54 protein-coding genes and 1 tRNA gene (2 of these 55 running past the window's edge) are annotated in these 55,527 nt (G+C 69.2%); 23 read left to right on the top strand and 32 right to left on the bottom strand.

Features of this window, described 5'->3' with window-relative positions:
* Positions 1–112: the 5' portion of a uracil-DNA glycosylase family protein gene (locus PSC72_RS20345; protein WP_274323252.1), read on the bottom strand. It extends 515 nt beyond the left edge of the window; 112 of the gene's 627 nt are visible here — the first part of the coding sequence; it begins with the start codon at positions 110–112; the stop codon falls past the left edge of the window.
* A 24-nt stretch (positions 113–136) separates the two neighbouring features.
* Positions 137–1,483: a DUF7537 family lipoprotein gene (locus PSC72_RS20340; RefSeq protein WP_274323251.1), complete on the bottom strand. Its 1,347-nt coding sequence runs from the start codon at positions 1,481–1,483 to the stop codon at positions 137–139.
* Positions 1,484–1,619: 136 nt separating this feature from the next.
* Here PSC72_RS20340 and PSC72_RS20335 point away from each other — a divergent pair, with 136 nt between their 5' ends.
* Positions 1,620–3,170 carry an acyl-CoA carboxylase subunit beta gene (locus PSC72_RS20335; protein WP_274323250.1) on the top strand — a complete coding sequence of 517 codons (1,551 nt, stop codon included), beginning with the start codon at positions 1,620–1,622 and terminating at the stop codon, positions 3,168–3,170.
* 18 nt (positions 3,171–3,188) lie between these two features.
* Here PSC72_RS20335 and PSC72_RS20330 read toward each other — a convergent pair whose 3' ends face one another.
* The 3 genes from PSC72_RS20330 to pdhA form a co-directional block, all read right to left on the bottom strand.
* Entirely contained in the window at positions 3,189–4,211 is a 1,023-nt protein-coding gene (locus tag PSC72_RS20330) for a YndJ family protein (protein WP_328518166.1), read from the bottom strand.
* Positions 4,208–4,879, bottom strand: a complete 672-nt coding sequence (locus tag PSC72_RS20325) for a DUF4166 domain-containing protein (protein ID WP_274323249.1) — start codon at positions 4,877–4,879, stop codon at positions 4,208–4,210. The genes PSC72_RS20330 and PSC72_RS20325 overlap by 4 nt, the downstream gene beginning before the upstream one ends.
* A 119-nt stretch (positions 4,880–4,998) precedes the next feature.
* Positions 4,999–6,111, bottom strand: a complete 1,113-nt coding sequence (gene pdhA / locus PSC72_RS20320) for a pyruvate dehydrogenase (acetyl-transferring) E1 component subunit alpha (RefSeq protein ID WP_274323248.1) — start codon at positions 6,109–6,111, stop codon at positions 4,999–5,001.
* Positions 6,112–6,272: 161 nt separating this feature from the next.
* Here pdhA and PSC72_RS20315 point away from each other — a divergent pair, with 161 nt between their 5' ends.
* The gene (locus tag PSC72_RS20315; protein ID WP_274323247.1) at positions 6,273–8,117 is read left to right on the top strand and encodes an acetyl/propionyl/methylcrotonyl-CoA carboxylase subunit alpha; all 1,845 of its coding nucleotides are present in this window, start codon (positions 6,273–6,275) and stop codon (positions 8,115–8,117) included.
* Positions 8,118–8,226: 109 nt separating this feature from the next.
* Here PSC72_RS20315 and PSC72_RS20310 read toward each other — a convergent pair whose 3' ends face one another.
* Together PSC72_RS20310 and PSC72_RS20305 are read right to left on the bottom strand one after the other, a co-directional pair.
* Complete coding sequence (locus tag PSC72_RS20310) at positions 8,227–8,730, bottom strand: adaptin protein (RefSeq protein WP_274323246.1); 504 nt, start codon at positions 8,728–8,730, stop codon at positions 8,227–8,229.
* Positions 8,731–8,863: 133 nt separating this feature from the next.
* A complete protein-coding gene (locus tag PSC72_RS20305; RefSeq protein ID WP_274323245.1) occupies positions 8,864–9,361 on the bottom strand; it encodes a hypothetical protein in 498 nt (165 codons plus the stop codon).
* A 458-nt stretch (positions 9,362–9,819) separates the two neighbouring features.
* On the opposite strand from PSC72_RS20305, the gene PSC72_RS20300 reads away from it, so the two are divergent.
* A complete protein-coding gene (locus tag PSC72_RS20300) occupies positions 9,820–10,806 on the top strand; it encodes a hypothetical protein (RefSeq protein ID WP_274323244.1) in 987 nt (328 codons plus the stop codon).
* Positions 10,807–10,818: 12 nt separating this feature from the next.
* On the opposite strand, the gene PSC72_RS20295 is transcribed toward PSC72_RS20300, so the two are convergent.
* Positions 10,819–11,586 carry a helix-turn-helix transcriptional regulator gene (locus tag PSC72_RS20295; RefSeq protein WP_274323243.1) on the bottom strand — a complete coding sequence of 256 codons (768 nt, stop codon included), beginning with the start codon at positions 11,584–11,586 and terminating at the stop codon, positions 10,819–10,821.
* A 157-nt stretch (positions 11,587–11,743) separates the two neighbouring features.
* Here PSC72_RS20295 and PSC72_RS20290 point away from each other — a divergent pair, with 157 nt between their 5' ends.
* The gene (locus PSC72_RS20290) at positions 11,744–12,742 is read left to right on the top strand and encodes a Gfo/Idh/MocA family protein (protein WP_274323242.1); all 999 of its coding nucleotides are present in this window, start codon (positions 11,744–11,746) and stop codon (positions 12,740–12,742) included.
* 73 nt (positions 12,743–12,815) lie between these two features.
* Positions 12,816–13,775: a biotin--[acetyl-CoA-carboxylase] ligase gene (locus PSC72_RS20285; RefSeq protein ID WP_274323241.1), complete on the top strand. Its 960-nt coding sequence runs from the start codon at positions 12,816–12,818 to the stop codon at positions 13,773–13,775.
* A 31-nt stretch (positions 13,776–13,806) separates the two neighbouring features.
* Here the strand turns inward: PSC72_RS20285 and PSC72_RS20280 are convergent, their stop codons facing one another.
* The 5 genes from PSC72_RS20280 to PSC72_RS20260 form a co-directional block, all read right to left on the bottom strand.
* Entirely contained in the window at positions 13,807–14,370 is a 564-nt protein-coding gene (locus PSC72_RS20280) for a universal stress protein (protein ID WP_274323240.1), read from the bottom strand.
* A 156-nt stretch (positions 14,371–14,526) separates the two neighbouring features.
* The gene (locus tag PSC72_RS20275; RefSeq protein ID WP_274323239.1) at positions 14,527–14,883 is read right to left on the bottom strand and encodes a four-helix bundle copper-binding protein; all 357 of its coding nucleotides are present in this window, start codon (positions 14,881–14,883) and stop codon (positions 14,527–14,529) included.
* 94 nt (positions 14,884–14,977) lie between these two features.
* Positions 14,978–16,012: an amidohydrolase family protein gene (locus tag PSC72_RS20270; protein WP_274323238.1), complete on the bottom strand. Its 1,035-nt coding sequence runs from the start codon at positions 16,010–16,012 to the stop codon at positions 14,978–14,980.
* A 21-nt stretch (positions 16,013–16,033) separates the two neighbouring features.
* Complete coding sequence (locus PSC72_RS20265; protein WP_274323237.1) at positions 16,034–17,257, bottom strand: HD domain-containing protein; 1,224 nt, start codon at positions 17,255–17,257, stop codon at positions 16,034–16,036.
* Between the two features lie 93 nt (positions 17,258–17,350).
* Positions 17,351–17,899 carry a protein-tyrosine phosphatase family protein gene (locus PSC72_RS20260; protein ID WP_274323236.1) on the bottom strand — a complete coding sequence of 183 codons (549 nt, stop codon included), beginning with the start codon at positions 17,897–17,899 and terminating at the stop codon, positions 17,351–17,353.
* A 175-nt stretch (positions 17,900–18,074) separates the two neighbouring features.
* Here PSC72_RS20260 and cofD point away from each other — a divergent pair, with 175 nt between their 5' ends.
* The 7 genes from cofD (at position 18,075) to PSC72_RS20225 (ending at position 24,658) form a co-directional block, all read left to right on the top strand.
* Positions 18,075–19,067 (top strand): 2-phospho-L-lactate transferase, encoded by a 993-nt coding sequence (gene cofD, locus PSC72_RS20255; protein WP_274323235.1) that lies wholly within the window; start codon positions 18,075–18,077, stop codon positions 19,065–19,067.
* Positions 19,064–19,903, top strand: coding sequence for a tRNA-dihydrouridine synthase (locus PSC72_RS20250; protein WP_274323234.1), 840 nt, complete (start codon positions 19,064–19,066; stop codon positions 19,901–19,903). The genes cofD and PSC72_RS20250 overlap by 4 nt, the downstream gene beginning before the upstream one ends.
* Positions 19,900–20,739 (top strand): triphosphoribosyl-dephospho-CoA synthase, encoded by an 840-nt coding sequence (locus PSC72_RS20245; RefSeq protein WP_274323233.1) that lies wholly within the window; start codon positions 19,900–19,902, stop codon positions 20,737–20,739. The genes PSC72_RS20250 and PSC72_RS20245 overlap by 4 nt, the downstream gene beginning before the upstream one ends.
* A complete protein-coding gene (locus PSC72_RS20240) occupies positions 20,736–21,338 on the top strand; it encodes a DUF447 domain-containing protein (RefSeq protein WP_274323232.1) in 603 nt (200 codons plus the stop codon). Before PSC72_RS20245 ends, PSC72_RS20240 begins: the two co-directional genes overlap by 4 nt.
* Before the next feature lie 92 nt (positions 21,339–21,430).
* Positions 21,431–22,693 carry a PKD domain-containing protein gene (locus PSC72_RS20235; RefSeq protein ID WP_274323231.1) on the top strand — a complete coding sequence of 421 codons (1,263 nt, stop codon included), beginning with the start codon at positions 21,431–21,433 and terminating at the stop codon, positions 22,691–22,693.
* A 24-nt stretch (positions 22,694–22,717) separates the two neighbouring features.
* Positions 22,718–23,521, top strand: a complete 804-nt coding sequence (locus PSC72_RS20230; RefSeq protein WP_274323230.1) for a hypothetical protein — start codon at positions 22,718–22,720, stop codon at positions 23,519–23,521.
* A 108-nt stretch (positions 23,522–23,629) separates the two neighbouring features.
* Positions 23,630–24,658 carry an AAA family ATPase gene (locus PSC72_RS20225; protein ID WP_274323229.1) on the top strand — a complete coding sequence of 343 codons (1,029 nt, stop codon included), beginning with the start codon at positions 23,630–23,632 and terminating at the stop codon, positions 24,656–24,658.
* On the opposite strand, the gene PSC72_RS20220 is transcribed toward PSC72_RS20225, so the two are convergent.
* From PSC72_RS20220 to PSC72_RS20195, 6 genes are all read right to left on the bottom strand, one after another.
* Complete coding sequence (locus PSC72_RS20220) at positions 24,611–26,293, bottom strand: DUF7519 family protein (protein WP_274323228.1); 1,683 nt, start codon at positions 26,291–26,293, stop codon at positions 24,611–24,613. The two genes, PSC72_RS20225 and PSC72_RS20220, sit on opposite strands and share 48 nt — an antisense overlap.
* Positions 26,286–27,752, bottom strand: a complete 1,467-nt coding sequence (locus PSC72_RS20215) for a DUF58 domain-containing protein (protein WP_274323227.1) — start codon at positions 27,750–27,752, stop codon at positions 26,286–26,288. The genes PSC72_RS20220 and PSC72_RS20215 overlap by 8 nt, the downstream gene beginning before the upstream one ends.
* Positions 27,749–28,468: a DUF7269 family protein gene (locus tag PSC72_RS20210; RefSeq protein WP_274323226.1), complete on the bottom strand. Its 720-nt coding sequence runs from the start codon at positions 28,466–28,468 to the stop codon at positions 27,749–27,751. The genes PSC72_RS20215 and PSC72_RS20210 overlap by 4 nt, the downstream gene beginning before the upstream one ends.
* Complete coding sequence (locus tag PSC72_RS20205) at positions 28,468–31,314, bottom strand: transglutaminase domain-containing protein (protein ID WP_328518165.1); 2,847 nt, start codon at positions 31,312–31,314, stop codon at positions 28,468–28,470. The genes PSC72_RS20210 and PSC72_RS20205 overlap by 1 nt, the downstream gene beginning before the upstream one ends.
* Positions 31,315–31,654: 340 nt before the next feature.
* The gene (locus PSC72_RS20200; protein ID WP_274323224.1) at positions 31,655–32,002 is read right to left on the bottom strand and encodes a DUF2892 domain-containing protein; all 348 of its coding nucleotides are present in this window, start codon (positions 32,000–32,002) and stop codon (positions 31,655–31,657) included.
* A 197-nt stretch (positions 32,003–32,199) separates the two neighbouring features.
* Complete coding sequence (locus PSC72_RS20195) at positions 32,200–33,879, bottom strand: hypothetical protein (protein ID WP_274323223.1); 1,680 nt, start codon at positions 33,877–33,879, stop codon at positions 32,200–32,202.
* Positions 33,880–34,450: 571 nt separating this feature from the next.
* On the opposite strand from PSC72_RS20195, the gene PSC72_RS20190 reads away from it, so the two are divergent.
* A tRNA-Phe gene (locus PSC72_RS20190) sits at positions 34,451–34,524 on the top strand.
* A gap of 167 nt (positions 34,525–34,691) precedes the next feature.
* Here the strand turns inward: PSC72_RS20190 and PSC72_RS20185 are convergent.
* From PSC72_RS20185 to PSC72_RS20170, 4 genes are all read right to left on the bottom strand, one after another.
* The gene (locus PSC72_RS20185; protein WP_274323222.1) at positions 34,692–36,104 is read right to left on the bottom strand and encodes a hypothetical protein; all 1,413 of its coding nucleotides are present in this window, start codon (positions 36,102–36,104) and stop codon (positions 34,692–34,694) included.
* A 173-nt stretch (positions 36,105–36,277) separates the two neighbouring features.
* Positions 36,278–37,462, bottom strand: a complete 1,185-nt coding sequence (locus PSC72_RS20180; protein ID WP_274323221.1) for a hypothetical protein — start codon at positions 37,460–37,462, stop codon at positions 36,278–36,280.
* Between the two features lie 223 nt (positions 37,463–37,685).
* Positions 37,686–38,483, bottom strand: a complete 798-nt coding sequence (locus tag PSC72_RS20175; RefSeq protein ID WP_274323220.1) for an alpha/beta fold hydrolase — start codon at positions 38,481–38,483, stop codon at positions 37,686–37,688.
* A 114-nt stretch (positions 38,484–38,597) separates the two neighbouring features.
* Positions 38,598–38,951, bottom strand: coding sequence for a hypothetical protein (locus PSC72_RS20170; RefSeq protein WP_382261875.1), 354 nt, complete (start codon positions 38,949–38,951; stop codon positions 38,598–38,600).
* Between the two features lie 201 nt (positions 38,952–39,152).
* Between PSC72_RS20170 and PSC72_RS20165 the strand changes: the two genes are divergently transcribed.
* From PSC72_RS20165 to PSC72_RS20155, 3 genes are all read left to right on the top strand, one after another.
* Positions 39,153–39,794: a class I SAM-dependent methyltransferase gene (locus tag PSC72_RS20165; RefSeq protein WP_274323218.1), complete on the top strand. Its 642-nt coding sequence runs from the start codon at positions 39,153–39,155 to the stop codon at positions 39,792–39,794.
* Between the two features lie 190 nt (positions 39,795–39,984).
* Entirely contained in the window at positions 39,985–41,442 is a 1,458-nt protein-coding gene (locus tag PSC72_RS20160) for a sulfatase (protein WP_274323217.1), read from the top strand.
* Between the two features lie 155 nt (positions 41,443–41,597).
* Positions 41,598–42,140, top strand: coding sequence for a hypothetical protein (locus PSC72_RS20155; protein ID WP_274323216.1), 543 nt, complete (start codon positions 41,598–41,600; stop codon positions 42,138–42,140).
* Between the two features lie 196 nt (positions 42,141–42,336).
* Here PSC72_RS20155 and PSC72_RS20150 read toward each other — a convergent pair whose 3' ends face one another.
* The 3 genes from PSC72_RS20150 to PSC72_RS20140 all read right to left on the bottom strand — a co-directional run bounded on the left by PSC72_RS20150 (position 42,337) and on the right by PSC72_RS20140 (position 44,677).
* A complete protein-coding gene (locus PSC72_RS20150; protein ID WP_274323215.1) occupies positions 42,337–42,930 on the bottom strand; it encodes a hypothetical protein in 594 nt (197 codons plus the stop codon).
* A 3-nt stretch (positions 42,931–42,933) separates the two neighbouring features.
* Positions 42,934–43,200, bottom strand: a complete 267-nt coding sequence (locus PSC72_RS20145; protein ID WP_274323214.1) for a hypothetical protein — start codon at positions 43,198–43,200, stop codon at positions 42,934–42,936.
* A gap of 121 nt (positions 43,201–43,321) precedes the next feature.
* Positions 43,322–44,677, bottom strand: a complete 1,356-nt coding sequence (locus PSC72_RS20140; protein WP_274323213.1) for an arylsulfotransferase family protein — start codon at positions 44,675–44,677, stop codon at positions 43,322–43,324.
* A gap of 148 nt (positions 44,678–44,825) precedes the next feature.
* On the opposite strand from PSC72_RS20140, the gene PSC72_RS20135 reads away from it, so the two are divergent.
* Positions 44,826–45,614, top strand: a complete 789-nt coding sequence (locus PSC72_RS20135) for a lamin tail domain-containing protein (RefSeq protein ID WP_274323212.1) — start codon at positions 44,826–44,828, stop codon at positions 45,612–45,614.
* A gap of 73 nt (positions 45,615–45,687) precedes the next feature.
* On the opposite strand, the gene PSC72_RS20130 is transcribed toward PSC72_RS20135, so the two are convergent.
* The 3 genes from PSC72_RS20130 to PSC72_RS20120 form a co-directional block, all read right to left on the bottom strand.
* Complete coding sequence (locus PSC72_RS20130; RefSeq protein ID WP_274323211.1) at positions 45,688–45,831, bottom strand: hypothetical protein; 144 nt, start codon at positions 45,829–45,831, stop codon at positions 45,688–45,690.
* 110 nt (positions 45,832–45,941) lie between these two features.
* On the bottom strand, positions 45,942–46,310 hold the full coding sequence (locus PSC72_RS20125) for a hypothetical protein (protein ID WP_274323210.1): 369 nt from the start codon (positions 46,308–46,310) through the stop codon (positions 45,942–45,944).
* 60 nt (positions 46,311–46,370) lie between these two features.
* Entirely contained in the window at positions 46,371–47,060 is a 690-nt protein-coding gene (locus PSC72_RS20120) for a TIGR00266 family protein (RefSeq protein WP_274323209.1), read from the bottom strand.
* 281 nt (positions 47,061–47,341) lie between these two features.
* Between PSC72_RS20120 and PSC72_RS20115 the strand changes: the two genes are divergently transcribed.
* Positions 47,342–48,688 (top strand): hypothetical protein, encoded by a 1,347-nt coding sequence (locus PSC72_RS20115; RefSeq protein ID WP_274323208.1) that lies wholly within the window; start codon positions 47,342–47,344, stop codon positions 48,686–48,688.
* Positions 48,689–48,749: 61 nt separating this feature from the next.
* Here PSC72_RS20115 and PSC72_RS20110 read toward each other — a convergent pair whose 3' ends face one another.
* Positions 48,750–49,502: a DUF429 domain-containing protein gene (locus PSC72_RS20110; protein WP_274323207.1), complete on the bottom strand. Its 753-nt coding sequence runs from the start codon at positions 49,500–49,502 to the stop codon at positions 48,750–48,752.
* Positions 49,503–49,652: 150 nt separating this feature from the next.
* On the opposite strand from PSC72_RS20110, the gene PSC72_RS20105 reads away from it, so the two are divergent.
* Genes PSC72_RS20105 through PSC72_RS20095 form a run of 3 tightly spaced genes read left to right on the top strand, consistent with a single transcriptional unit; the run spans position 49,653 to position 50,238 of the window.
* Positions 49,653–49,847: a cold-shock protein gene (locus PSC72_RS20105; RefSeq protein WP_006883278.1), complete on the top strand. Its 195-nt coding sequence runs from the start codon at positions 49,653–49,655 to the stop codon at positions 49,845–49,847.
* Complete coding sequence (locus tag PSC72_RS20100) at positions 49,847–50,041, top strand: cold-shock protein (RefSeq protein ID WP_226011781.1); 195 nt, start codon at positions 49,847–49,849, stop codon at positions 50,039–50,041. The genes PSC72_RS20105 and PSC72_RS20100 overlap by 1 nt, the downstream gene beginning before the upstream one ends.
* A gap of 2 nt (positions 50,042–50,043) precedes the next feature.
* Positions 50,044–50,238 (top strand): cold-shock protein, encoded by a 195-nt coding sequence (locus PSC72_RS20095; RefSeq protein ID WP_123538602.1) that lies wholly within the window; start codon positions 50,044–50,046, stop codon positions 50,236–50,238.
* A 148-nt stretch (positions 50,239–50,386) separates the two neighbouring features.
* On the opposite strand, the gene PSC72_RS20090 is transcribed toward PSC72_RS20095, so the two are convergent.
* Positions 50,387–51,253, bottom strand: a complete 867-nt coding sequence (locus PSC72_RS20090; protein WP_274323206.1) for an aldo/keto reductase — start codon at positions 51,251–51,253, stop codon at positions 50,387–50,389.
* Positions 51,254–51,460: 207 nt separating this feature from the next.
* On the opposite strand from PSC72_RS20090, the gene PSC72_RS20085 reads away from it, so the two are divergent.
* Both PSC72_RS20085 and arsN2 read left to right on the top strand, forming a co-directional pair.
* Positions 51,461–53,314 (top strand): pyridoxal phosphate-dependent decarboxylase family protein, encoded by a 1,854-nt coding sequence (locus PSC72_RS20085; protein ID WP_274323205.1) that lies wholly within the window; start codon positions 51,461–51,463, stop codon positions 53,312–53,314.
* A 48-nt stretch (positions 53,315–53,362) separates the two neighbouring features.
* Complete coding sequence (gene arsN2, locus PSC72_RS20080) at positions 53,363–53,806, top strand: arsenic resistance N-acetyltransferase ArsN2 (RefSeq protein WP_274323204.1); 444 nt, start codon at positions 53,363–53,365, stop codon at positions 53,804–53,806.
* 68 nt (positions 53,807–53,874) lie between these two features.
* Here the strand turns inward: arsN2 and katG are convergent, their stop codons facing one another.
* Positions 53,875–55,527, bottom strand: the 3' portion of a protein-coding gene (katG, locus tag PSC72_RS20075) for a catalase/peroxidase HPI (protein ID WP_274323203.1). Its footprint extends 498 nt past the window's final position; the window shows 1,653 of its 2,151 coding nt (coding positions 499–2,151); the start codon falls outside the window, past its right edge; it ends in the stop codon at positions 53,875–53,877.

The raw sequence follows: 55,527 nt of genomic DNA, 5'->3' as shown, positions 1-55,527 counted from the left end.
GGTCGCCGACGACGTGGAAGTCGGCGTTCGCGTCACCGTAGCCGGCGACGAACGGTTCACACGGCGGCGAGAAGCCGAAGGGGTTCGACTGTCGGGCCGTGACGTTCTTCACGTCCGGCCGGAGTGGCGGCGGCGCCTAAACTCCGCCGGTTTCGCGTCCCGGACCGGCCAGCGAGTTCGGGCCGGAGTCGTTCTGGTCGAACCGCTCGCGCAGCCCCGAGACGTACTGGGGCCACCGCAACGCGAGGAAGGTCTTCCCCTGGTGCCGGTCGAGCGCCGCCTCGCTCGTGAACGTCGCCGAAACCGTGTCGTTCTCGGTGTCGACCGTCGAGTCGATCGGTTCGAACGTCTGCGACGTCCGGTTCAACGTGACGAACCGGAGGGTCGACTCGTTTCCGTCGTCGACGGCGGCGTCGTCGTAGTGGACCCGGATCGTGACCGACTCGACGGTGTCGAGCAGGAAGTAATACCGCGCGACCTCGCCGACGCGATAGCGATTCAGGAACTCGTTCCGGAACATCGGATTGGAGTTGACCTCCGGCCCGACGGTGGCGTACCCGTCGAGTTCGCCGTGCGTCGCGGTCACGTCCATCTCCACGCGGCCGTCCTCGCCCGTCGCGTTGTAGGTGCGCGTCACCACGTCGTCGGGGTCGGGCCTGGCGGCGACGGCCTTCGCCTCGCTCAGCCAGTCGGGCGTCGGAACGGTCGTGGACCCGACCTCGGTGAAGCGCCGCCGAGCAGACATGGTGACCCGCTTCTCCCCGGCTTCGACGGTGAGGTTCAGCCGCATGTATTTCACGTATCCCGCGTCGGCGACGACGTAGGTCAGGTCGAACGCGGTGACGTTCTCGGGGTCGAGATCGCTGTTAGACCCCCCGAACGCGGCGTAGGAGTCGACCGTGTAGACGGTTCCGCTGGCGCCGTCGACAGTTCCCGCACCCCGCCGTTCGAGCGCGTCCGTGTCGACGGAACTGATGGAGACGAGGCGCGTCGTATTGAGGGAGTGGCTGCGCTCGGGGCCGAAGTAGTCGCTGGTTCCGGTGCGGCTGAACGTCGCGCCGCTCTCGTTCCGGTATCGCTCCTTCGGGCTCCCGAGGAGCGGTTCGAACTCCGTGTACGCGCGACCGCTCTCGAAGTCGATTCTCGCCTCTCGGGTCTGGGTCAGTTCGTTCGTTCGGCTCCCGCCGCTGACGGTCCGCACGGTGGTCGTGTTGACCGTCACGTTCCCGGCCGCGCGGAGCCGTGTCGCGTGTGCGTTCAGAAAGTCGGTCCCGGTCGGCGTCGGGGTCGCGGTCGGTGACGCCGTGACCGTCGCCTCGGGAGTGGGCGACGGCCCCGAAGCGTCCGTCGGCGTCGCCGCGGCAGTCGCCCGAGGTTCCGCCGTCGGCGTCCCGTCCGTCGTCAACACGCCCTGACATCCCGCAGTCACCGCCAGCGCCCCCACGAGGAGCACCAGCGCCGTCTCTCCCACCGTCGTAGACATACTCCCTACCGTGACAGGACAGATAATCAATATTACGCCTCGGAGACGGCGAGCGCGTCCGGCCGGGCAATCCTTTTTTGCCGGACCTCCGATGTACGCTCATGATCCACTCGGCACCGGTTCGTGGTGGTCCGGCGTGACCCACGACGACGACATCGAGGACCTGCGCGAGCGCAAGGAGCGGGCCCGGAAGGGGGGCGGCGAGGAGCGCATCCAGGCCCAGCACGACCGCGGGAAGATGACCGCCCGCGAGCGGATCGACTACTTCCTCGACGACGGCTCCTTCGTCGAGATCGACCAGCTCCGCGAGCACCGCTCGACCAACTTCGACATGGAGGAGAAGTCGTTCCCCGGCGACGGCGTCGTCACCGGCTACGGGAACGTCGACGGCCGCACCGTCTTCGTGTTCGCCCACGACTTCACGGTCATGGGCGGGTCGCTCGGCGAGGCGTTCGCCCAGAAGGTCTGCAAGGTGATGGACAAGGCCATGGAGACCGGCGCGCCCATCGTCGGCCTCAACGACTCCGCGGGGGCGCGCATCCAGGAGGGCGTCGACGCGCTCGCGGGCTACGCCGACATCTTCCACCGCAACCAGCTCGCCTCCGGTGTGGTGCCCCAGATCTCCGCCATCATGGGCCCCTGTGCCGGCGGCGCGGTGTACTCCCCGGCCATCACGGACTTCATCTTCATGGTCGAGGAGACCAGCCACATGTTCATCACCGGGCCGGACGTCATCGAGACGGTCACCGGCGAGGAGGTCACCTTCGACGAACTCGGCGGCGCCGCCACCCACACCGGCGACTCCGGGGTCGCGCACTTCGCGCCCGCCGCGGAGGAGGAGGCGCTCGACGACATCCGCTACCTCCTCTCGTACCTGCCCGCCAACAACGCCGAGGACCCGCCGCGGGTCGAGCCCTGGGACGACCCCGACCGCGCCGACGAGGGGCTGCGCGACGTCGTCCCGCAGGCGCCGCAGAAGCCCTACGACATGCACGACATCATCGACGGCGTCGTCGACGAGGACTCCTTCTTCGAGGTGGCCGAGCGCTACGCGCGCAACCTGCTGACGGGCTTCGCCCGCCTCGACGGCCGCCCCGTCGGCGTCGTCGCCAACCAGCCGCGGGTCAACGCCGGCACCCTCGACATCGACTCCTCGCTGAAGGGGTCGCGGTTCGTCCGCTTCTGCGACGCGTTCAACATCCCGCTCCTGACGTTCGTCGACGTGCCCGGGTTCATGCCCGGCAAGGACCAGGAGAAGGGGGGCATCATCAAACACGGCGCCAAGCTCCTCTACGCCTACTCCGAGGCGACGGTCCCGCTGATGACCGTCATCACCCGGAAGGCCTACGGCGGCGCCTACGACGTGATGTCCTCGAAACACGTCGGCGCGGACGTGAACTACGCGTGGCCGACCGCAGAGATCGCCGTGATGGGGCCCGAGGGTGCCGTCAACGTCCTCTACGACGACGAACTCGACGCGGCCGAACAGGTGGAGGAGAAACGCCAGGAGCTCATCGACGAGTACCGCGACGCGTTCGCCAACCCCTACACCGCCGCCGAGCGCGGGTTCGTCGACGACGTGCTCGAACCGCCGGAGACCCGCTCGCGACTCATCGGCGACCTCGAAACGCTGGAGAGCAAGCGCAAGGACCACCCCGACCGGAAGCACGGGAACATCCCGCTCTGACGGCCGAGGCTCGATTTTTCAGGCCGATGTCGGCCTGTTCACCAGCCGCCACCCGACGACGCCGCAGAGGGCGAACCCGTAGGCGTTCAGCGACCCGTGGAGCGACACCATCCTGCCGACCCCCAGTCCGAGCGGGTTCGTCCCCGAGAACGCCGCGATGCCGTAGCCGAGCGCCAGGACCATCGACGCCGGGAGCGCGAGCGCCGACACGCCGACCAGCGGGCCCGAACGTGGATCGAGCGTCGGGACGACCCGGACGAGCGCCAGCAGGCCGAAGGCGGCGACCGCAAGGGTGAACGCGCCGACGGCGACGACCTCCACGAGCGGCGAGAAGGAGATGCCGACCGCGATGATCGCCGGGCCGACGAGTATCACGCCGGCGACCGTGCGGGCGAGCCCTTCGAAGCCGCCGAGGTGCCGGCCCGTGACGCCCGCGATCACCGGCAGCGCGAACCCGGCGAAGTGGAAGTGGACCGCGGTGAGCAGGACGATGACGGGGTGGAACCAGAACGTGACCCCGCGGTGGAACAGCACGAGCGCGACCGCCGCGACGACGGTGTACGCCAGCCCGGCGTCGACAAGCGTCTCGGACAGCCGGTTGGGAGCGAAGCCGCGCTCGCGGGCACGGAGAGCGCCTGCGAGCGCCATGAGGCCGGTCACCGGCACCCAGGCCGCGGCGGCGAGCGTCGCGGTGAGTTCCGCGGACGCTACCAGCGACACCAGCACGAACGGAGCCGTGGCCGGCTGCGTCACCGCGACGACCGCGAGGAGCGCGCCCGGAGTCCCGTCGAAGCCGCGCTCTGCGGCCAGGCCGATCCCCAGCGGGACGACCACCAGCGGCGCCAGCGCGAGCGCCCGTTCGACCTCAGAGAGGCCGCCCGCGACGGCCGCCAGCGCCCACAGCGCCGCGCCGGCGACCGCGCTGACGTCGGTGACCGGAACGCCTCGAATCGACGGCATCGGGGCCGCCACTGCGTTCTCGTCGCCTCCGCTCCCGGCGCTCGTCTCGGCGCCCACGCCGCCGCCGACCCCGTCGCTCATGGCGGCAGCGGGTCGATCCCGGTCGTCGGCTTCAGATCGTCCGGAACGACCTCCATCTCCCGCTGCTCCTGGGTGAACGACCCGCGGTAGCCGAGGACGTGCCCGGCCAGCCCGCTCTCGACGGTTGCGGTGACGTAGAAGCACTCGTCGCCCTCGTCGTAGCGGTCCCGGACGGTCACGTCGACCGCCAGCGGGCCGGGCGTCGGCAGGTAGCGCCCGCCGACTCTCGTCCACTGCTTGCCGCCCTCGACGACGAGCGCGCCGTCCTCGACGCGCGGGTGCAGTTCCGAGACGACGTGGCCGCCCGTCCCGAGGAAGTCGAACAGGCGCTCGCGTTCAGCGTCCCAGACCGTCAGCGAGTCGAACCGCCGGACCCGCCCGTCGAAGTCGAACTCGCGACGGGTCGTCAGCGCCTCGTAGCCCGCCGGGTCGCGGAAGCCGGCCGTCGTCACCGAGAAGGGGATCTCGGTCCCCGACTCCGGGAAGAGGAGGTTCCGCAGGGGCATCGCGTAGAGGACCGGCAGCGCGAGCGTCCCGCGGGTGATGTCCATCACGCCCCGTCCGACCGTCGCGTAGGCGTCCTCCGGCCCGAGGCCGTAGCGGTCCCGCACTTTCGGATGCAGGTCGTCGGCCTCGTCTCCGAGCGCGTACTCGTAGACCCCCGTCACGTCGCCACCCCTCGCCGCCCCGAACAATCAGTCACCATACGTGTCGTGGATCCGCCAGGGACAAAACCGTTGATATGTCCGCCCTCGCCCGGCGAACTGCCGGAACCAGCTCGGTAACCTCACTCGTCTCGCAGGAGCGCGTCGTCGCCGTGGAGCTCACGGAGTTCTCGCAGGTACTGCTGCTGTTCGCGGACGCCCGCCGTCGGCTCCGCGTAGGCGTGCTCGAACCACTCGTCCACGTCCGGTTCGTACGCCTCCGCGCCCTCGATCAGGTCGGCCACGCGCTCGCGGTTGCGCTCCTCGATGGCCTCGACCCGCTCGTCGTCCAGCAGGTCCCGGTCCCGGAGGAACGCTTCCATCCTGGGTATCGGGTCGCGCTCTCTCCACCGCTCGACATCGGCGTCGTCGCGGTACTTCGACGGATCGTCGGCGGTCGTGTGCGCGCCGTAGCGGTACATCTCCGCCTCGATCAGCGTCGGTCGCAGTTCGCCCTCGTCCGGGTCGCGAGCCTTCTGGACGGCGGCCTCGGTCACCTGATACACCGCGAGGGGGTCCATCCCGTCGACGCGGACGCCGTCGAACCCGTAGGCGTCGGCCTTCTCGGCGATGGTCGCGCTGGCCGTCTGGCGCTCGCGGGGCACCGAGATGGCGTACTGGTTGTTGTTGCAGAAGAATATCGCCGGCGCGTCGAAGACGCCCGCGAAGTTCAGCGCCTCGTGGAAGTCTCCCTCGCTCGTGGCGCCGTCGCCGAAGTGACAGCAGGCGACCCGGTCGTCGCCCTGGAGTCGGGCGGCCCACGCCATCCCCGTCGCGTGGGGGAGGTGGCTCGCGATAGAGATGTTCAGCGGGAAGATGTTGCGCGAGGCCAGCCACGCGTTGCCGACCTCGTGGCCCTTCCAGTACAGCAGGTACTCCGGTTCGATGCCGCGGGCGACGACGGCGCCGTGCTCGCGGTACTGGTCGAGGATCCAGTCGTCGTCGCGCAGGGCGTGGGTCGACCCGATCTGGGCGCCCTCCTGTCCGGCCAGCGGCGGGTACGTCCCCAGGCGGCCCTGGCGCTGGAGACTCACCGCCCGCTCGTCGAGGTGGCGGGCCAGCCGCATCTGGGCGTACATGTCGACGAGGGTCTCGTCGGACAGGTCGGGGACGGTCGCGCCGTCGCGGACGCGCCCCTCCTGGTCGAGGACCTGCACGAGGTCGTCGTCGGGCGAGACTGGTCGCTCGTCGCTCACTGTGGAGGCGAACGCGGACGGCGGGTAAAACCGTTTTCCCGACCGGGACGGTCGGGCGCGGTCGACCTGGCGCGACGGTTGAAGCGCTCAGCCGCTCCCGGCGACTGGTCGGACCCGCGACTCCGATTAGATTTAAAGGGCGACGCGCGGTACAGAGGAGTATGTTCGAGAAGGTCCTCGTCGCCAACCGCGGCGAGATCGCCGTCCGCGTCATGCGCGCTTGCGAGGAGCTCGGGGTCGGGACGGTCGCCGTCTACAGCGAGGCCGATAAACACGCCGGCCACGTCCGCTACGCCGACGAGGCCTACAACGTCGGCCCCGCCCGCGCGGCCGACTCCTACAACGACCAGGAGGCGATCCTCGAGGCCGCCGAGCAGGCCGGCGCCGACGCCATCCATCCCGGCTACGGGTTCATGGCCGAGAACGCCGAGTTCGCCGCCAAGGTCGAGGAGACCGAGGGAATCACGTGGGTCGGCCCGTCCAGCGAGGCGATGGAACGCCTCGGCGAGAAGACCCACGCCCGCAAGGTGATGCAAGAAGCCGACGTGCCGATCGTCCCCGGCACGACCGAACCCGTCGAGGACCCCGAGGAGATCGTCGAGTTCGGCGAGGAACACGGCTTTCCGGTCCTCATCAAGGCCGAGGGCGGGGGCGGCGGCATGGGCCAGGAGGTCGTCGAAAGCGCCGATCAGGCCGAGGAGGCGCTGAACACCGCCCAGCGCGAGGGCGAGGCGTACTTCTCGAACGCCTCCGTCTACATCGAGCGGTTCCTCGACAACGCCAGGCACGTCGAGGTGCAGATCATCGCGGACAAACATGGCAACGTCCGCCACGTCGGCGAGCGGGACTGCTCGCTCCAGCGCCGCCAGCAGAAGGTCATCGAGGAGGGCCCCTCGCCCGCGCTCACCGACGACCTCCGCGAGCAGATCCGGGAAGCGGCCCGCCGGGGCGCCGACGCCGGGGACTACTACAACGCCGGCACCTTCGAGTTCCTCGTCGAGGACGAGGAGCGCAACGACGAGGGGCTGCTCGACGCCGACACCGACTTCTTCTTCCTCGAAGTCAACACGCGCATCCAGGTCGAACACACCGTCACGGAGGAGCTGACGGACATCGACCTCGTGAAGTGGCAGATCCGGATCGCCTCCGGGGAGGAACTCACCTTCGAGCAGGACGAGGTGGAACTGGAGGGCCACGCGATGGAGTTCCGGATCAACGCCGAGAACGCCGCCAACGACTTCGCGCCGGCCACCGGCGGCGAGTACGAGGTCTACGACACGCCGGGCGGCATCGGCGTCCGGGTCGACGACGCCCACCGACAGGGCGACGATCTGGTCACCGACTACGACTCGATGGTCGCGAAGCTCATCACCTGGGGCGAGGACCGCGAGGAGTGCATCGCCCGCGGAAAGCGTGCCCTCGCCGACTACACCATCGAGGGCTTCCCCACGATCATCCCGTTCCACCGGCTGATGCTCACCGACGAGACGTTCCTCGAAGGCCGCCACACCACGAAGTACCTCGACGAGGACCTCGACCCCGAGCGCATCGACGAAGCACAGGAGCGCTGGGGCAGTGGGAGCGAGCCGAGCGGCGGCGACGACGAGGAAGAGGTCGTCGAGCGCGAGTTCACCGTCGAGGTCAACGGCAAGCGCTTCGAGGTCGACCTCGAAGAGCGCGGCGCGCCGGCCATCCCGACCGGCGGCGACGGGGCCGGAAGCGGCGGCCAGGCCCAGCGGCCCCAGCCGGGTGGTGGCAGTTCCGACAGCGACTCCGGCGGCGTCGCCGCCGAGGGCCAGGAGATCGCGGCGGAGATGCAGGGGACGATCCTGGAGGTCAACGTCGCCGAGGGCGACGAGGTGGCCGCCGGTGACGTGCTCTGCGTCCTCGAAGCGATGAAGATGGAGAACGACATCGTCGCCGAGAGCGCCGGCACCGTCACCCACGTCGAGGTCAGCGAGGGCGAGTCCGTCGACATGGGCGACACGATGTTCGTCCTCGACTGATCCCGCGTCGGGCGGCGACACCGAAGAACCGCCCTGCGGCGTTCGCCGCCGTCGAACGGCGACTCGTCCGGAGGCAGCGGCGCAGCGAGGCGCTGGGTGACCCGCTGGATCAGCCGTCGAGACAGACGTCGGCGTCGAACGCCACCGTGCCGTCTCTGACGGCGTCGACGAACTCCCACGGGTAGTAGTGCGTCCAGCCGTCGACGTGAGAGCGGTCGACGTCGTCGACGACGACGTGATCGGTCGCGCCGTCGCGGAGGTCGGCGAGCAAGCGGAGGCGCTCGTCACGCGGGGGCATCATCCCGGAGTCGACGCGCGGGGCCGTCGCGGCGAACATCGCCCGGAGTCCCGGGGCGTCGTGGAGGTGCCACTCGATCCGCATCATCGCCGCGAGGACGCGCGGCCGGACCCGACTGACGCCGAGTTCCGCGAGCAGTTCCGGGACGCCCGGAACGCTCGCCTCGTGGCGCAGCCGCTGGTTGCCGATGGCCCACACTTCGACCGCGTCGCCGTCGTCGAGCGCCTTCAGCCACGCCAGCGGGACGGCCTCGCGCTCCGCCGGCGGGTTGACGTCGACGGTCTCGTCGCGGTCGACGGCGAGGATCGTCGTCATCTATCGGAACGAACGGAGCGACGCCGTTAGTAACCCCCCGGTGACGGCGGGCGTCGACTCCGCTCGCAGGCGGACCGGGTCCGCGGTGGGTGGCCGGGATCGGGCGAGTCGACCGGGCGAGCGCCGCGCGGTCTCACTCGTCTGGCTCCGACGTCCGGTGTCCGTGCCCGCTCTCGGGACCGGGCCGGACGACGCCGTCGGAGTCCCCCTCGATGTAGAACACCGCGAGGGGACGATCGCTCGCTCGTCGCCGCGCCCCGGCGTCCGCGGGACTGGACGGGGAGTCCGACGTTCCGGTACCTGGGTCCGGCGACTCGCGGTCGCACGGACAGGCGTCCGGCCGCCGTGTCGCCCCCCCGGACCGCAGTCCCCACCGCACGAGCGAGGACGCAGCCCTGACGGCGAGTCGCGACGCCGCCGCGACGACGAGCGCCGCGCCCGCCGCGGCCGCCAGCCGGTGGCGACCGCGAAAGAGCGCCCACAGCGCGACGACGAAGAGCATCTGTCGGAACCGACCGGGGCCCGAGATCGCGTTGAGCAGTCCGCTTAGCAGCTGGTCCGGACCGAGCGCGAGGCGGCCACCCACACCGCGGTTCGGATCCGTGTCGCATCCGTTGTTTCGTGCTATCATCGTTGGACGAGGGACGTGTCTCCATCTCACCGCTCGGATCGGGCGAGCTCTCTCCGTCCCTCTGGTCTCGGTAACACACCACAAACAGATAGTATTAAGAACTGAACGTCGTTCACGCTGTGATTATTCCCGTCGGTACGATCGGTGACGCCCGAGACGAACACGACTCGCCCGGTAGGTCCGCTGGCGTCCCGTAGACGGCCCAAACGGTCCGCGCGAACGTATCTGGCACCGGTCGGATCGACGTTTTCCCCGACCTACGGGCCGACACTCTGCTCGGCGTCGCCCCGTTTCCGTCCCTGGAATGGGTCCCCTACCGGCCCCATCGCAGGGAAATGACAAATAACTCACCTATAACAATAACCTGTCAGTACGTAAATTGCTTGTCGGGCGTCCGGGGGAGCCCGGTCGCGGGCCGACGAACGCGAGACGCCCGGCCGCTCGACGGGGACAGTGCAATGTACGTCGGTATAGACCACTCGACGACGGGCATCAAGATCGCCGGCGTCGGCGACGACGGCGAGTTGACGACCGCGTTCCGGATCGATCGACGGAACGTCGAAACGGCCGAGGCGGTGCTGGAGGTGCTGGACGAACGCGTCGACCTCTCGCGGGTGTCGCTCGCGGCGATCACGTACGCCTTCGGCGACGCCATCGACGAAATCCAGGGGATCGAACGCGTCTCGAACAGAGGCGTCACCGACCTCGTGGGGCTGGACTACGGCACCGGAGCCGGGGCGGCCGTCTTCGACCGGTTGCGCGAAGCCGCCGTCCCGACGGTCGTCGTTCCCGGCGTCCACCGCGGTCTCGACACGCTCCACGAGTTCTTCAGGCACTACTCGGCGCTGGCCGGAGCGGACAAAGTGGGGTCCGTCCGGTACGCGCTGGAGCGGTTCCGGGGTGAGTTCGACCCCACGGGAACCTTCATCTGGGCGTGCGCGAGCTCGTCGTGCATGGCGGGGCTCGTGGTCGACGGACGGCTGACGGGCTTTTTCCACTGGGTCGGCCCGGTGCACGGCTGGCCTGACCCCGAGGCGATCCGCCGCGGCGTCGAGGCGGACTTCGACGACGTGTTCATGCAGTGCGGGCTCCTCCCGCGCCGCGGTGCGGACCTCACCGAGGTCCACGACCTCTCCGACCCGGAGCTGTTCGAGAGCGTGTACTGGTCGTCGGTACTGAACGTCTACGCGCTGTATCCGTTCGCCCGCGAACTGGGCGGCGGCCTCGACGCCGTCGTCCTGAGCGGCCGACTGATGCGGCGCGAGCAACCGTTCGCACTCGGCCGACGAGTCTACGAGCGCTGCGTCGACATCGCTCCGGTCCGGTTCGCCGAGCCGTACACGTCGGCCCAGGGTGCGGCGCTGGTCGCGAGAGACGTCGCGGAGGGCGCCGAGCGCGTCCTCGGGATTCCGGTGGGCGACGTGCCCGTCGACACCGGCAGGTAGCGGCGCGGACGGTCAGAGCTCTGTCGTGTCCTCCGCGGAGACGAGGTCCTCGAAACACGCCTCGCCCCAGGCCAGTGCGGCGGCGGTGTCGTTCACGATGATGCCTTCGAGGCTCCCGCCGTCGTCGCCCACGGGGACGGCGACGACGTCGTCGCCGACGAGGAGCCCGTACATCTCCGTCGTCGCGGTCTCGTACACCGCGGTGTGGCCCGCCTCGACCAGGTCGGCGAAGCGGTCCGGGTAGTTCCGCTCCAGCGTCTCGACGACGTCGGAGGTGAACACGAGCGTCGCGGTCATCCCCTCCTCGACGACGAGCGAGTAGAACGCGTCGACGTACGAGGGGAGGACCGTGCTCGAGTAGCCCCGTATCTCCGTCGCGTCCGCGGCGGCGTCCACGACGTCCAGAAACGGCTCCTGGGGAGCGTGCTCTTTCGCACGGTGGACGGTGGCACCCCGCAGCAGCCGCATGTCGATCGGCGAGTCCCGGGGGAGGACCGACAGCACGTCGCTCAACTCGGTCAGGGTAGTGAGCGTCGCTCGCGTCCGCGTGAACTCCCGGCAGAACAGCTGGCCGAAGGCGGTGAGCTCGTGCGCCGTCCCCGAGGACCGTAACACGCCCATCTCCTCCAGTTCGCGGAACGAGCGGTCGATCGTCGGCCGCGAGCAGTCGACCTGGCGCTCGAGCTCGCGCTTGTCGAGCGTCCCGGCACAGACCAGACACAGCAGGTCCGTCCTTCTGGTATAGATATCGAGAACGTCAGAAACCGATTCGGGCCCCATTACTGTCTCCTTTTCCCGTCAACAAGTAAAAGCTAACGGCCATTATTGATAATTTAACTACATCAAAAGATCGCTTCGGGCAGGCGACGTCCGGTGGGTGGGCGCCCGGTCCAGAGCGCGTGCGAACACTCATGTCGGGCCGAGCAGATACCCCGCTGTGACCGAAACCCACCGCGCCGTCCAGATCGGGTGCGGCGACCGCGGACAGACTCACGCTCGGGCGCTCCACGACAGCGACCGGTTCGCGGTCACCGCCGTCTGTGACCTCGACGAGGCGGCCGCCCGCGAGACGGCCGAGGAGTTCGACGTACCGACGGCCTACACTGACCTCGACGCGGCGCTCGAAACCGAGGAGCCGACCCACGTCACGCTCGTCACGCCGGCGACGATCCGCCGAGACGTGATCGCCGACGTGCTCGCTCACGACCCCGACTCGCTGCTGTTCGAGAAGCCGGTGGCGATCACCCACGAGGAAGTCGTCGAGATCGCCGACCTCGTCGCGGAGAGCGACGCCCGCGTGACCGTCTGCCACCAGCACGTCTACGGCGAGGAGGTCCAGGCGCTCGGGGCGTGGATCGACGACGGAAGGCTCGGCGACGTGGAGCGCCTCTTTGGCTCCACGAAGGGCGGCCTCTACGAACACGGCACCCACTTCCTCCACAAGCTGAACTGGCTGCTCGACGCCGAACCCGAGTCCGTCCGCGCCCACGCCGAGTGGAGCGAGCACCCGCTCGACGACTGGCACGCAGCGGTCGAACCGACGGACGTCCTGCTGGAACTCGCCTATCCGGGCGGGACACGCGCGACGCTCCACCTCGGTCCCGACGCGCCGGACGTGCCCGCCCAGGCGGACACCTTCTGGCTGGAGTACCGCCTCGACGCCGTCGGGACGGCGGGCCACAGCCAGTTCGTCCTCGGCAGCCACGCCAGCGCCCGCTACGGCGCGGACGGCGGCGAGCGGATCGAGGTCGAGGGGTTCGACCCCGACGGGCGCTCGACCGGCCGACTCTACGAGGTCCTCGCCGACTGCCTCTCCGGCGAGCGCGAGAACCACCCCTCGGACTTCGCCAGCGCGCTCGCCGTCCACCGGGTGGTCGAGGCGGCGCTGCGGTCTGCCGAGGAGGAGCGCGCGGTGCGCGTCGACGAGATCGCCTGAGTGTCGGTTCTGGCGGGGGCGGCGAGCGACGCGCTCCGGACCACTTACGTCCGACCGCCGGCTACGCGGAGCCATGCAGGAGACGCGAGAGCGCGTCCTCGACGCGCTCGCCGACGGGCCCATCACGGGACCGGAACTGGCCGAGCGACTGGACGTCTCGCGGGCGGCCGTCTGGAAACACGTCGAGGCGCTCCGCGACGAGGGGTTCGACGTCGAGAGCGGTAGCGACGGCTACGCCGTCGACGAGTTCCCCGAGTTCGGCGGGTCGACCGTCGAGTACGGCCTGGAGGCGCCCTTCGAGGTGGAGTTCCACGACTCGATCCCGAGCACGAACGCCAGAGCGCGCGACCTCGCCCAGGAGGGCGCCGACGACGTGGTCGTCCTCGCCGACGAACAGACGGGCGGACGGGGTCGACTCGACCGCGAGTGGTCCTCGCCGAGCGGCGGGATCTGGCTGAGCGTCCTCTCGCGGCCGGACATCCCAGCGACGCACGCGCCGGCCTACACGCTCGCCGCCGCGGTCGCCGTCGCTCGCGCGGCCCGCGAGGCCGGCGTCGACGCCCGTATCAAGTGGCCGAACGACGTGGTGGTCCCGGACACCGGCGCCGACGGCGAGACGGTCGAGCGGAAGCTGGCCGGCATCCTGACCGAGATGGAGGGCGAGGCCGACCGCGTCTCGTGGGTGGTCGTCGGGATGGGGATCAACGCGAACGTCGACCCGGGCGACCTGCCGAGCGAGGCCGAACCGACGACGCTCCTCGGGGAAGCGGGCGGCGTCGACCGCCGGCTGTTCACCCAGCGCGTGCTGGAGGAGTTCGACGAACTGCGCGGGGATCTAGACGCCGTCGTCCCGGCCTGGCGGGAGTACGCGACGACGCTCGGGAAGCGCGTGCGCGTCGACACGCCCGGCGGCGACGTCGTCGGCGATGCCGTCGACGTCACGTTCCCCGGCGCGCTCGTAGTCGACACCGGCGACGAGCGGGTGACTGTGACCGCCGGCGACTGCGAACACCTGCGACCCGTCGAGGAGTGAGGGCGATCTGCGAACGGTGCGACGACCCCGTTCAGGAGCCTTCGACGCTCGGGGTCGGGTCCGTGTCCGCGTCGGTGACGCCTTCCGACTCGGTGACGCCCTCCGGCCCGGCGGCGGGTTCCGCCTCGCCGGCCTCTTCGGTCTCGACGGTCGCGGCGGCGCCGCCGACGGGCACGGTGACGACCGGAACGGCGGACTTGCGGACGACGCGCTCGGCGACGCTCCCCAGCAGGAGCCGGTCGATTCCGCCGCGACCGTGGGTCCCCATCACGACCACGTCGACGGGCTGTTCGCGCGTGTAGCGGACTATCTCGGTACTCGGCGTCCCTTCGACCGTCGTCGTCTCCACCTCCACGTCGGCGGGCGCCACCCGTCGAAACTGTTCCAGGGCCGTCTCCCCCTCCGATTCGAGCACCTGTCGGACCCCCTCCCAGGAGGTCTCCATCGGGAGCCCCGTGAAGCTCGTCGCGTCGATGACGTACAGCGCCCGGATCGTCGCGTCGTGCACCCGCGCGAGTTCCCCCGCGTGCTCGATCACCCGTTCGATCCCCGCCGACCCGTCCGTCGGCAAGAGGATCGTCTCGTAGAGACTCATGGTACCAAATACCACGCGAGGCTGTATAACCCTTCGGCAGGGGCGAAATCGGGGAAAATCTGAGAACGGGTAGAAGGGGGTACGGCCGGACGCAGGCCGTCGAGCGACGCCTGCCGCGGTCGCGCGACCGTCGCCGCGGCGCCGATCAGGCGCCGATCAGGCGCCGGCCATGTTCCGGCAGGACTGCGCGCACTCGCGGAGCACGTCGGCGCAGACCTGACAGTGGTCGGCGTCGTGCTGGTCGCACTCGTCGGCGCAGGCCTCGCAGGCGTCGGCGCAGGCCTCGGCGAGCTGGGCGCTGTAGTTCGACCCGCGGGCCATGAATCGGGCGTGCAGCGACGCGAGGTCGGCCACGTCGCGACAGAGGCGGGCGCACTGCTCCATGTCCTCGCTGCCGAGGCACTCGTCGGCGCACCACTCGCAGACCTCGGCGGCCTCGTTGCAGTTCTCGATGCAGTCGCGCTGTTCGTCGCTCAGCCGGTCGATCTTGGAGACGGTCTCTGAGAGTGACATCGCGCGTCGAGATAGGGGCCGGCGCGGGTTCAGCGGCGAGCCTGTATCTCCAAGGCGACCGATCGCAGGTCTCGGGGAGGTTCGCGTCCGGCGCTCACCGCTCGGGCAGGTACACTTCGGACACGTCGTCGACGCCGGCCCGACGGACCGCCGCGCGGACCGGGTCTTTCGCGCCCGAGAGGTTGTCGGAGTCGCCGTCGAGGACGAGCAGTTTCGCGTCGCGGCCGGGTTCGACCAGTCCGCAGTTCAGCCCCGCGATCTCCGCCCCGTTGACGGTCGCCATGCGCAGGACGTCGCGGGCGCTCACGTCGGCGATCTTCGCGGCGAACTCCATCTCGCGGAACATGGAGGGACTGTTGAGGAAGACGTTGTCCGTCCCGAGCGCGACCGTCGTCCGTTCGAGGAGGTCGGCGATCGGCGGGAAGCCGACGTCGGTGACGAGGTTCGAGCGCGGGCAGACCGCGACCGGGATCTCGCTGTCGGCGACGCGGTCGAGGTGGAGTTCCTCCGCGTGGACCATGTGGACGAGGAAATCGGGGTCGAGGTCCAGCGCCGGGTTGATGTCCGAGGCGTCGACCTCGCCCGCGTGGATGCCGAACAGCTTCTCGGCGCGGGCGGTCGTGTTCCGCTCGCGAGTGAAGTCGCCGTCGTTCGCGCCGCTTGCGCCGAACCCGTCGCTGGCCTCCATCGCCTCGACCGTCTCGCGCCCGAGGACGACCGGATCGATGTCCAGCCCGTCGACCGCTCGCTCGAAGGCTTCGACGCCGTCGACGCCGCCCTCGCGGAACTCGATGCAGGCGGCCGTCCCCGAGTCGACCATGAACCGTAGCGAGCGGCGCATCGCCTCGACTTTCTCTTCCTGGCTGGCCTGCCGGAGCAGGCGGTGTTTCAGGCCGTCCGGCGGCGCGACGAGTTCCTCGAGCGAGAGGCCGCCGCCCGCTTCCTTGGCGATGGAGTCGCCGATGTGGGTGTGGGCGTTGACGAACGCCGGGAGCACGATGTCGTCGCTGTGGGTCGACGCCTCCTCGATGGCCGTGATCTCGCCGTCCTCGACGACGACGCGCCCCTCGACGGGGTCGAACTCGCGGCCGCGCAGGATGGTGCCGTCGAACGTCGTGGAGTCGCTCATTACAGAGTGACTCCGCCGGCGTCAGTTAAAGTCGTCGAGGGTCGCGTGGACGCCCGGGCGCACGTCCCGGACTCTGGTGTCTTCGAGGTCGATCCCCAGCGCCCGGATGGCCGCGTTACCGACGCGCTCGGCCGTCTCCTCGGGGGCGTACACGCCGAGTCGCCACTGGTCGTGCTGGGCCGCCCGCAAGGCGTTAACCAGCGTCGACTGCTCGCTCAGCCGCCGCACCTGGCCGTTGACGAGCACGCGACTGCTCGACTCCCGCATCGACGGCCGGGGCGGCACGTCGAGGATCACCGCGTCGGGGTCGACGTTCGCCTCGTCGGCCACCGTCCGCTCGTGCTCGCGTATCTCCTCGTGGTCCGCGTCGATCAGCGCCTCGGGGACCGCCTCCATCTCCGCCCAGACGGCCCGCTTGTACAGGTCGCGCCGGTCCAGTCGGTGGGCGAACGCCGCGGTCGCCTCGCACTCGCGCAGGGCGACACGGAGCCCGTAGTCGTCCATCCGCCGGAGTTCCTCGCCGTCGATGTCGGTGTGGGCGAGCAGGCGCTGGGTCCCCCGGCGCAGCATCGCCTTCGCGATGCGGGAGACGTGGTGGCTGTAGACGGTCGGGTTCATCAGGGCCCGCGAGAGCAGGAGGCTCTCGGCCGCCTGGACGTTGCCCTCGTCGAGGACGAGGTCGCCGTCGACGAAGCGGAGCCCCCGGACGAGCCGCTCGGCGTCGATCGTCCCGTAAGAGACGCCCGTGTGGTGGGCGTCCCTGACGAGGTAGTCCATCCGGTCGACGTCGAGTTCGCCGGAGACGATCTGGCCGAGTTCGCCGTCGCCGGCGACGAGTCCCGCGACGTTGTCGGGGTTCAGCCCGTGGTCGGTCAGCACGCGCGCGACCGGGCCGCTCCCGAGGAGGTCGCCGACGTCGTCGTGGTACTTCCCGGTGCGGCGGTGGACGACGTCCTCGATGTTGTGGCTGTAGGGGGCGTGGCCCACGTCGTGGAGCATCGCCGCGGCGCGGACCCGCTCGGCCTGCTGGCCCTCGATACCGAGGTGGGCGAGCGCCTCGGTGGCGAGGTGATAGACGCCGAGCGAGTGCTCGAAGCGGGTGTGGTTGGCGGAGGGATAGACGTAGGTGACGGTTCCGAGTTGCTTGATCCGACGGAGCCGCTGGACGGGCGGGGTGTCCAGCAGGTCCGCCGCGACGCCCTCGACCGCGATGTGGTCGTGGACGCTGTCCTTGATCGTCGTCATTGCGTCGAAATTACGCGTCTCCCGACATAAGGATCAGCATCGACTGCCGCGATCGGCCCCGTTCCGTCCCAGAACGCGCCGGCGGAAACGGAGTCAGCCGAAGACGGCGAGCAGGTCGTGCAGTTCCTGTTCGGTCGAGTTGCCCCTGCGAACGGGCTCGCGGGGCTTGCGGCCGGTCTCCTCGACCGTTTCGATGGCGCGTTCGGGACCGTAGCCGCGGTCGTGAGCGAGCCACGCAGCGAGCACCTGGCCGGTGCGACCGATCCCGTCGAGGCAGTAGACGACGACCCGTTCGTCGGCCGCGGCGGCCTCGTCGAGGAAGGGGAGTAGTTCTCTGTCGAGGAGGGCGGGGCCGACGAGGTGACCGTCGGGGACGGGCGCGTGGAGCACCCTGTCGTCGCCGAACGCGTCGGCGTAGGCGGCGTCGCAGTCGCCGGCGCACTCGGCGCCGGGCTGGAGGCTGCAGACGCGGTCGACGCCGGCGGCGCGGAGGACGGCGATCCAGTCGGCGAGGGCCTCGCCGTGGCCGGCGGCGCTGTGCCAGCCGGGGCTACACGCACCGTAGACGTGCTCCTCGTCCGGTGCAGCGGGGGCGAGTCGGTGGGCGTCCGCGCCCGACTCTCGGTTGTGAACGTCTGGCATCGGATCCTGGTCGTATCACTCGACCGCCCCCCTTGAGTCTAGAGGTGCAATTCTCACGTCTGACAATGACGCGCCGCCACGAGCCGGTGCGGTCCGGCGATTCCGGATCGCCCGCGGACCGGGATCGCTGCCGCGGACGCAAAGCTTTAGCCCGGGGTCACCCCTACGGCGGGGTATGGTGACGTTTCTGTCCGGCGGGACGGGCACGCCGAAGCTCCTGTCGGGCGCCGACGCCGTCTTCGACCCTGACGAGACCGCCGTCGTCGGCAACACCGGCGACGACGTGGAACTGGGCGGCCACCTCGTCTGTCCGGACGTGGACACCGTCCTCTACCTCCGCGGCGACCGCCTCGACCGCGAGATGTGGTGGGGCATCGCCGACGACACCGCGACGACACACGAGGAACTGGTCTCCATCGCCGAGGAGGCCGGGATCGAACCGGGACCGAGATACCTGCCCGACGACCGCCAGACCGCGGGCCGGCGGATCGCCCGCTGGCGCCGGTTCTCGGGCGTCGGCGAGTTCATGCACATCGGGGACGCCGACCGCGCCGTCCACCTCACGCGGACGAGCCTGATCGACGAGGGGGAGTCGCTCACCGAGGCGACCCGCGTCCTCGCCGAGGCCTTCGACCTGACCGTCGACCTGCTGCCGATGAGCGACGACCCCGTGGCGACCATCGTCCACACCGACGAGGGTCCGATGCACTTCCAGGAGTTCTGGGTCGCCCGGGGTGGCGAACCGAATATCGAGTCCGTCGAGTTCCGCGGCGCCGACGAGGCGACCGCGACGCCCGCCGTGCTCGACGCGCTCGCCGATCCCGTGGTCATCGGGCCGTCGAACCCCATCACCAGCCTCGGGCCGATGCTCGCGGTGGACGGGATCCGCGAGGCGCTCGCCGAGACGCCCGTCGTCGCCGTCTCGCCGTTCGTCGAGGACACCGTCTTCTCCGGCCCCGCCGACGACCTGATGGAAGCCGAGGGCTACGAGGCCAGCACCGCCGGCGTCGCGGAGGCGTACCCCTTCGCCGACGCGTTCGTCCTGGACGGCGACGACGGGACCGACCTCGGCCGACCGGTCGTCCGCACCGACACCCGGATGGACGACGAGGACGACGCCGCCCGGGTCGCCCGCGCGGTGAACGAGGCGCTGGAGGCCGTCGAATGACTGCCGACGGGACCGGATCCGATGGGCCCGGGCACTCGGACGCCCCTTTCGCCCCCCGCCTCGCGCTCGCCAGCCTGAGCGGCCAGTCCGACGCCGACTGGGCGACTGCCGCGAGCGAGTACGCCGGCTGCGCCTTCCTCGGCGGGATCGCGCTCGACGAGCCCACTCGCGAGGCGGCGCGCGAACTGGTCGACCGCGACCGCGACGAGTTCCTCCCCGACGATCCCCTCGCGTTCGTCGACCGGCAGTTCCGCGAACTCTCAGACGTGCCGCTCAGACCGGCGTTCAACGTCCGCGCGAGCGAACCGGACCCGATCGCCGACGCCGCCGCGGTCTGTGCGGACCACGCTGCGATCGTGGAGGTCAACGCCCACTGTCGCCAGGACGAGATGTGCACAGCAGGTGCGGGCGAGTCACTCCTGCGCGAGCCCGACCGGCTCGTCTCCTACGTCCGCGCGGCCGCCGAGACCGACGCGACCGTGAGCGTGAAGGTCCGGACCGAACTCGCCGGCGTCGACCTGCCGGCCGTCGCCGCTCGCCTGGACGACGCCGGGGCGGATCTGCTCCACGTCGACGCGATGGACTCCGAGGCGGTCGTCGCCGACGTGGTCGATGCCACTGACGCGTTCGTCGTCGCCAACAACGGCGTCCGCGACCGGGCGACGGTCCGCAAGTACCTCGACTACGGCGCCGACGCGGTCAGCGTCGGCCGGCCGAGCGACGACCCGAGAGTACTCCAACGCGTCCACGCGGCCGTCGACGAGTGGTTCGAGGACGCCGAGGAACGGCGTACCGAGCAGATCCCCAGCGTGGAATCCGGAGGATCGGGTACGTGAGGACGACCGCCCAGAACGCCGAACTCGCGCTCTTGCTCGAAGTCGCGGGGACGCCGAAGCCGGGGAACGTCGACCGCCACCGGGACCACGACGACCTGCGATTCGAGCACTTCCTCGCGGGCGCCGTCGGGGCGCGGCGGGGACTGGAGATGGCCGCCGTCGGCGAACCGCTCGGCGAGTCGTTCCTCGCGGCCATCGAGGGGATGAGCGAACAGCGCGGCGGCAACACGCAGTTCGGCGCCGTCCTCCTGCAACTCCCGCTCGTCGCCGCCGCTGGCGACGGTGATCGGTCCCTCACGCCCGAAGGTGCGACGGCAGTCGTCGAGGCGACGACCGTCGCCGACGCGGCGAACTTCTACCGCGCGTTCGAGGCGGTCGACGTGGCCGTCGACGACCCCCCCGAGGGCATGGAGCCGCTCGACGTGCGCCGCGGGAGCGACGCCGTCACCGAACTGGAATCGCGCGCGCTCACGCTCCGGGACGTCATGGAGCGCTCCGCCGACCGCGACGGCGTGGCTCGCGAATGGGTCGACGGGTTCCAGCGCGTGTTCGCGGCCGCCGAGTCCATCGAAGGCGGCGACGGCCCGGTCGCAGACCGCGCCGCGCGGACGTTCCTCGGACTGCTCGCTGACGAGGTCGACACCTTCGTCGCGACCCAGCACGACCGAGCGACCGCCGAAGCGGTGACCGAACGGGCGCAGGCGGCCCTGGACGGCGAGGTCGACCCGGAGACGCTGGCCGACGAGTTCGTCGCCGAAGACATCAACCCCGGGACGACCGCAGACATCGTCGCGGCGGGGCTGTTCGTCGCGCTCGAGCGGGGGCTGGACGTGTGACCGACAGCGATACTCGCGACGGCGACGACGCCGACGACTGGCCGGTCCACCTCTCCGGCGTCGTCGAGTCGGTCGTCACCACCCTCGGCCCGAACGACCGCTGGAACGTCGCCGCGCTCGGCCTGCACGCTGGCGATCCGGTGACCGCCCGCACCTACGGCCACACGCGAACCCGGCGGAACTTCCGGGAACGCGGCGCCGGCTACGTACAGTTCACCCGCAACCCGATAGATTTCGTCGATGCTGCACTCGCAATCCACGAGATCGACGACCCCGTCCTCGACAGCGCCGACGCCTGGGTCGAAGTCACGGCCGAACGGACGGGATCGACTACCGAGGGTAGCACAGAGGTCGTCACCTGGCGGCTCGATCCGGTCGACAGCGTCGTCGAACGACGCGCCGTCCCGACGACGAACCGAGGGTTCTACGCCGTGGTCGAAGCTACCGTCGCCGCGTCCCGCCTGGACGTCGAGTCGTACGACACCGAGGCCCTTCTCGAACGACTCGCATACTTCGAGAGCGTCGTCGAGACCTGCGGAGGCGACCGCGAACGAGAGGCGTTCGCCCGCATCGGCGACCTCGTCGACGCGGAGTGGTAGCCTCGGGAACCTGTCTGTCGCACCGATAGAGCGATCGACAGTGTTGGACCACGAACATTTATACCGGAGAGGGAAGCACCAGCGAGTAGAGGATGCCAAATTGGGACTGTGGGTATCTGACGGCAGCGCTGTGTCTCGTGCTGGTCGTCGGGACGGCGGTGGGTGCCGTTCCCGGTACGGCGGTAGCGACGGAGACAGGCAACGAGGCGCCGCTGGCTGACGCGGGCCTGGACCAGAACGTCACCGCCAACGCGACCGTTCACCTGGACGCGACTGGTTCGCGCGACCCCGACGGCGACGTCGCCGCGTACGAGTGGCGGCTCGAACAGCCGGACGGAAATTACACGCGACCGGAGTGTCGGACCTGTGGCCGGACCTCGTTCGTCGCACGGCAGGTCGGCACGTACAACGCGACCGTCGTCGTCACCGACGGCGAGGGCACGACGAGCCGCGACACGCTGCGCGTCCACGTCGAGGAATCCGCAGGACCGGCGGTGACGCTCTCGGGACCGGAGGAGCTGAACACCGGGGAAGTGGCGTCGTACGCTGCGTCCGTCTCGGCCGGCAGTGCGGACGTCGCCGCGGTGACCTGGCGAATCGACGGCAACTGGCGCAATCGGACCAGCGTCTCCGGCGACAGCGCGACGGCCGAGCACCTCCACGCGTTCCCGTCGGCCGGAAGCTACACGCTGAGCGTGACCGCAGTCGACAGGCTCGGCCGCGAACAGACCGCCACGAAAGAGGTGACCGTGCGCGGCGTTGACGCGGATACTGACGCCGACACTGGCGGTGGAAGCGATAGTTCAACGTCGAGCGTCGGTGGCGGCGAGGAGTGCTCGCGGTACGATACGAAGGAAGACACGTACTGCAACAACGATCGGATGACGCTCGACAGCAATGGAATCGTGATCACCGACGCCGACAACGACGGCACGGCGGAATGGGCCGGCCAAACCCTGGACGCAGAGTTCGCGCGAAACAACGAAGGAGTCTCGTATGACTCGACTGACGGGAACGTCGAATTCGATAGCCAAGAGGCGTACAAGGAAGCTTTAGATGTAGATTCAGTCAATATCGATCCCACCGCTGCTGTTAACCAGGATCGTGAAGGAGGTAATAGGGGTACTTACGGAGAGAATAAAGGGCAATCATGGGAAGAGGCTAGCACAACCGATTCCGAAGATAAAGGAGACAATAGCAGTGAAGCATCTGCTAGTATAATAGACAATATTTTCGAAAAATTGTCCAATGACAATAGCGAGAATGACGGTGAAAGCAGTAGTGAGAACAGCAGAGAAAGCGAGAGAGAAGACAGCAGTACACGAACTGGTCGCGTACCACATGATATGCCATAGCGCCAAAATCAATCCTCTCTAAATATGATATATGAGATGATAAATGGAATCGACAAGGGGCAGTGCAAAATAAAAATTGTTGGAATTCTCACGCTCATTTCGTTAGGAGCGCTTGTTGTAACAGGTATCGCATTCGGAGGGATGTTAGGAGTAGAGGATGATCAAACACCTAATAAAACAGTCACAGCTACGAACAGCACGCCCTCAGCTATTGTTCATGTATCGACGCCAACATTGATCCCAACGGTAACAAATATTCAAACATCAACGAGTACAGCGACTTTAACACCGACAGTCACACCGACTCAGACTCAAAAACAGACTCCAACAGCCACTGCTACTCCGAGTCCATATGCGGACAAAAGGTTTAGTGAATTTGTGTCAACAGTTTATGGGGAAACAGAAGTTGATGCTACGATTCCAGTTAGAATACGTGGTTGGACAGTATTAGCAGAGAAAGAGTTGGTAATGGTGATGAATCTTACAGGGCCTTCAGAAGATGATATTCGTCGCGCAAAGGAGGTAAACACCCTCATATCAAGCGGGTACGCGCAAGCGGTCGCCCACTACGATAACGGCAAATTGGACGGAGATATACCGAATCGGCTACGTATAGCCGAGGTAAATAATACAGGTTCCCCACCGAAAACGTTGTACGTTAATACATCACTGGTTCGAGAGTACTATACAGGTCAATTAAAAGCAACGGAATTCACAGAACAGTACTGGTCTACTGAGACAAATATGTCGGATGGGCACATTGAATACATCCAAAATATCGATAGAGTTGGCGGCAACACGACGCTCTATAACGGTAACTCGGAGTGATGAAATTTATTCACATCTACAACACATCCTGCCTTATTCGTCTATCGAAGCTTCGACGTGGCCAGCAAAGGGCGAAAACATTTGGTCGCACCGACCCGGAACCCGAACATGGACTACGACGAGGCGGGAGCGACCTGTCAGCGGATACTCGACGCCGTCGGTGAAGCGGTCATCGCTGATGAGCGGTTTCTGGAGAGCGTCCTGACGGGGGTTCTCGCGCAGGGGCACGTACTGTTAGAAGACGTGCCAGGGACCGGAAAGACGCTGACGGCAAGGAGTTTCGCCAGCGCGCTCAACCTCTCCTTCTCGCGCATCCAGTTCACGCCGGACCTCTTGCCGTCGGACATCACTGGATCGAACGTCTACAACGAGGGAACGGGGGAGTTCGAGTTCGTCCCGGGACCGGTGTTCTCGAATCTCCTGCTGGCCGACGAGATCAACCGCGCACCGCCGAAGACCCAGGCGGCGCTGCTGGAAGCGATGGGTGAGGGACAGGTGACGGTCGACGGCGAGACGACGGAGCTGCCGAGCCCGTTTTTCGTCATCGCGACGCAGAACCCCATCGAGCAGGAGGGGACCTTCGGGCTGCCGGAGGCGCAGCGAGACCGCTTCGTGTTCAAGCTCGCGATGGGGTACCCGGAGTTCGACGACGAACGCACGCTCATCGACCGCCGGGCAGATCGAACCTCGCAGTCGCCGAGCGTCGAGCCGGTCGTTGACCGCGAGACGGTTGCGGAGTTGCAATCCGTACCCGAGACCGTCTCCGTGGACGGGAAGCTTCGGGACTACGTGGTCGAACTCGGTCGGGCGACGCGGGAGGACGACCGCGTAGAGGTCGGCGTCTCGCCGCGCGGGGTCCAGCGGCTCTTCGATGCCGCTCGGGCGGCGGCAGTGATCGACGGACGGGCGTACGTGGTCCCCGACGACGTGCGCCGGGTCGTCTACCCGACGTTCGCGCACCGACTCGTACTGACGACGGAGGCCAGCGTTCGCGGTGCAGATCCGGCTACAGTCGTCGAAGACGTACTCGACAGGGTCGCCGTCCCGGCGGTCGAACAACGGGGTGCGGGCGACCGGTCGGCGCGCGGTTCACCGGAGCGCGGCGACCAGCAGAACGAGCGCGGCGACGACCGCTGAGATAGCGAACGGGATCGTCGTGACGTCGGTGAGGACGGTCCCCGTCGCGACTCGATAGACCGCTATCGCGCCGAGCGCTCCGGAGGCGCCGACTGCCAGCGCGGCGGCGACGTGGACGATCTCGGGAGTGGCGCTCGCCCCCGTTCGCCCGACTTCTCGACCGAGGGTGGCGCCGAACTCGCCGGCGTCCCAGACGACGACGCTGGCGACGAGGGCGCCGAGGACGACGGGCGCACCGACGCCGGAACCGGCTGCGAAGCCCGCGGCGACGAACGTCCCGGCGGCCGCGAGCGCCGGTCCGGGGGCCGACTCCGGGAGGACTCCGATCGCCATCACCAGCGCGAGTGCGAGCGAGAGGGCCGCCGTCATGCCGACGAGCACCGCCGTGACGGTGACGACGACGGCGAGCGAACCGTAGTAGTCGACGACGGCCGTCGACTGCCGGGTGAAGGCCGTCGCGAACTGCCCGGGGAGCGCGTCGGCGACGAACGCGAGCGTCGGCGAGAGAACGATCCCGTGGAGCGCGGCCGCGAGTACGACGACCGCCGCACCTCCGACGAACGGCGTGAGCGCGACGACCACGTCGCCCGTCTCCGTGCGAGTCGACCGTTTGAGCGACCAGACGAGCGCCGCGGTGCCGCCGGCGACCAGTGCAGTCCCGACGAGTAGGACGCGGAGCAACGGGCTGACAGTCACTCCGGCGAGGACCCCGTACACCGGGGGTGTGAGCACACCGCGCAGGGCAGACGGCGGGACCGCGAGTTCCACAAGCGTCAGCGGCAGCACGGCTGCGGCGACGAGAGCGGCCCGGCGAGCGACGCGTTCGATCGTTTCCACGGTTCGTTCGACTCGATCGTCGGTTTCGGGCGTCGATAGCTCCGCGATCGGGAGCGCGTCGACCGCACGGGCGACCGCCAGCGCGGCGGTCGCGAGGAGGAGGCAGAACGTGAGCAGGTGCGTCCGACCGGGGACGGGGGCCAGAAACGCGTCGACCACGTCGCCGACGGCGCTCCCGGGCGGCGCCGGTGTCGACGCTTCGTCCGACTCGCCGAGACGGCTGAGTAGCGTGGAGATCAGTAGGACTCCGGCGACCGCCAAGGGGACGACGAACGTCTTGACGGCGAGTTTCGCGTAGGCCCACGCGCTCTCGGTCGTGAGGCGGCCGACGAGCGTCGAGAGCGCGCCGACCATCGCGACGGTCCCCCCGAAGACCACCACAGTCGCGCTTGCCACCCGGAGACCGCGGGGACGGATCTGGTCGACGGTCTGCACCGGGTACAGCGCCGCGACCAGGTCCAGGAACGTGTAGCCGACGGCGGCGGCGAAGCTCGCGCCGACGACCAGCGCGAGCAGCCCGGCGCTGGCGGTCGCAGTCGCGCGCCAGCGGTCCCGCCCGACCAGCCACAGACTCCCGGCGAAGGCCACGGCGTGCGCGAGCGCGAGAGCGACCGCCAGCGCCGGACCGAGGCGTCCGATCAGCGCCGACGCGGCCACCACCGACAGCGCGACGACGACCGCAGCGCTCACCCTGGACGGAGCGGCCGTGAAACCGTCGGAAGCGGCGTCGCCGGCGGTCGCGTGCCCTGGTGCTGGGTCGCCGGCCGTCGTGTCACCCTCCGCCTGCACGTCAGTCATGTGATCCCCCCGGTAGCGAGGCGAGCGCGTCGGCGAGCGCCGCCTCGACGGAGTCCGACCGGCCCCAGTCGACGACGGTCGCGCCTGCGGCGGAAAGGTCCGCCAGGCGAACGTCACGCTCGCGGCGCGCGACTCGCCGTCCGAGCGACCCCGAACCGGTCGCGCCGGGGCTGAGCACCGTGACCGGGTACTCGTGCCGTCGGACTCGACCGACGAATCCGAGGGGCCAGTCGTCGAGCAGCGGCGTCACGAAGACGACGTGCGCCGCCGGCGGGAACTGCGACAGCAGATACCGGACCGCGTCGGCGCCCCCGTCGGGCGTCGGCGTCTCCGGGACGCCCGCGTCCGCCTCTTCCGACGTATCGCCCGGAGAGTCGAGGCCGGGCGACCGCGCGCTCGTATCGGTGTCGGTCGGGGTCGTCCAATCCGACGCGCGACCCGAACCCGCGCCGTCCGGACCCGTACCGTCACTCCCGCTGGCGGGGTCGTCGGCGACTCGTCGGACCGCGTCGAAGAGCGTTCGAGCGTGAGCGACCGCGTCGTCGCGGTCACCGTCGACCCAGGGGACCGGCCCGGCGCCGGTGGGGACGGACGGGTCGGCGCCGTCGACGCCGAACGCCGCCACGCCGGTCGTCACGCCCGCGTCGACGAGGGATTCGTAGATCCGCTCGGCGGCGTAGCCGGTCAGCGACGCGGCCGTCGGCGCTCCGGCGTGGGGCCTGACGCGCCCGACCGGTCGGACGTCGACCACGACCACGACCCTGACCGCTCGCTCCTCGCGGTACGAGACCGTCGTCAGTTCGTTCGTCTTCGCGAAGCGCCGCCAGTGGATCCGGCTGATCGAGTCGCCCGGCCTGTACTCCCGCGTCGAGTGGAACTCCAGGCCCTCGCCACCGCTGTCGGTCGGGTGCGTCCCGGCCCGGGCGAGCGTCGCCGACCCGACGGGCGCCGCGGAGACGGGGTCGAGCGACGAGAGCGCGGTGTCACCGGCCGCCGGAACGGTCTCGGTGACGACCCGACCGGCCGCGAACGACCGCAGGCGCACGACCGGGTCGGCGAACTCGAAGTCGCCGCGGAGGGCCACGACGTCGTAGGTCAGCGTCGCGGACTCGCCCGGTCGGAGCGTGACGCACTCGCGCGGCGACCCGTCCACGACGGCCAGGTCGTCGGGGACGCCGTCGACGACGCGGACGTCGGGGAGCGTCCCCTCGGAGACGTTCTCGACGGAGAGACGCACCGTCACGGACGCGCCGGGCTGGGGCGTCGCGTCGGAGAGCGAGCGCTCGACGCGGATCGCGGCGTCCGCGGGAACGGTCGAGAGGGCGCCGTAGGCGACGTACGCGAGCGGGATAGTCGTCGACGCCAGCAGGAGCGGCGACGCGAACAGCAGTCCGAGGGCGACGAGCGCCGCCGCGGCGACGGCGCCGATCCGCAACCGGTAGACCCGTTCGTGACTCATCCGCCGACACCCCCGCCGTGGAGCCCCTCCTCGTCCGTCCGCCCGTGGTCCGTGTCCGCACCGTCTTGGCTCGTCTCACCCGCCGGGCCAGTATCCGGGAGCGCGTCGATGGCCGCGACCGTCCGCCGAATTCGCCGCTCGCGCTCGGTCGCCGGGTCGAGCCAGAGCCCGAGCCGCGACCGGAGCGACGGGACCGTGGCTCCCGCGTCCGAGAGGAACGCCGCCGCCGTCCGGTCGTCGGTCCACTCGCCCGAGGCGACGGCCTCGGCGGCCGAGCCGTCGTCCCAGCCGTCGCGTTCGAGCCGCGCGACGGCCAACCGGCGGAGTCGCTCTCGGATCTGGTCCATCGCTCGCTCGTCGCCGTCGTTCGCTCGCTCGACGGCGGCGTCGAAGTCGTCCGCGACCAGCGTCCGGTCGGGGGCCGTGACCGTCTCGGGCGGCGCTGCGAGGACCCGCTCGAAGCGGTCGGCTCCGCTGCAGTCCCCACCCACCAGGCGGTCCTCCGGTGACGCCCACGCCGCGCCGACGAGATACAGCCCGAACGCGGCGCTACCGACGACGAACAGCGTCCGCGGTTCGACCGTCGAGGCGGTGCCGACAAGCGTCGCCAGCGGCTCGGTGTCGGCGACGAACGACGGCGCACCGACCGAGAGCAACCCCAGGAGCGTCGCGAACACGCCGATCACGCCGAACGCGGTGCGGACCGGTCCGCGCATCAGTCTCCACCCCGTTCCGTGCCGGCGTCGCCTTCCGACGCGTCGGTTTCTCCGTCTGCTTCGTCGGCGCTCTCACCGGCCGGACCCGCCGTCTCGCCGGGCGATTCTCCGGTTTCGGCCGCCGATCCCTCGCTTTCGGCTGCCGGTTCTTCGGCCTCACCGGGCGGTATGTCGGACTCGATGGAGCGTTCGATCCGTTCGATCGCGGCCTCGACGGCGGGGACGGAGTCGCCGGGCGAGCGCGGGCCGTACTCGACCGCGCGGAACTCGTCGCGGAGGGTCGCGACGGCGTCCGCGGGCAGGCCGTCGGCGGAGACGGCGTGGTCGGCCAGCTGTCCCGGCGTCTTCGTCCACGGCCGACCGACGGACACGAGACCCAGGAACCGACCCCAGGCCTCTCGGACGGTCACGCGCGCCGCATCGGAGTCTGCGGACTCCGCTCCGGCGGCGTCTCCCGGGCGCTGATCGCCGGTCGAGCCGACCTGCCGGTCGGCGGTGCGCCGGAGCCGGTTCGCCCAGGCGGCGGCCCACGCACGGAACGCCTGGACCAGTTCGGCCAGCGAGCGCTCGCCCGCGAGCAGCGCGGCGAGGTGGTCGAGCGTCCGCTCGATCCGCGACGCCGCGGCGACCGCGGCCCCGACGAACGCCCGGACGACCAGGCGGCCCGCCGACCGGAGCGCGACCGCGAGACCGCGCGGCCGGAGCGACCGGCGGCCGACCGCGACGGCCCCGGCGACGACGAGAGCGAGTGCGCCGGCCGCGACGCCCACCGCGTTCACGAGCGGATTCGCGACGGTGGTCTGCGCGGTCTGGCCCTCGGTCGCCACCGCGACTTTCACCGCCGACTCGAAGGGCAGACGGGCCGAGAACGTCCCCCCGACGCCGGTCTCGCCGACGCGTTCGCCGTCGACCCGGACCGGCGCGCCCGCGACGGAGTCGTTCCCGAGACTCGCCGTCACCTCGACCGGCGTGCCCGCGATCGGGAGCGGCCAGACCGGGTCCGCGGAGAGCGTCAGTCCGCCGAGTCGGAGCGTCCGGGAACCGGCGACCGGCTCCCGGTCGACGCCGAGCGTCACGTTCCCCGGCGACTCGGGGAGGCGCACTCGCGCCTGCCCCTCTTCGCCCGTCTGCGCGACGGGTTCGCCGTCCAGCGTCAGCGTCGCGTTCCCGACGGGAACGCCGTCGACCGTCGCCGTCACCAGCACGGACTCCCCGGTGGCCACGTCGCCGGAGACCGACAGGGTCGCCTCCGTCGACACGTCGAACGAGCGCGTCCTATTGTTTTTCGAGACTAGCACATTGTACGCCACGCCGGTCCGCCCGCCGACGACGCTGACGGTGAGATTCTCGGTGTATGGGACCCTACCGGTGACGGTCCCGTCGCTGTCGGTGCGTCCGACCGGCTCGCCGTCGAACTTGACCCTCGCGTTGATGACTGGCTTGGCGCCAGCCGTCACCGACACCTCGACGGCCGCCCCGGGCACCGCCGTGCGATTGAGCGTGACCTCGTAGTCGCTCGTCGACGGCTCCGTCGGGTCGTTCGGTACCGGCGTGTCGTCCTGTCCCCCAGGCGCAGTCGGGGTCGGCTGCGGCGTCACCAGGGTCCGCTCACCCGATCCCGGGTCCGCCGGCGTGGCGGTCGCGGTCCCGTTGTTCCGTCCGGGATTCGACGAGAACGTCTCGCCGGGGCTTCCCTCCTCCTGCGGGCTGTACCCCCCGGACGCGCCGCTCTCCTCGTAAGACCGCTCCTCTTGCTGCAGGCGTTCACTGCCCGGCGTCGGGTCGAAGCGCACCCAGCCGACGCCCTCGAAGTAGACCTCCACCCAGGCGTGGGCGTTCATCGCCCGCACCTGGAACTTGTTCGCCCCGACCTGCTGCCCCGTCGAGTACCCGACGACGTACCGCGCCGGGATCTCCTGGGAGCGCAGCATCGTCGTCATCGCCGTCGCGAAGTACTCGCAGTAGCCGGCGTCCATCTGCGTGACGAACTTCCGGGCGACGTTCTCGCCCGAGGGCTCGGAGACGTTCAGCGAGTACTCCTTGTTCGCCTCCAGCCACTGCTCGATCCGCACCGCGGTCTCGTAGGGCGTGTTCGCCCCTTCGGTGACGTTGTTCGTGAACGGCCGCAGCGACACGGCGGTGCTCGGCGGGAGTTTCGTGTACCGCTGCTCGATCGCGTCGGGGTAGTCGCGCCCGCTCGCGCGAAGCACCTCGGGGTCCCGCGGCGGTTTCCGACTCACGCCCACGTAACTGGTCCCCGCCGGCAGCGACCCGTTGGCCCGTGCCAGGCCGCCGTCGGTCAGGGCGAGGTCTTCGGCCTGCGTGACGCTCGTCGGTCGCCACACCGTCGGCGCCGTGCTGGTCGGGCGGGCCAGTTTCACGCGGTAACTCACCTGTCTGCCCTCGACCGGCGCCGTCGCGTCGCTGGGCCCCGACCGCGCCCAGCCGTCGCCGGTGTACGTGTCGTACGCCCCCGTCCGCCAGTAACTGGACTCCTGGCTGCGGACGGTGAAGTGGACCTCCGTGTTCTGCGAGCGGAACGGGTTGCCGTCGCTCTGGCCGAGCGAGCCGCCGACTGACGTCTGGTTGCCGAGGTTCAGCGCCCCGAACCCGTCGCCGGTCCGCACGCCGGCGGCGCTCCCGCCGGCCGAGCCCTCGGCCGCGCCCGGCGGCAGCGGGATCAGTGACTCCGCCGGCGCGCCGCCGAGGCCGACCGAGACGGCCGCGGGGACTAGCGTCGTCGCGAGGAGCACCGCGACGACACAACCGGCGACGAGCGCGACTGATCCGTACTCGCGGGCCGGCGCGTCGCCGCCGAACTCGAACCGCTCGTCGGCGTCGCTCATGTATCGAGCAGAATCGGAGTGCGCAACCGGGTCGTCACGTTCCACTCCGGACGTTGCATTCACCGTTAAGAGGCCTGCCAGGAACAAATACTTCGTGGTTGACCCGCCGTCACGCGGTCCCGCGAGGGGTTCGGCCCGCGCGACTTACCCCCGCGACGGGAGCAAGGGTTTTGTGCCCCGGTGACCGAACGCAGGCATGATCGACGGATCGAAGTGTCCCGACTGCGAGGGACACGTCAGCACGACCGACGGGACGACCTACGTCTGCGACGACTGCGGCCGCGAGTTCGACGCGGCGGACCTGTTTCTCCCCTGAACGCGCGGCGTCGAACGGCGGCGCTCACGCGGTCGCTTCGAGACAGGCCTCGTGAACGGTCTCGCCGTCTTCGTTCGGCTTCCGGCGCTCCCCCGGGACGATAGGCTCGCCACAGTACGCACAGCGCAGTTCGCCGCCCTCGGCGGTCGATTCGGCGCCGATACTCTCCAGCGCCTCGCCGCCGAGGCTCTCCACCACGCCACCGGACTCGCTCGACACCGTGTATCCGAGCGCGGCCGCGCCGAGTCCGGCGACCACGCCGCGCGTTCGCTTGCGCTTCCTGAACGACTGCAGCGCCACGACAGCCAGGACGGCGGTGAGAACTACGCGAACGAGTCGACTGCGATCGCCGAGCTTCTCGGACAGCTCCATATCGGAGTATCGGGCTCCGTACTCTTGTAAGTCACCGTCCCTGCCCGCGTACTCACGGAGTATCCGCCCTCGGACGGCACCCGTACGGTCAGCGACCGCCCGATCGGCGGTCTGAAAAATGAGAAAACGAGAGCGCAGGCTGGCAGGCTGGCGAGCGGTCGGACAGGCGAACGAGCGGGCGCACGGCGGACCGCCGATCAGTCCGACGGTGCCTCCGGCGCGGATTCGTCCGGCAGGATGCCGCCCCCGCCCGTCCCGCCGTCTGCCCGTTCACCGCCGCTCGCGTCTTCGACCGTCACGAACTGGAACTCCTCGGCGCCCTCCTCGGCGATCTGATCGGTGGTCCCGGTCGCCGTCGGCGTCGTCGCCGTCGGGGTCTCGGTCTGTCCGGCGCCCACGCCGCCGTCGGTCTCGGTCTCCACGCCGGCTCCGTCCCCCGCGTCCGTCGCCGTCGGCTGGGCCGTCTCGGCCGCCTCCGGGTCGAAATAGCCCATGGCGAACCCGGTGTAGACGGTGCCAGCTTCGAGGGAGACCTCGGCTTCCCGTGGGGGGACCTCGCCCCCGGTCTCGGTCTCTGTCTCCGCACCGGCCGTCGGAGTCTGTTCGTCCCCGCCGCCGATGCCGCCGTCGTCGGTGGGAGTCTGGGTCTGGGCCCCCGTCTGCGTCTCCGTCTCCTGGCCGCCACCGCCGAAGAGGCCGCCGCCTCCGTCGCCGTCGTCCTCGACAGCGACGACCTCCATCACGTCGATATCGACGACAGCGTGGAAGACGGTGAGCCGCGTCTTGCTCGCGCCGTCGGTCGCGGTCCCCCCGCCGGTGGGGCTCTCGCCAGGGGTCTCGGTCTCCTGGCCGATCACGCCCGCGTCGTCGGTGGGCGTCTCGGCGCCGGCCGTCGTCCCTTCGCCCCCCGCGGCGGAGTCGCCCGGCGCGGAGAGGTCGTCTTCGAGGAGGTCGACCGTGAACGCGCGGTCACTGCCAGATCCATCTTCGCTCCCCGTCGTGCCGCCGTCGGTCGGGGTGGCCGCGTCGTCTGTCGGCGTCTCCTCGGCGCCGAGCGCGTCGGTCTCGGTCGGGGTCGCTTCGCCCGTTCCGCCGGTGTCTTCCTCCCCGGCGGACGGTTCGCGGAACCGCAGGGTGTAATCGCCGGCGTCCAGCGTGAACGTCTGGTGCTCGCCGTACGAAATCCGGTCGATGACGACCTGGCCGTCTCCGCCGGTGCCGCCGGCGTCGGTCTCCGTCTCTTCGCCGATCCCCGGCGTGTCTGTCTCGTCGGTGGGCGTCTCTTCGCCGATGACGCCTTCGTCGTCGGTGGGCGTCTGCGCGGTCTCGGTCGGCGTCTCCGCCCCGACGCCGGCGTCGGTCTCGGTCTCTCCACCGGCCCCTGGCGTCTCGGTCCCGGACGGCGAGTCGCCGAGATCGGACGCCCTGAGCGTCCCGTATGCGACGGCCGTGTAGGTCGTTCCTGCCTGCAGTTCCACTTCGTCGTCGTAGATGACGCGCTTCTCCGCGTCCCCGAAGATCCCCTCGAGGAACCCGGTGCTCTCGGTCGCGATGACCCGGAGCTGGTAGGTCCCTGGCTCGACCTCGTTGTAGCTGCTCACGTTGCTGAACTCCAGCCCCTCGACGAGCGGGCCGTCTCCCCCCACCGTCGTGGCCGTGCCGGTTCCTCCGTCTGTCGTCGCTCCACCGGCGCCCCCATCGGCCGGCCGAAGCGTGACGGCGATGCTCGGCGTGTCGGGCGCCGCGTGAGCGACGCGCAGCGCCGCCTGGTCCTCCTGAACGGCAGCCGCGCCGTCGTTCGCCGAGACCAACGCGTTTCCGGCGACGCCGGCGACGCCGAGCGCACCGACTCCCTGGATCAACCGTCGTCTGGTCACATTCGGGCTCATACGTCCGTATTATGGGGCTGGACAGCCTTTGTTAGTCAGACGAATTTAACACCGACCTACATGACCGAACTATTTAATAACGGAAACTGCAAATTTCCGCGATCATATCTGGCGGTGGAGACGTCCCCGATCGGCCACAGAGCGGCCGTTATCGCGAACGAAATCGCCGATCCCGCGACCGCACCGTGACCACCTACCGACCCACCTCCATTCCACTGGCCTCGCGAGCGCGTGTTTCACTCTCCCATACATATCCACTAACGAATACCTTTCGGGGGTTCCTCCCGACCGTTTCGAATGTTTCGCCATCGCGGTATCGCGAAAGGCGAGGCTATCCTCGTCGCCATTGCGATTACTCCGGGTCGGCCTGACTCGCCAGCGGGTGATCGTTGACAGTCGTCTCGGCGCCGCTGCGTTCTCGCGACCGAGCGGCGTCCCGAACGGTGTCACAGGTCAGATCGGTAGGTCGAACGTGTCGTCAACGAAGTGATCTGTCGGGACGAGCTTTCGAAATCCTTTTTTCTCCCCTCCTCGCAGTCGGAGATGCGCACGACGGCGCGCCGCCTTAGCTCAGACTGGGAGAGCACTCGACTGAAGATCGAGCTGTCCCCGGTTCAAATCCGGGAGGCGGCATTTTACTACGCTCGAAGGGTCAGTGAAAACGCTCCCGACAGCGATAGATACACGAGACCCGCGCCGTCTACCCCGTTTTAGTTCGAAGTACAGAGGGCGCGACCGACGCTCCACGAGTGAGTACAGGCCCGCCCGTACTGCCGCGCCTCACTCCCGTTATTTCGCGGTCACAGTTCGTTCTGGAGGACGCCGACGGTCGTCTGGTACATGAACGCGATACTGTCACTCGAACCCGATTCGAAGAGCTTGAACGCCTTCCCGACGGGATTGACCGTCATCGAGTCGCCGCCCTCGTCGGTGACCGTCAGCGCGACGCCGGTACTCGAGACGCTCTCGTCGTCGGTCCAGACGGTGCTGGCGCCGTGGTCGCCCTCGAGGGCGCGGCGCATGACTTCACCGGCGAGCGTGCCGACGAGGACGAGCGCCTCGTGCGGGACGTATCCCTCCTGGGAGCGCTCGTGGTCGTCGACCGTCCGCAACTCGGAGAGCACGAACTCGTCGAGCGCTTCCAGCGCGTCGAGGTCGTCGACATCGACCTGTAGGTCGAAGTACGCCGCCAGCAGTTCGCGACCGGCCTCGGCGTAGTGCTCGGCGGAGTCGGCGGTGAACGCCGGGCCGTTCTGGACCTCGTGCATCGCTTCGAGGACGAAGGCGCCCCGTGGGCCCGTCCCGGTGAGGTACTCGACGCCCGCGGGCGGTTCGGTCGCCGAGACGACGAACACGCCGTCGGCGGGGTCCGGGCGGACGGTGCTGGCTAGCGAGAGCACGCCGTTGGTCACCTCGTCGTCCCACTCGCCCGTGTAGACGACGCCGACGTACATCCCGGCGTCGTCGTGGAAGTTGAACAGCTTCGCGATCCCCTGCAGCGGTCCCTCGACCGAGTTCATGACGGTCCCTTCGGTGACGTAGAAGCCGGCCTCGTCGAACGCCTCGACCGCGCGCTCGTGAGCCGCGTCAAGGTCCATACCCGGTTCGAGATCGACGGTCGGAACTGACGGATCCGCTTGGACCGCGTCGCCGTCGGCGCCTACGCTCGGGTCCGGCTCGGCACCGCGTTCCGCCCGATCGATCTCCGTCTGCAGTTCGGCGGCCATCGCGGCGAACTGCGGATCGCCCTCGACGGCGATGGCACCGGCGTCGAGCGGCGGGATCTCGGCGACCCCGTCGCCCACGGGGACCGCGACGTGGACGCCGTCGCCGTCGGTCACCCACTCGCCGTCGAACTGCCTGACGAGCACCTCGCCGAAGTAGCTCCCGAACCAGAGGATGAACCCCTCGCGGGCTCCGCCGGTCAGCTCCGCGGACTCGTCCATCTCGTCGTCGAGGACGGCGAGCAGTTCCGTCTGCGAGACCGCGTATTCGTCGAGCCGTTCGAGCGACTCGATCGTGAAGTCGAACTCCCGGTCCTCGTGGTCCGCGGCGAACTCCTCCGCCTCCCGCCGGAACTCCGCCGGCCTGAACTCGGTGACGTCTTTGACCGACTCGTCCCCACCGCCGCCGGATTCGCTCGCGTCGGCACGCGACGGTTCGTCCTCGCTCCCTCCTCCGAACAGCTCACGCAGGAACCCAAACACACCCATGTTAGATGGAAAACATTCAGCGACTAAAAGAAAGTTTTGGCGCGAGTGACGTGATCGCGGGCTCGTGGTCTCGACTGCCACCCCGCGGCCGCCGCCGGCGATATCACGGGTACGAACTCCGCGACCGAAATCGCACGGGCGATAGCTGGACGGCTTGCAGGGGTGACGGCGGCCTACAACAGGCCGGTCGCGAGCAGGTAGAGTCCGACCAACGCGACCAGCCCGGAACCGATCCTCGTGAGCGCGACGTTCCACTCGGCGGGTTCGACCTCTGAGGCGCGTCGCCTGCTCCCGATGGCGTCGAGCTGTTCGCCGAGCAGCGCGAACCCGTAGGCGAACTTGACGCCGAGGGCGCCGAAGACCGTCAGGAGCAATCCAGCGAAGATCGACCCGCCGCCGGATTCCCCGTCACCGCCGGGCTCCTCCCGCTCGTCGGGGGGGTCAGCGCCCCCGGGCCACGTTCCCGGCCCGGGCCACTCGTCGTCCTCGTCGTCGGGTGACGCGGAGTCCTGCTGACCGGCGGGGGATCCGGAGCCCGGCTGGGCGTCGTCTGCCTCGGAAACGCCGACGGCGATCCCGTCGAGGAACGCCCGGCCGTGGAGTCCCGGTCGCCACGCCGCGGTCCCCGCGTCCTCGAAGCGGGCGTCCCACTCTCGGTCCCACGAATCGTCCGGCGCCCAAACGGCGACCCGTACCGTGCCGTTGCTCTTGCGCTGGACGGCGACGTCGAAGAAGCGACCCGACGGGAGCGAGACGTTCTCCGAACGGTTTCCGACCGAGACGACGGCCGTCGTCGAGAAGTCCGGGCCGTCGTTGGCGATCACGAGCGCGGTCGCGTTCGCCTCGGTGACTGCGCCGTCGGCTGGCGGATCCGAAGCGACCGTCTTCGTCCCTGTCTCGGCTCGCCCGGACGCGGTCGATGCGGTCGATGCGGCCGAAGCAGTCGATACGGTCGATTCGGGGGATCTGGCAGTTGCCGTCGCCACGGGAGAACCGGTGACAGACGGCCCCGACCCGGCAGCCGCGTCGACGAAGCGGAGCTGTCCGTCGGCCCCGAGGTCGACGGTGCCGGTGACGACCCCGCGGGTGCCGTTCACGGTGACGTTCGGGAGCATCGCTGTCCGGCCGTCGGCGACGAACAGCGAGCAGTCACCGCCGACGCCGACCTGGACGATGCGACCGCCGTCCCATCGCGCCTGCGAGTCGGCGGCGAGGCCGTCTTCGAAGGTCGCTGTCCACTCGCCGCCGAGCCGCGGCGGCGTGTAGTCGTCGTACTCGCACGACAGGGGCGTCGAGCGGTCGGCACCGGCTGCCTGGCTGGAGGCGTCGGCGGCCGCGGCGCCCACCGTCGCTACCACGGAGACGGCGAGGAGACAGACGATACCGTATCTAACCGCTGCTGTTCGGCGTGGAGGGCTGGACACGCGGGTCGATATCCGTCCACAATATTTACCGTCTTCGAACGGCACCCGTCTCCGTATCGCGATAGTCGACGGAGTTTCGTAGACCCTCCGACGGCGAGCGCTCCCCGGACTGAATCGGGGCCCGATCGCCGGACAGGACCGAGAATCGGACGGCCACTCAGTCGGCGGCGCTCACGTCGACGGCCCTGTCGACGAACCAGTCGACGGTGTCGGTGTACTCGTCCGGTCGGTCGAGGTTACAGGCGTGGCCGGCGCCTTCGACGACCGCGAGAGAGGCGTCCCGGGCCGCTTCGACGTGGTCGCGCTCGCCCAGTCGCATGAGGAGGTCCCACTGGCCGTTACAGACGAGCGTCCGCCCCGGGAACGACGCGAGCGCCGACCGGAAGTCCTCGTCCGCGATCTCGACGCCCGCCTCGCCGAACGGGCGGAGGTCGAAGCCCGCGTCGACGATCTCCTCCTCGTGTTCCGGCCGCAGGTCCCTGCTCCGGACGTACCGCTCGGCCAGCCAGTCGGTCGCCCGCTCGGCCAGCCCGGTCTTCGAGGCCAGTATCGTGGCCTTGCCGACGAGTCGGCTGAGCGTCCCCAGCAGGCCGACCGGGTTCGCGCTACTGCCCGAGAGCACGAGGTCGTCGACGTTCTCGGGGTAGCGGCGCGCGTACTCCGTCGCAACGTACCCGCCGAGCGAGAGGCCGACGAGGTGGACGCTCCCGTCGGTCATCGATTCCACGACGTCGTCGATCGTCAGTAGCGCCTCCCCCATCCGGAACGTCTCGTCGGTGCGACTCCCGTGCCCCGGCAGGTCGGGAGTTATCACGCGGAACCGTTCGGCCAGCGCGTCGCGCTGGGGCGCCCACATCGTCCGGTTGAAGATCGTCCCGTGGACGAACAGTATCTCGGCGGCGTCGGCCGGACCGGCGACGTCTACTCCCCCGATCTCGCTCCCCGTTCTGGACATGTGAACGCAGGTACGAGTTCCAGTCACTTAGGCCGCCGGCCGCGTCGACCGAACCGCCTGATATCGCGTCTGTTGCCGTGAACGGCCCGGTTCGATCGCCCGCCGCCGATCCCATCACGCGCCCGGAACGCCGACCGCCTCCAGGGCGCCGATCCCGACGGCGGCGAGGACGTAGAGGACGACGAGCGAAGCGATCCACGCGATGAGCGCGATGAGGATGGCCTCACCCCAGCCGCCGGGGTAGCGGAACTGGATGACGGCGACGTACGCGATCAGCACGAGTATCGGGCCGAGGAGCGGGATCCAGCCGAACAGGAACCCGACGATACCCCAGATGATCGCGCCGATCAGCGCCGTGACGATCGCGTACGTGTAATCCTCGTGATCCGTGATGACGCTCGCGCCGATGTAGATCCCGAGCGCGCCCACCAGCAGGCTGACCACGAACACGATGAGCGAGTCGGCCAGTGCCATACCGGACGTAGTCGCGCCGGAGCCGTAGTTACTACACTCTTACTCCGTGATATCGCCCGTCGGCGCTCGGAGCCGGCTCGTAAGTCCGCCTTATCGGCCACGCGCCGGGGGAAACGGGCGACGGGTCTCGGCGGGCGCTCCCCGTCGAAGACCCGAACGCACTTGTGCGACGCCAGACACGTCGGGACGAGACGCATGGCAGGGGGCGACATCCGATTCCACCCCGTCGTGGCCGCGCTGTACGACCCGGTCCAGTCGTACTTCGAACGGTTCCAGGCGCCCGAGCACCGGTCGTACCTCGCGGGGGGGCTCGACGGCCGCGTCCTCGAAATCGGCGTCGGAACGGGCGCGATGGCGCCGTACTACGCGACGGCGCTGGACCCGGAGGCAAACCTGCACGGGGTCGAACCGGATCCGGGGATGCGGGCCCGCGCTCGCGAGACGTTCGCGGAGAGCGGCGTCGACGTGTCGCTGGTGAGCGCCCGCGGGGAGCGGCTCCCCTACGCCGACGACGCGTTCGACTACGTCGTCGAGTGCGGGGTGTTCTGTTCGGTCCCCGAGATGGAGTCCATGCTCGCGGAGATCGCCCGGGTTCTCCGACCCGATGGGGAGTTCCGCTTCCTCGACCACGTCCGCTCGGACGGCCTCGTCGGGCGAAGTCAGGACGCGCTAACTCCCCTCTGGCGGAGGATCGGCGGGAACTGTCACCTCAATCGGCGGGTGCAGCCCGTGATCGAGGCCTCCGAACGCCTGCGAATCGTCGAGGCCGACACGCCGACCGTCGGCTACTGGCCGATCCGGGAGTTCGCTCGCGGTACCGCGACGCCGATCGAGTGATGCGGACCAGCGAGGGGGTCGATCAGAGCGAGCGTCCGATATCGATTTTCGTAGCATAACCCGAGACCGTCGAGTAGCGGCCGGTAAGCCGCCGTTACCGAACGAGCGGATCTGCGGTCGCGAGCGGGCTGCAACGATCGGGAGTAAGCACTCAATTGCTATCGGGTTCGGTGTGCAAGTTCGGGCGACAATGGCTGCTCAGCCGAACGTCGTCGTCGTCGTCGCCGACACGACGCGTGTCGACGACGCGTATGATTCGCAGGTCGCGCCGACGCTGACGGAGCTCGCATCGACGGGGACGCGGGCCACGCGGGCCTTCTCCGCGGCGCCGTGGACCCTCCCCTCACACGCCTCGCTGCTGACGGGCGTTCCACCGTCGTCCCACGGCGCCCACGCCGACCACGAGCGCCTCGACGACCGCCACCCCATGCTGTCCGAACTGTTCCGCGACGCCGGGTACGAGACGGTCTGCGTCTCGAACAACACCTGGCTGAGCGCCGAATCGGGGTTCGACCGCGGCTTCGACGAGTTCCGCCAGATGTGGCAGCTCGTCCAGTCCGAGAACGCGCTGAGCGAGCTCGTCGACGTGACCGAGGAGAGCCGGGCCCGACTCGTCGCCCGGAAGCTGTTCGCCGGGAACCCGCTCGTCAACACGGCGAACGCCCTGTACCGGCGGTTCGTCCGCGACCGCTCCGACGACGGCGCCGAGCGCTCGACCGCCTGGATCGCCGACTGGCTCGACGACCGCTCGCGCGAGGACCCGTTCTTCCTCCTCGTCAACTACCTCGAACCCCACCTCGACTACGAGCCGCCGCGCCGGACCACGGAGCCGCACCTGCCCGACGACGCCACCTACGAGGAAGCGATGGACGTCCCCCAGGAGCCCTGGGACTTCCTCGCCGGGACGCTCGATCTGTCCGATCGTGACCTGCGGCTGCTCCGCGACCTCTACCGCGGGGAGATCACCTACTTCGACGAGCAGCTCGCGGCGCTCAAAGACGCGCTCGTCGCGGCGGGCGAGTGGGAAGACACCATACTCGTCGTGACCGCAGACCACGGCGAGAATATCGGCGACCACGGCCTGATGGACCACCAGTACTGCCTCTACGACACGCTCGTTCACGTTCCCCTCGTCGTGACCGGCGGCGCGTTCACCGGCCGGAGCGACCTCGACGACCTCGTGAGCCTGATGGACCTCCCGCCGACGCTCCTCGACGCAGCCGGCATCGACGCCCCGGCCGCCCGCGAGGGGTTCCACGGGAGCTCGTTCCACCCCGACGCCGACGCGCCCGCCCGCGAGTTCGTCGTCAGCGAGTACATGGCGCCCCAGCCGTCGATGGAGGCGCTCGAACGCCACATCGGCGAGGTCCCCGAGCACGTCCGCCAGTACGACCGCTCGCTGCGCGCCATCCGCACCGAAGGGGACAAGCTGATCCGGGGGTCGGACGGGTCCGAACGGTGTTACGACCTCGAATCCGACCCAGGCGAGACGACCGACGTGTCCGAGCACCGCGCCGACACGGTCACCGAACTCGGCGACGCCCTCGACGAGTGGCTCGAAACCGTCGACGCCGCCGGCGACCGCGAGTCGGTGACCATCGGCGACGAGCGGAAGGCCCGGCTCGAACAGCTCGGGTACCTGCAGTAACGGCGCGGCGGCCCCGTTCGCGCTCGCCGACACGTAACTCGTGAGAGGGTTCTCTGGACACCCAAATCTCCCAGTAACGGCGCCCTATACACAGTCATCGCGTTGCAAGAACATGCCGGCACGATGTACATTCACCCAGGGAGACAACCCCGCCTGTGAAACGTTTCGACCCAGCCGTCCTCGTCGGCCCAGACCTGTTCTCGATCGCTCGTACGCTGCTGCTGGTCGCCGTCCTCGGCGTTGCCGGTGCGTCCGCCGGCGTCACGGGCGTCGCAGCGGGGGACGCCCCGCCGGACGATCCGACGGCCGTCCACGGGAGTGAGCACGTCCAGTCGAACAACGCGACCGCCCAGCGGAACGGGAGCGACCCGGTGTCGGTGTCGGTCGACAACGTGACGAACTGCGGGGACCGGTGTCGGACGGTGACGGCCAATCTGACCAACAGCGGCAACGAGTCGCTGGAGAACGTCACCGCGGTGACGCGGATCCTCGCGGGCGACACCCAGATCTGGAACCGGACCAGCCAGTTCGGGAACGTGTCCGCGAACGCGTCGGCCAACCGCACCGCGCGCATCCGCCTCTCCTACGTGGAGGCGTTCTCGATCATCAGCAACGACGGCTGGATCCGGATAAACACCACCGTCCGCTGGGACGGGGGGAACGCGACGTTCTCCGAACGGCGCCGCGTCATGCGATAGTCCGCCCCATCGAGCGGAGCGACCGAGGTGCTCGGCGGCACCGGTACCCCTCGATTACTTCGGGACCACGGACCGGTGCGACGCGCGACCCGACGCAGACGACGGGTAAGGAGCCGCTATCTCGCCGTCGCGCGAGCGGGCCGGCGAAAACGGAGTCCGGCCTATTTGCGGGCGCCGACGCCACTGCCTACACGGGTCACGTGCCCGGGATTTCCTCATGCACCACACGCACAACGCCGGATCGAACCGGCACGGCCGACAGACGCACGACCGCCAGCAGCGACAGGGCGAGCAACACCGGCAAGCCGACCAGTACCAGGAGCGACTGTTCGACCAGCCGCAGCAGGACCAGTCCGATCAGCGGGCCCAGCATCGGCAGGGCCAGAACCAGCAGAGCCAGGGCCGACAGGGAACACAGAGCCACGGCACGCGACAGCGCCAGCGCCGAGAGAACCGCCAGCAGATGGGTGCGGCGGAGCAACACCGCCAGCAGGGCCACCACCGGGGCGGTCAGCAACAGCGGCGGGACTGGCAGACCGCGGACCAGGTGCGCCAGGCCGGTCGCGGGCGACAACAGGAGTTGAACCGCGAGACGCAGCACCCCCAGGGGTCCGTCGGCAACCAGACGACCCAGCAGCACGCCGGCCAGCAGTCGCAGGGTCGCCAGCAGCGACAGCGCGGTCAGCAGAGCGGGCAACACCAGCAGGGCGGCCAGCAGCACGGCGGACAGCAGCGTAGCGGCCAGCGTCACGGCCAGCACGGCAATCAGCAACAGCAGCACGGCGGGCAACAATCACACGTCGCCAGCAGCCACGACCACCACCCCAGCGATCAGCAGTACCGACAGATGGAGGGGCGGCGACAGCAAACGAGTGCCGGGCAGCGACAGCAGCAGAGCAGTGGCGGCCAGCATCGACAGGGCAGTCAGCAGCAACCGGGTAGCCAGCAGCAGCCGGGTAGCCAGCAGCAGGGCGGCCAACGGCAGCAGGGTCGCCGCTCGGAGGAACAGGGCTCGAACCAGCAGGGCCTCGGCGGCGTGGCCCCCGAGCCGCACCACCATCAGGGAACCTGGTCCGAGGAAGGTCTCCTGTACGGGGGCGAAGCGCGCCACGACCACGACCCGGAGCACGTCGGCAGCGAGCAGACCTACGGGCGCTGAGACGGCCGCCGGCGCAGGCGCGTCACTTCTCTCGGTAGACCGGCCACCTGACGCCGAACTCGGGGAGGCGCCACCGAACTTCTGCGCCGACCCACGCGAGCACCGTCCCGATGCCGAGCAACGCCGCCGCGAACTCCGGGCGGCCCATCCACACCGGCGAGAGGAAGATGACCCCGTTGACGACCCGCGAGGGCACGACGAGCGACACGAGGTCGCTCAGCGGTTCCAGCGGGTCGAACCCGCTCTCCGTCGAGCGATCGGCCGTCCGCGATTCGAGTCCCAGGCGCGCCGCGCTCTCGCCGCCGGCGCTCTCGCCGCCGGTCTCCAGTCGCTCGACGTCGTAGGGGTGGGAGACGGGGACCGACCAGACGACCTCCCCCTGCGGGTCGACTTCGAGGACGCGCTTGCCGTGCGTGTCGGCGATCAGCGTGTTGCCGTTCGGGAGGCGGTCGGCGTCGCGCGGCCACTGGATGCGGGCGTCCTGCCACTGCCAGGTCCGCCTCCAGACGCCGTCGGCGGCGGTCGTCGCGTTCCCGGTCTCGGGGTCGACGCGCTGGTACTCGACGATCCGACCGTTCTCGGAGTCCGCGACCACGGCGGCGGGGCCGCCCCGCTCGGGCGGGATGTAGTCGGGGTTGTGCTGCTCGTAGAGGGTAGCGTGGTCGCCGTCGCTCCCGAGCGTCCAGTTCTCGACGAGGCCGGTCTCGCGGTCGAGAAAGACCACCTGGTCCTGATTGCGCAGGCTGACCGCGACGCGGCCGTCGTCGAGCAGCGACACGTCGTTGATGTGCGCCCAGTCCTCGGGGTAGGGGCCGCCGCCCTCGACCGGGAAGTCGCTCTGGGCGTCCCAGCGCCACTCGACGAGTTCCGTCGTCGTGTTCACCACGAAGACCTGGTCGTCGACGATGTCGGCGATCAGGATCCGCTCGTCGCCGACGCGGACGTGGTCGTGCCACTCGGCCGCGAGTTCGCTGTCGTCGTAACGGGCGTAGATCTCCCGCGTCTCGCCCGTCGAGAGGTTCAGCCGCTCGATCACGTTCCGGGTGCACGGCGGCGACTCGCACGTGGGACCGCTGGTGTGGATCGTGTCGGTCGCGGCGTACTCGACCGTCAGCGACTCGCCTTCGACCGGATCGACGTCGAAGTACTTGGTGTGGGCGTCGCCGTAGTGGAGGAGACTGCCGTTCGGACGCCAGGCGACGATGGTCCCGAACTTGGCGGACTCGGTGACGACCGTGTGCCCGTCTCGGGGTTCGGGCCGCGGAACGGAGTCGGCGCTGGCGGTCGTCGGCGCCGTGGCCGCACCGTAGGCGAGGCCGGCGACCGAGGCGACCAGCAGCGTCGCGAAGAGGAGTCTGAGGGCCCGACGTGAGACCATAGCGTACGTCTGTGAAAGCGGTCCACGCTATTAAACGGCGTCGGCCGCCTGTCGGGAGCGCGAGGGCGCGAACCCCACGCCGTCGGCCGGACGGAACGGTTGCGAAGGCAGGCCAAAGGGCTACCACTCGACGGACCGAGGGTCCGCCATGAGCGAGCACAGCGACGCGGGCGCGTGGCGAACGACCCGCGACCACGAGGAGATCCAGGAGTGGGCGGCGGCGCACGACGCCGTCCCCGTCGACCGCGGCGCCAGCCAGCCGGACCTCGCGTTCGTGCCCGTGCCCGCGGACGGGATGACCTGGAGCCGCTTTTTCGGCGTCTTCGACAGCGAGAACCTGGTGTTCCGGTACCGGCCCGACGCCGACGAGGTCGCCTCCAACTACGAGTTCGTGAGCCGGGAGGGCGGCGACGAAGGCGCGCCGCTGGCCGACGAGACCCGTCGGACGGACGGGCCGGACACCGGCCACCTCTCCCAGTCGGACACCGGCGGTTCGGAGCCGGTCACCGACGCGCAGGACGACGACGGAGACGCGGGCGTGGCCTCGAAGGCCCCGACCGCCGACCACGTCCGGGGGCCGACGCCCGCGGCGGACAACCTGGTTCTCGACGCCGTCCACGAGCACCGCCCCGGCCTCGGCGACTCGCAGGACGAACACGTCTCGCTGGAGAATGCCGGCGACGACCCGCTCGATCTCTCGGGGTGGCGACTCCGTAACGGCGAGGGCCGGACGTTCGAGTTCCCCGAGGGCGCGACGCTCGACCCCGGCGAGACGGTACGCGTCCACAGCGGCGACGGCCGGGACGAGACGAACGACTACTACTGGGGCTCCGATGACACCGTCTGGTCGACTCGCGGCGGCACCGTCGTCGTCGAGACGCCGGACGGCCGCCGCGCGCTCGAAGCGGACTACAAGAGCGGTTCGGACACCGAGTAGACCCGCTGGAGAGGTTCGGGCGACGAGCGGGGCAGTCGCTAGGGGTCGACGGAGTCGCCCGCCGTCTGCGCGGTCACAGTCCGATCAGGTCGTCGATGTCGACGTCCGTGACGCGTCCGCCACAGCCCGTGCACTCGCTGACGTTCGACGGCGCCGGTCCGCCTTCCATGTGCAGGAGTCCGCAGTCGGTACACACTTCGAGTTCTGCCTGAAGCATACCGACATATCACAGCGGCCCGACATGTGTCTTGTGCCAGTTCGTTCGAGAACTTGAGGGGGCGTCGGTCGGAACCGGTGACTGAAGGGACGGGGTCGGCGGCCCGGTGTCTATTCGTCGAGCGAACCGATGCGGTCTGCGAGCGGGGCCACGCGCTCGTCCTCGGCGAGTTGTGTGCGGACGGCCTCCGCGTCTGCCGTGAGGCGATACGCCGGTCGCCCCTTCCCGGTCGCGGAGGTGTCGTCGCGCCGGCCGTCGACCAGGTCCGCGGCGTCGAGTTCGTTGAGCGTGCGCGACACCTCGGCCTCGGTCACCGTGCCGAGCACGTCGACGTCGACGGCCTCCATCGCCCGGTTACAGGCCCGGCGGATCTCGACGGCGTGCGCGGGCGTCTCTCCCCTGACTGACAGTTCGACGACGCCCGCGAGGACGACGTACGTCGACAGCGCCGGCGAATCGAGCTCGACTGGATCGCTCATATCTGTCAGTTCGGCCGGAAGTGTCATAACGATTTGGTGCACCGCACCGGCGTATCGCCGTCAGGTCGTCGTCTGCGTGGTGTTCCGCTGGGGGATCTTCGGGATGAGCCACGACAGGAACGCGTCCGGGCTGCGGGTCTGGGTCCACACGGTTCCCTCGCCCTCGAACTCGCAGACGAGTCCCTCGCCGCTGAACAGCGTCGACCGCAGGCCGCCGACCTTCCGCACGTCGAACGACAGCGACTCCTCGAAGGCGACGATGTGGCCAGTGTCGACCACGTACGACTCCGTCCCGTCGAGTTCGTGCTCGTCGATGGCCCCGTAACTCGACAGGAACAGCGGGCCCGTCCCCTCCATCCGCAACAGGAAGAGGCCCTCGCCCCCGAAGAAGGTCTTCGTGCCGCCGAACTCGGTGTCGACGCTGATCGCCGGATCAGAGGCCAGGAACGACGACGACTGCACGTAGAGCGTCTCGTCGTCGAGCGGGTGGTGCTGGACGTCGCCGGACAGCGCCGGCGCCAGCTGGATCCGCCCCGCTTCCGATGCGGTGAACGTGTTCATGAAGAAGGACTCGCCGCCGAACAGCGACCGCGACAGGGACTTGAGTATCCCGCCCTCCGCCGCCGTCTCGACGTCGATCTGGGGGGACTTGCTCACCATCGCCCCCGCCTCCGACCGGACGGACTCGCCGGCGTCGAGGTCGAGCGTCAACTGGGCGTACGACGGTCGGTGACTGATCTCGTGGTCCATGCCGTCAGTACGCTGTCACCCCGTTAATCAGTTCTTGCTCCCTGGTTGCCACGACCGGGGTGTCGCCTCGGCAACTGCCTCCGGGAACCGCGCCGGTCACCGGTCCCGGAGAGCAGGTCGGTAACTGCACCCAACCGACCGCGAGCGCAGACGGGCGGGCGGAGAGTACCCCGGTCTTACTCCCGGGCGCGGAGTGTGGTCCCGCTGTCGGCCGGACGGCCTTCCGAGCGCCCGCGGAGTTTGCCCGTCATAACAATGACCGCTCCGCACGGCCGTCGAGTATGACGAACGATACGACGGCGGCGGACGACAGCGCGGTCGGTAGGCGAACGCTCCTGCAGGCGCTCGCGGCGGCCGGTGCCTTCGGTGCGGCGACGACCACTGCGGCCGGTCAGGACGGCGACGGCGAATCGGGCGACGACGCAGACCCGCTGTACGTCGTCGAACAGGGCGACGAGCGCCACGAGGTCGCGCCCCTCTCCGGGAGCGAACCGGTGGAGTCGTTCTACGACCTGCGGATCCCGGAGAAGTACACGGGCGACAACGGCGCGACCGATCCCGGGGAAGGCCCGTATTACATGTCGGTCGGCACGCAGGACCTCCAGCGACCGTCGACGTCGCTGCTGTTTTTCTACGAGGGGCCGGACGGCGTCAGTCTCGTGGCCGTCCACGACGCCGACGGCGGCGACGGGGGGTCGGCCACCTGGACCGTCTCGGGCGTCCCGGCGGGCGCCGGGTGGCTCGTCAAGGACGACCTCTACCGCTTCGAGTCCGGGGAGAAGCCGGACTCCAACTACGACAACTGGAACACCGACGGCACGAACAACCGGATCGACTGGACCTGGGGGCCGACCAGAGGCGACGGCGGCGTCCTGGGACACCTCGATCCGGGGACCGCTATCGGGATCAACCCCGCGTTCAACGAGGACGCGGCGCTCTACGGCCAGCACTACGAGGGCACGATAGACGAGTGGCAACTCCTCTCGGCCGACGGGGAAGGCGGCGTCACCCGGTCGACGCTGGACCTCGGCGCTCCCCTCACGGTCGCGGTCGAGCGCGCGTCGGCCGACGGGGACTCCGACGACACGGACCTCGATCTCTCGGTCTCCCCGCCCGACGCGAAGATCAACGTCGAGAGCGAGGGGCTGATCCCGGTCGACATCGACTGCCCGGACCCCTCGGAACTCGACGTGGACTCGATATCGTTCGGCGCGCCCGAGGCGGTCGACAACGGTAACGGCGCGAGCGCGAAACACCACGAGGGCCACGCCGAAGAGGGGACGTGTCGAGTCCACTTCCGCGTCGACGACACCGAGATCGACCCGAAGAACGCCCTCGCGAAGATCGCCGGGAAGATCCGCGGCGGCGACGGAGACGGCGGCGACTCCTCGTTCTCCCTCGAAGACGCCATCGACGCGTTCGACCCGAACGGAGACGGCGGAAACGACGGCGACGGAGACGACAGCGACGACGGTGACGACGAAAGCGAGGGCGAGGGCAACGGAAAGAACGGTCGCGGTCCGCCGGATCACGCCGACGACGACGAAAACAACGGGAAGGGGAACGGCAAGGACAACGGGAAAGGGAACGGGCGCGGGAACGGCAACGGAAAGCAGAAGGGGAACTAATCGACGGCGAGGTGTCCGCGGAACCCCTCGAATCACCGGCAGAGAGCCGCTTCGGTCGCCGTCACTCGGTATCCAGCGGTTTCTCCGCCCGATAGGCGATGCCCATCGGGAGCCCCTTCGCGTCGGTGGACGGATCGGCCGGGATCGTCCGGAGGTCGCCGTCGCCGGGCGCCGCGGTGTACGCCAGGGCGACGGCGTCGAGGACGTCGGCGACGGCGACCTCGTACCCCTCGGTCGCGGCGGCGGCCGCCTGGACGGCCGGCGGCGCGTCGCGGTCGTACCGCGCCAGCGTCCGCATCCGCTCGGCGTAGCCCGCCGCGTACGCGCTGGAGTGCTCCAGCGGTTCGCCGGCGAACGCCCGGTAACAGAGCTCGGGGTGTGACTCCGCGAACGCCGCGTTGGCCTCGGGGACGTTCTGGAGGAGTTCGTCGACGGCGGCGATCCCGTCGCTCATCGCGAACGCGCGCTCTGAGATCCCGCGTCCGGCCTTGCGCTCGTTGACGCGCTGGGCCGCGGGGTACCGGCGCTTCCGGGTGGCTTCCCGGACCGGAGGGACGACGACGGCGCCGGCCATCGGGCCGAGGACTTCGCGGGCGAGGGCGTCGCACCGACGTCCCTCCTCGCCCTCTTCGATCAGTCCGATGGGCACGTCGACGAGCACCCGTCGGGCGCGCTCCTCGTAACGGACCCAGAGGTCGCCGATCTCCTCGAACACGGCGGCGTGGTCGAACCCGTCGCGGCCGAACGCCACCGCGAACCACATCCCCTCCGACCAGTCGACGCCGACGTACAGCGGCGCCCCTGTCTCGCTCATGGCCCGACGTTTCGGGTCTGCGAACAAAAATCCCTTGCCCACGTGGGTTCCGCGGCGATCCGGCGCGCCACGCCGCATCGCTCCGTAAAGGGTCGTGGTAACGCTTCTCTCGGAACTCTTATACATCCCCCGACGTTGTGTTTAGAAGCAATGGCATCCGGTAAGGTTGACTTCTTCAACGACACGGGCGGTTACGGTTTCATCGAGACTGAGGACGCTGACGACGACGTTTTCTTCCACATGGAGGACGTGGGCGGTCCGGACCTCGAAGAGGGACAGGAAGTGGAGTTCGACATAGAGCAGGCCGACAAGGGCCCGCGCGCGACGAACCTGGAGCGCCTCTAATGGCGTCCGGATCGGTCGACTTCTTCAACGACACGGGCGGCTACGGTTTCATCGAGACTGAGGATGCGGACGACGACGTCTTCTTCCACATGGAAGACGTCGGAGGTCCCGACCTGGAGGAAGGTCAGGACGTCGAGTTCGACATCGAGCAGGCCGACAAAGGTCCCCGAGCGACCAACCTGGAGCGACTCTAACGATGGCCTCCGGCAAAGTCGACTTCTTCAACGACACGGGCGGCTACGGCTTCATCGAGACCGAGGACGCTGACGACGACGTTTTCTTCCACATGGAAGACGTCGGCGGCCCGGACCTCGAAGAGGGTCAGGAAGTGGAGTTCGACATCGAGCAGGCCGACAAGGGCCCGCGCGCGACGAACCTCACGCGACAGTAAGTCGCACTCTCTAACTGCGGCGTCAGCGTCCTGCTGGCTCCGAATTTTCACATTATCACGCCGTCGAGCGACAGCGCTCGTGCCGTCGCTCGCGGTTATTTCTCACGCGAAAAGCCGCGAGTCTCGACCGAAAACGCGATTCGAGACGTTACTGCGGGTCGATGTCGTTCAGCTTCGCGAGGTCCTCGTCGGCCAGTTCGATCTGCGAGGCGGCCACGTTCGATTCGAGGTGTTCGACGCTCGACGTGCCCGGGATCGGCAGTGTCACGTCGGAGTGGTGGAGGAGCCACGCGAGCGCGACCTGCCGCCGGCTGGCGTCGTGGGCCTCGCCGACCTCGTCGAGGACGCCCGCGACGCCCTCGTCGTCGACCGTATACAGCGGACCCCAGGGGATGAACCCGACGTCGTACTCCTCGCAGGCCTGCAGGACGTCCTCGTCGTCGCGATACCCGATGTTGTACTGGTTCTGGACCGTCGCGACGTCGACGATGTCCCGCGCCGTCTCCAGTTGCTCGACGGTGACGTTCGAGAGGCCGACGTGGTCGGCCTGTCCGGCGTCTTTCATCTCGGCGAAAGCGTGGACCGAATCCTCGAAGTCCGTGTCGGGGTCCGGGCGGTGGTACTGGTACAGGTCGATGGAGTCGACGCCGAGGCGGTCGCGGCTCACCATGACCTGGTTGTGCAGGTAGTCGGGATCGCCGTGGGGCAGCCACTCGCCGTCGCGGTGGCGCAGCAGGCCGGCTTTGGTGGCGACGACCGGGTCTGCGTCGACCTCGGACAGCGCCTCGCGGAGGATCCGCTCGCTGACGCCCGGGCCGTAGGAGTCGGCCGTGTCGATCAGGTCGACGCCGAGTTCGACCGCTCGCTGGACGACGTTTCGGGCCGTCTCCTCGTCGTCCGGCCGGCCGATGATGTCCTCGCCGGTGAGCCGCATCGCCCCGAATCCGAGGCGGTGGACGGTCAGCTCACCGTCGATGTCGAACGTGTCGCTCTCGTTGTGTACGTCGTCAGCCATAGCACACACCCCTGCGGGTCCCAGTCACAAAGCGGTGGGGATGGCGGAACGCCACGTGGGGTTCGTCCGGCCCGAACGCGACTGCCGGCGAACGCCTGGACCGCCCCGCGGGCACCAGAGCGACTGACAGAGGCTGGAACGGGCGCGCTCGACCGGCCGGCGCTCGTGTTTTGCGTGCCGAACCCGTTGATCGAAGCGAGTCTCACCATGGAGCCAGTCGACGTCGCCGACCTGTTCCTCGGGCCGAAGTCGGAGAATCGGCGGTACTTCAAGGAGACGCTGGAGTTCCTGATGGACGAGCACATCCACTGGCGGCGGGACTTCCACCCGGAGGACCCGCGGATCGTCCGCCAGTACGACGAGCGAAACGCCGTCCGCCGGGAGACGCTCGACCGGACCACCGAGGTGTTGCTCGACCTCTCCTCGCGACTCAAGGCCTCCTCGATGCCCTGGTTCTCGCCGCGCTACCTCGGCCACATGAACGCCGACACGCTCATGGCCGCCAACCTCGCGTACATGGCGACCATCCTCTACAACCCGAACAACGTCGCCTACGAGTCGGCGCCGGCGACGACGGAGCTCGAACTCGAAGTCGGCGAGCAGTTCGCCGGCCTGTTCGGGTACGACCCCGAGCGCGCGTGGGGCCACATCACCGCCGACGGGACGGTCGCGAACTACGAGGGGCTGTGGATCGCGCGCAACCTCGCCTCGGTCCCGCTCGCCGTCCGGGAGGTCGAACCGGACCTGCTCGATACGGACGAGGAGTGGGAGCTGTTGAACCTGCCGACCGATCGGATCCTCGATCTGCTCTCCGCTGCCCGCGATGCGGGGGTGCTCGACGCCGTTCGACGGCACTCCGCCCGGGGGACAGGGACCGAACCGGGGTCGCTCGGAAAGGTCCTCGTCCCGATGTCGCGCCACTACTCGCTGGCGAAGGCCGTCGACCTCCTCGGCATCGGGCAGGACCACCTGATTCCCGTCGAGGTGGACGAGGAGTACCGCATGGACGTCGACCGCCTCGCGGAGACGATCGACGGCCTCGTCGCCGAGGAGACGCCGGTCCTGGCAGTGATCCCGAGCGCCGGCAGCACCGAGGAGGGCGCCGTCGATCCGATCCACGAGATCGCCGACCTCCGGGCGGACTACGAGGATCGAGGCGTCTCCTTCTCCCTCCACGTCGACGCGGCCTACGGGGGCTACGCCCGCGCCTCGTTCGTCGAGGACAGGGAGTTCGCGGAGATCGACCGCGTCCGAGAGGTACTGGACGAACTGGACGTCGTCGACCGGGAGACGGACTGGCCCCCGGAACACGTCTACGAGGCCTACCGGGCGTTCTCCCGCGCGGACTCGATCACGGTCGACCCGCACAAGATGGGGTTCGTCCCGTACGCGGCGGGCGGGTTCGTCGTCCGAGACGAGCGCGCGCTCGACACGATATCGTACTCGGCGCCGTACATTCTGGAAGAGAGCGCCGAGATGCCCGATCGCCTCGGCAGCTACATCCTCGAAGGGTCCAAGCCGGGGGCGACCGCCGCGGCGGTCTGGGCGGCCAACCGCGTCGTCCCGCTCTCCCTCGAAGGGTACGGGCAGCTCGTCGGGAGGGGAGTCGAGGGGGCCCACCGGTTCTTCCACTCGCTCGAATCGACCGACGAGATCGCGGTCGGCGACCGCCGCGTCGCGGTCCAGCCGGTCACCCGTCCGGACCTCAACATCGTCGACTTCGCGTTCAACGAGGTCGGCAACGAGCGACTCGACGCGATGAACGACCTCAACGAGGGGCTCTACGAGCGGTGTTCCTACCGGAACGGCCCCGTCTACACGAAGGACTTCGTCACGTCGAAGACGACGCTCGACGCCGAGGCCTACGGCGACGTCCCCGGGGCGTTCGCGGCCGAGTTAGGGATCCCCGAGGACGCGTGGAACGAGGTCGGGTCGGTGACCGTCCTCCGCTCGTGCGTCCTCACGCCGTACCTCGCCTACGACACCACCTACGGGGAGTACTGGGAGACGTTCATGGGCGCGATGCGCGAGCACCTCGCGGACATCCTCGGAGCGGAGTGAGTCGCACCCGACGGAACCGTCTTGCCGGTGGCGTTCGATCCGGGTCCCATGACCGACAGCGGGATCGCCCTCGAACGCGCCGGCGGGGACGGACTCCGGTACGTGGAGAATTTGCTCGACCGAGCGGGGCTTCCGACCGACGACGTCGACACCGAGACGGGTCGCTTCTACGTCGCGCGCGCCGACGGAGACGCAGTCGGCGTCGGCGGCTTCGAAGTCCACGGCGAGGACGGACTGCTCCGCTCGGTCGCGGTGGAGGAATCGGCGCGGGGAGCGGGCCACGGCACCGCGCTCGTCGACGAACTCGAAGCCGCAGCCCGCGACGCCGGCGTCCGACGGTTGTTCCTGCTCACCACGACGGCCAGCGACTTTTTCGCCGCCCGCGGCTACGAGACGATCGACCGCCAGGATGCGCCCGCGACCGTCCGGAACACCGCCGAGTTCGCCGAGCTCTGCCCGTCCTCCGCGACCGCGATGTCGAAGACGCTGTAGACCGCGCTCAGGCGGTCACGTCGAACGGCGAGAACGCGAAAACCCGGGGAGAGAAGCGGGAGACGGGGTTACTCGAGGTCGAAGCGGTCGTGGGTCATGACCTTGTGCCAGGTCTCGACGAAGTCCTCGACGAACTTCTCCTCCTCGCCCCCGTAGACCTCCGCGATGGCGCGGAGCCGGGAGTTCGACCCGAAGAGGAGGTCGATGCGGGAGGCCTCCCACTCGACCTCGCCCGTCTCGCGGTCGCGGACCTCGTAGCGGTGTTCGTCCTCGTCGACTTCCGCCCACTCGTAACCCATGTCGAGCAGGTTCACGAAGAAGTCGTTAGTCAGCGTGCCCGGCTCGTCGGTGAAGACGCCCAGGCCCGAGTCCTGGTAGTTCGCGCCGAGCGCGCGCATGCCGCCGACCAGCGCCGTCATCTCCGCGGGCGACAGGTTCAGCAGGTCGGCCCGGTCGACCAGCAGGTCCTCGGGGGGCTGGTCGATGTCTCCCTCGAGGTAGTTCCGGAAGCCGTCCGCTTTCGGCTTGAGCGCCTCGAAGGACTCCACGTCGGTCTGCTCCTGCGAAGCGTCTGTCCGGCCCGGCTCGAAGGGAACCTCGACGTCGTAGCCGGCGTCGGCCGCGGCCTGCTCGATGGCCGCGTTGCCGCCCAGCACGACGAGGTCAGCCAGCGAGACGCGCACGTCGTCGTCGCGCGAGCCGTTGAACTCCTCCTGGATCCCCTCGTAGGTCTGGAGGACCGCCTCGAGTTCGTCCGGCTCGTTGACCTCCCAGCTCCGCTGGGGCTCCAACCGGATGCGGCCGCCGTTGGCGCCGCCGCGGTTGTCGCTCTTGCGGTAGGTCGACGCCGCCGCCCAGGCGGTCTTGACCAGCTGGGAGCGGGACAGGTCCGAATCGAGGATCTGCTCTTTGAGCTCGGCGACCTCCTCGTCACCGATCAGCTCGTAGTCCGCGTCCGGGACCGGGTCCTGCCAGACGAACGTCTCGTCGGGGACCTCCGGGCCGAGGAAGCGCTCGGGCGGGCCCATGTCGCGGTGGATCAGCTTGTACCACGCCCGGGCGAAGGCGTCCTGGAACTCCGCGGGGTTCTCGCGGAAGTTCTCGACGATCTCGCGGAACTCCGGATCCCGCTTGAGCGCCACGTCCGTCGTCATCATCATCGGCGCGTGCTTCTTCGAGGGGTCGTGGGCGTCCGGGACGGTCTGCTTGTCCGCTGCGTCGACCGGCTGCCACTGGTTGGCGCCGGCGGGACTCTCCGTCAGCTCCCACTCGTTCTCGAGCAGCGTGTCGAGGAAGGCGGTGTCCCACCGGGTCGGCGTGCTGTTCCAGGCGCCCTCGATGCCGCTAGTGACCGTGTCGGGGCCCTTTCCGGAGTCGGTCCAGCCGAGGCTCTGGTCCTCGATGGGGGCCGCCTCGGGCTCGGGGCCCATGTCGTCGGTGTCGCGGGCGCCGTGGGCCTTCCCGAACGTGTGCCCGCCGGCGATGAGCGCGGCCGTCTCCTCGTCGTCCATCGCCATGCGGCCGAACGCCTGTCGGATCCGCTCCGCCGATCCGAGCGGGTCCGGTTCGCCGTCCGGGCCCTCGGGGTTCACGTAGATGAGCCCCATCACGGTAGCGCCGAGGGGCTCCTCCAGTTCACCCTCGTCGTCGAACCGCTCCGAGCCCTCCCACTCGGTCTCGGGACCCCAGTAGACGGCCTCGTCGGGCTTGTAGTCGTCCTC

Origin of the sequence: Halosimplex aquaticum (assembly GCF_028747785.1) — an archaeon.
Classification (GTDB): domain Archaea; phylum Halobacteriota; class Halobacteria; order Halobacteriales; family Haloarculaceae; genus Halosimplex; species Halosimplex aquaticum.
Note: the sequence above shows the minus strand (reverse complement) of the source record. Positions and strands in the feature narration are given on the sequence as shown.

What these genes read in the sequence shown, in the direction of transcription:
- PSC72_RS20250 (WP_274323234.1), top strand. Translation starts at nt 19,064, where the DNA reads ATGACTGCCGACGGGACCGGATCCGATGGGCCCGGGCACTCGGACGCC.
- PSC72_RS20140 (WP_274323213.1), bottom strand. Translation starts at nt 44,677, where the DNA reads ATGGTCTCACGTCGGGCCCTCAGACTCCTCTTCGCGACGCTGCTGGTC.
- PSC72_RS20145 (WP_274323214.1), bottom strand. Translation starts at nt 43,200, where the DNA reads ATGGTGGTGCGGCTCGGGGGCCACGCCGCCGAGGCCCTGCTGGTTCGA.
- PSC72_RS20100 (WP_226011781.1), top strand. Translation starts at nt 49,847, where the DNA reads ATGGCGTCCGGATCGGTCGACTTCTTCAACGACACGGGCGGCTACGGT.
- PSC72_RS20235 (WP_274323231.1), top strand. Translation starts at nt 21,431, where the DNA reads ATGCCAAATTGGGACTGTGGGTATCTGACGGCAGCGCTGTGTCTCGTG.
- PSC72_RS20125 (WP_274323210.1), bottom strand. Translation starts at nt 46,310, where the DNA reads ATGAGCGATCCAGTCGAGCTCGATTCGCCGGCGCTGTCGACGTACGTC.
- PSC72_RS20285 (WP_274323241.1), top strand. Translation starts at nt 12,816, where the DNA reads ATGCAGGAGACGCGAGAGCGCGTCCTCGACGCGCTCGCCGACGGGCCC.
- PSC72_RS20315 (WP_274323247.1), top strand. Translation starts at nt 6,273, where the DNA reads ATGTTCGAGAAGGTCCTCGTCGCCAACCGCGGCGAGATCGCCGTCCGC.
- PSC72_RS20115 (WP_274323208.1), top strand. Translation starts at nt 47,342, where the DNA reads ATGACGAACGATACGACGGCGGCGGACGACAGCGCGGTCGGTAGGCGA.
- PSC72_RS20260 (WP_274323236.1), bottom strand. Translation starts at nt 17,899, where the DNA reads ATGCCAGACGTTCACAACCGAGAGTCGGGCGCGGACGCCCACCGACTC.
- PSC72_RS20310 (WP_274323246.1), bottom strand. Translation starts at nt 8,730, where the DNA reads ATGACGACGATCCTCGCCGTCGACCGCGACGAGACCGTCGACGTCAAC.
- PSC72_RS20330 (WP_328518166.1), bottom strand. Translation starts at nt 4,211, where the DNA reads ATGAGCGACGGGGTCGGCGGCGGCGTGGGCGCCGAGACGAGCGCCGGG.
- PSC72_RS20270 (WP_274323238.1), bottom strand. Translation starts at nt 16,012, where the DNA reads ATGAGCGACTCCACGACGTTCGACGGCACCATCCTGCGCGGCCGCGAG.
- PSC72_RS20165 (WP_274323218.1), top strand. Translation starts at nt 39,153, where the DNA reads ATGGCAGGGGGCGACATCCGATTCCACCCCGTCGTGGCCGCGCTGTAC.
- PSC72_RS20265 (WP_274323237.1), bottom strand. Translation starts at nt 17,257, where the DNA reads ATGACGACGATCAAGGACAGCGTCCACGACCACATCGCGGTCGAGGGC.
- arsN2 (WP_274323204.1), top strand. Translation starts at nt 53,363, where the DNA reads ATGACCGACAGCGGGATCGCCCTCGAACGCGCCGGCGGGGACGGACTC.
- PSC72_RS20110 (WP_274323207.1), bottom strand. Translation starts at nt 49,502, where the DNA reads ATGAGCGAGACAGGGGCGCCGCTGTACGTCGGCGTCGACTGGTCGGAG.
- cofD (WP_274323235.1), top strand. Translation starts at nt 18,075, where the DNA reads ATGGTGACGTTTCTGTCCGGCGGGACGGGCACGCCGAAGCTCCTGTCG.
- PSC72_RS20340 (WP_274323251.1), bottom strand. Translation starts at nt 1,483, where the DNA reads ATGTCTACGACGGTGGGAGAGACGGCGCTGGTGCTCCTCGTGGGGGCG.
- PSC72_RS20185 (WP_274323222.1), bottom strand. Translation starts at nt 36,104, where the DNA reads ATGGGTGTGTTTGGGTTCCTGCGTGAGCTGTTCGGAGGAGGGAGCGAG.
- PSC72_RS20210 (WP_274323226.1), bottom strand. Translation starts at nt 28,468, where the DNA reads ATGCGCGGACCGGTCCGCACCGCGTTCGGCGTGATCGGCGTGTTCGCG.
- PSC72_RS20205 (WP_328518165.1), bottom strand. Translation starts at nt 31,314, where the DNA reads ATGAGCGACGCCGACGAGCGGTTCGAGTTCGGCGGCGACGCGCCGGCC.
- PSC72_RS20090 (WP_274323206.1), bottom strand. Translation starts at nt 51,253, where the DNA reads ATGGCTGACGACGTACACAACGAGAGCGACACGTTCGACATCGACGGT.
- PSC72_RS20215 (WP_274323227.1), bottom strand. Translation starts at nt 27,752, where the DNA reads ATGAGTCACGAACGGGTCTACCGGTTGCGGATCGGCGCCGTCGCCGCG.
- PSC72_RS20095 (WP_123538602.1), top strand. Translation starts at nt 50,044, where the DNA reads ATGGCCTCCGGCAAAGTCGACTTCTTCAACGACACGGGCGGCTACGGC.
- PSC72_RS20220 (WP_274323228.1), bottom strand. Translation starts at nt 26,293, where the DNA reads ATGACTGACGTGCAGGCGGAGGGTGACACGACGGCCGGCGACCCAGCA.
- PSC72_RS20135 (WP_274323212.1), top strand. Translation starts at nt 44,826, where the DNA reads ATGAGCGAGCACAGCGACGCGGGCGCGTGGCGAACGACCCGCGACCAC.
- PSC72_RS20120 (WP_274323209.1), bottom strand. Translation starts at nt 47,060, where the DNA reads ATGGACCACGAGATCAGTCACCGACCGTCGTACGCCCAGTTGACGCTC.
- PSC72_RS20200 (WP_274323224.1), bottom strand. Translation starts at nt 32,002, where the DNA reads ATGGAGCTGTCCGAGAAGCTCGGCGATCGCAGTCGACTCGTTCGCGTA.
- PSC72_RS20175 (WP_274323220.1), bottom strand. Translation starts at nt 38,483, where the DNA reads ATGTCCAGAACGGGGAGCGAGATCGGGGGAGTAGACGTCGCCGGTCCG.
- PSC72_RS20280 (WP_274323240.1), bottom strand. Translation starts at nt 14,370, where the DNA reads ATGAGTCTCTACGAGACGATCCTCTTGCCGACGGACGGGTCGGCGGGG.
- PSC72_RS20085 (WP_274323205.1), top strand. Translation starts at nt 51,461, where the DNA reads ATGGAGCCAGTCGACGTCGCCGACCTGTTCCTCGGGCCGAAGTCGGAG.
- PSC72_RS20305 (WP_274323245.1), bottom strand. Translation starts at nt 9,361, where the DNA reads ATGATAGCACGAAACAACGGATGCGACACGGATCCGAACCGCGGTGTG.
- PSC72_RS20275 (WP_274323239.1), bottom strand. Translation starts at nt 14,883, where the DNA reads ATGTCACTCTCAGAGACCGTCTCCAAGATCGACCGGCTGAGCGACGAA.
- PSC72_RS20225 (WP_274323229.1), top strand. Translation starts at nt 23,630, where the DNA reads ATGGACTACGACGAGGCGGGAGCGACCTGTCAGCGGATACTCGACGCC.
- PSC72_RS20230 (WP_274323230.1), top strand. Translation starts at nt 22,718, where the DNA reads ATGATATATGAGATGATAAATGGAATCGACAAGGGGCAGTGCAAAATA.
- PSC72_RS20105 (WP_006883278.1), top strand. Translation starts at nt 49,653, where the DNA reads ATGGCATCCGGTAAGGTTGACTTCTTCAACGACACGGGCGGTTACGGT.
- PSC72_RS20300 (WP_274323244.1), top strand. Translation starts at nt 9,820, where the DNA reads ATGTACGTCGGTATAGACCACTCGACGACGGGCATCAAGATCGCCGGC.
- PSC72_RS20160 (WP_274323217.1), top strand. Translation starts at nt 39,985, where the DNA reads ATGGCTGCTCAGCCGAACGTCGTCGTCGTCGTCGCCGACACGACGCGT.
- PSC72_RS20295 (WP_274323243.1), bottom strand. Translation starts at nt 11,586, where the DNA reads ATGGGGCCCGAATCGGTTTCTGACGTTCTCGATATCTATACCAGAAGG.
- PSC72_RS20130 (WP_274323211.1), bottom strand. Translation starts at nt 45,831, where the DNA reads ATGCTTCAGGCAGAACTCGAAGTGTGTACCGACTGCGGACTCCTGCAC.